Consider the following 57671-nt stretch of genomic DNA (forward strand, 5'->3'; position numbering starts at 1 on the left):
ACGACTCGTTGCAGTGCGCCGATCAAATGGATTGCGAGAACTGGCGCATTGTGTATTTCTTAAATGGCTCGCGGGCGCCCACGATCTTTAAGACCAGCGCGGTTTTAGAAACGGGGCGGACGTGCAAATCGGCGGCGGTGTGCGCGTTGGCGACGCTTTCCAAGCGATTGTCGGTTCGTGGCCCATAGCAATATGGGTGACGGTGAAACTATGTCGAAATTTCTCGGGCGAGGCATCCATGCTTCGTGGTTTTGAACAAGAGAAATACGGGATAGGATCACTCCGGCAGCCACTTCGATAGCAACGCCTGACGAGTGGGACAGTTACGGGATGTAGTGGCGTAGCGGCTGAATCTGGGGTTCAGGCGCGGCTGCATTTGGGACATGTGCGAGATGACAACTTGTCGTGAGCAATCACGGCGAGGCGGGGAGGTTGCATGCTTTACGGACAAGTCGCGGTTTTACACCAACAGCCAGTTCCGGCTCACCCCCTCTTAGCGATCGACTTGGCAATCGATACCGCTAGCACTGCGATGGGCCCTCCCCCCAAGCCTTACCAGGCACCACCGTCGAGTCCGCTCTGATCTCGCGGAGGCCTTATTCCAGCCAGCACTGATCTGACCACCGGCGCTCGCGTCGACGGCGGAGCTATGCCTGGAATCAGCTTCCGGTTCGAGATCGCGCGCGCTTCGGCAGCAAATCTGCGCGAGGGCTCATGGCATTCATCACTCACCTTCAAGAAGTTACGGCGACAATGACAAATTCGGAACAGGAACGCTGGTCTCGGGTCAAAGGTCGGCTGCGGTCGACTGTCGGCGAAGACGTCTACACCAGCTGGTTTGCACGCATGGATTTGGAAAGCGTTCAGGATGAGAGCGTCCATCTGTCGGTGCCCACCCGGTTTTTGAAGAGCTGGATCCAGGCGCATTATGCCGAGCGCGTGCTGTCGTGCTGGCAGGCCGAAATGCCGGAGGTCCACCGGATCGATCTGACGGTGCGCTCGGCGATGCGCAACGCGATGCCGGCAAAGGAGGCGCCCGTGGCGGTCGAAGCACGCCGGGCTGAACGCAGCGACAATCGCCCGACGTTCGAGCCGCGCGCAGCGGCGATGCCGCCGGTCGCCGCCAATCATGACGCCCTCGGCGGCTCGCCGCTCGATCCGCGCCTGACCTTTGCAAGCTTCGTCGTCGGCCGCTCCAACACGCTGGCACATGCGGCGGCCCGCCAAGTGGCGGAAGGCCGTCGCGGCGACCCCGTGATGTTCAACCCGCTTTACATCCATGCCGGTGTCGGCCTCGGCAAGACGCACCTGCTTCAGGCGGTGACGTGGGCCGGCAATGCGAACCCCGAGCGCAAGGTGCTGTATCTTACCGCCGAAAAGTTCATGTACGGCTTCGTCGCGGCGCTGAAGAGCCAGACCGCTCTTGCCTTCAAGGAAGCGCTCCGCGGCATCGACGTGCTCGTCATCGACGACCTGCAGTTCCTGCAGGGCAAGTCGACCCAGGCCGAGTTCTGCCATACGCTGAATGCGCTGATCGATGCCGGCCGTCAGGTCGTGATCGCAGCCGACCGCCCGCCGTCCGATCTCGAAAGCCTCGACGATCGCGTCCGCTCGCGGCTGGCCGGCGGCCTCGTCGTCGAGATGGGAACGCTTGGCGAAGACCTGCGGCTCGGCATTCTCAAATCGCGCGTCGCCGCAGCCCGCGTGCATCACGCCAGCTTCGACGTGCCGGAGCCCGTGCTGGATTATCTCGCCCGCTCCATCACCCATAACGGCCGCGACCTCGAAGGCGCCATCAATCGCCTGCTCGCACACTCCAAGCTGAACAATCAGCCTGTGACCTTGGATATGGCCGAGCGCGAGGTGCGCGACCTGATCCGTCCCTCGGAGCCGAAGCGGATCAAGATCGAGGACATCCAGCGCGTCGTGGCGCGGCAGTACAACGTCAGCCGCTCCGACCTTTTGTCCTCGCGTCGCACCGCCAATGTGGTGCGGCCGCGCCAGGTGGCGATGTACCTGGCCAAGACCTTGACGCTGCGGTCGCTGCCGGAGATCGGCCGCCGTTTCGGCGGACGCGACCACACCACGGTGCTGCATGCCGTGCGCAAGATCGAGGGGCTGGTCGGCAAGGACAGCGCGCTCTCGGAAGAAGTCGAGTCGCTGAAGCGGCAGTTGCAGGAGTAAGTCTCTGCCGCGAGAGGCGCGGACAGAACGTCCTGCGCCCGGCGGCCCCGGCAGCCTTCTGGCGCCCTTCACCATCCTGTCTTAAACACTGCGCCGGCGGCCTGAAACGGCCGCCGAAAGGTGGGAAATGACCGTCCCATCTCTTGCGCTTCCGTCCCATCCGCGCCACTTTACGCTCCCCCTGCGCCCCGACTGAACCGAGGTTCCGATCGGGAGCGGGGTGTCATCGGCCGCGGCGCAGCTCAAAAGCCCGCCGGCATTTCCAGGACATGCTCAATCGGAGCGGGCGGGTATTGCTATGAAGGTCACGGTTGAACGCGCGCAACTCCTGAAGTCGCTGGGACACGTCCATCGTGTGGTCGAACGGCGCAACACCATTCCGATTCTGGGCAATGTGCTGGTCCGCGCCGAACAGTCGCAGCTGTCGCTGAAGGCCACCGACCTCGACCTCGAGGTCACCGAGACCCTGGCCGCGGAGACCGCGACCGCCGGCGCGACCACCGTGCCGGCGCACATGTTCTACGACATCGTGCGCAAACTGCCGGACGGCTCGCAGATCGTGCTCGAAAGCGACGGTGAACGTGCAGTGCTGGCGATCCGCGCCGGCCGCTCCCGCTTTACCCTGCAGACCCTGCCGGAGAGCGACTTCCCCGACCTTGCTGCCGGCGAGATGACGCACGCCTTCACGCTCGCGGCCAAGGACGTCAAGGGCCTGATCGATCGCACCCAGTTTGCGATCTCGACCGAGGAGACGCGGTATTATCTGAACGGCATCTACCTGCATGCGGCCGGCAACGCCAAGCAGCCCACCTTGCGGGCCGTGGCGACCGACGGCCACCGGCTGGCCCAGGTCGATCTGCCGCAGCCGATGGGCGCGGCCGACATGCCCGGGGTGATCGTACCGCGCAAGACGGTCAGCGAAGTCCAGCGGCTGATCGAGGACAACGAGGCCGAGATCCGGATCGAACTGTCGCAGGGCAAGATCCGCTTTAGCATCGGCCAGGTGGTCCTGACCTCGAAGCTGATCGACGGCACCTTCCCCGATTACGGCCGCGTCATTCCGCAGAACAACGACAAGGAACTGATTGTCGACAAGGTCGATTTCGCCGCCGCCGTCGACCGCGTTTCCACGATCTCCAGCGAACGCGGCCGCGCTGTGAAACTGGCGCTGTCGGCCGGCAAGCTGGTGCTCTCCGTGACCAATCCGGACTCCGGCAGCGCGACCGAAGAACTCGAGGTCGAATACGCCTCCGACCCGCTCGATATCGGCTTCAACTCGCGTTATCTGCTCGACATCGCCGCCCAGATCGAGGGCGAGGTCGCCGTGCTCCGCCTCGCCGACCCCGGCTCGCCGACCCTGATCCAGGACCGCGACCACAGAAACGCGCTCTACGTGTTGATGCCGATGCGGGTGTGAGGCTGTGGGCATAGCGGCAGCCTTCACCGAGCGCACAGCTTGCTTTATTCGTCATGGCCGGGCTTGACCCGGCCATCCATCCAAACAAATGACCTACTGGGTGTACATTCTTGCCAGCAAGCCCGGTGGAACGCTGTACGTCGGCGTGACTAACGACCTCGTCCGGCGCGTCTACGAGCGTCGCGAGGGCTTGGCTGAGAGCTTCACCAAGCGTTACGGCGTGAAACGGCTGGTCTATTACGAGCCGCACGACACGATTACCGCAGCGCTCCCGCGCGAGAAGAACATCAAGCGCTGGTCACGCGAATGGAAGATTGATCTGATTGTGGCGAGCAATCCCGACTGGCGTGACCTATATGATGAAATCGTCCGCTAGCGCGGACGATGGATTGCCGGGTCAGGCCCGGCAATGACACAGCTCCCGTCACTGCCGTCCGTTCTCAATGACCCCGTCCCGCATCAACCGCCTGGCGCTGACGCATTTTCGCAGCTATCGCTCCGCGAGCGTCGAGGCGCGCGGCGATCTGATCGCGCTGGTCGGCCCCAACGGCGCCGGCAAGACCAATTGCCTGGAGGCGATCTCCTTTTTTGCACCCGGCCGCGGCCTGCGCCGCGCCACGCTGGAGGATGTCGCCGATAACCAGGGCGACGGTTCCTGGGCCGTCTCGGCCGAGGTGGAAGGCGCGCTTGGCCTCGCCACTTTCGGCACCGGCATCGAGCCTCCGAGGAGTGATGCCGCCACGAGCCGGCGCTGCCGGATCGATCGCGAGCCGGTGGCCTCGGCGAGCGCCTTCGGCGACCACATCCGCATGGTGTGGCTGACGCCGGCGATGGACGGGCTGTTCATGGGCGCAGCCTCGGAGCGGCGGCGCTTCTTCGACCGCCTGGTGCTGGCGATCGACAGCGAGCATTCCAGCCGGGTCTCGGCGCTGGAGCGGGCCTTGCGCTCGCGCAACCGGCTGCTGGAAGTGCGCAATTTCGACGACCATTGGTGTGACGCCATCGAGCGTGAGACCGCTGAGCTTGCGGTTGCGGTGGCGGCGAGCCGCGGCCAGACCGCGGTCAAGCTCGCCGCCATGCTGCGCGCCCGCGGCGCCGCCTCCGCCTTTCCATCCGCGGAGATCGCGCTCGACGGCTGGATGGAGAATGCGCTGCTCGCCGAGCCTGCGCTCGCGGTCGAGGACCGCTACCGCGCGATGCTGCGCGACAATCGCGTGCGCGACGCCGCCGCGGGGCGCACGCTCGACGGCCCGCATCTGACCGACCTCCACGTCGTCTACGCGCCGAAGACCATGCCGGCGCGCGATGCCTCGACCGGCGAACAGAAAGCGCTGCTGATCGGCCTCGTCCTCGCGCATGCGACCCTGGTCGCGGAGACCACCGGGATCGTGCCGCTGCTGTTGCTGGACGAGATCGTCGCCCATCTCGATCCCGGCCGCCGCGCGGCGCTGTTCGGCGAGCTTGGAAAATTGGGCGCGCAGGTGTGGTTGACCGGCGCCGATCCCGCGGCCTTTGCCGAGCTCGGACCGTCCGGGGAGGTTTTCGATGTCGAGGCCGGCCGCATCAGCCGCCGCACCGCCTGACCGTCTCGGATTCCGGCACCTTCCTGCGCCTTTCGAGGCACGAAATTCCGTCGTTTTGCGGGGCTGAAATGGCCGGCCGAATCGGGCTTTTGCATCGCCCAAAACGGCGCGCTGCGCACCTTGAAAAACCGTTAAAAAATGCTATCTCTTCAATATCTTACAGGCGTCCACTTTGCGCTAGGCGCGCATCGCCTTTCGTGGCACAAATAGCATTCATCCCATCCCTGCGCGGCACCGCGCCTTCGGGATATCTCAAAGGCCTCACATGACTGAACCCGCCCGGCAAACGATCGCCGAAAACGAGCCTGCCATTGCGAGCACGTATGGCGCGGAATCGATCCGGGTGCTGAAGGGCCTGGACGCCGTGCGCAAGCGGCCGGGCATGTATATCGGCGATACCGATGACGGTTCCGGCCTGCATCACATGGTCTACGAAGTCGTCGACAACGCGATCGACGAAGCGCTCGCAGGCTATGCCACCGCGGTCGAAGTGGTTCTCAATCCCGACAATTCCGTCACCGTGCGCGACGATGGCCGCGGCATCCCGGTCGACATCCATAAGGGCGAGGGCGTATCCGCCGCCGAGGTCATCATGACCCAGCTGCATGCCGGCGGAAAGTTCGACCAGAACTCCTACAAAGTCTCCGGCGGTCTGCACGGCGTCGGCGTCTCCGTCGTCAACGCGCTGTCGAGCAAGCTGCAGCTGCGTATCTGGCGCGAGGACAAGGAGCATTTGATCGAGTTCGCCCATGGCGATGCGGTGGCGCCGCTCAAGGTGGTCGGCGAGGCCAAGGGCAAGCGCGGCACGGAAGTGACATTCCTCGCGTCGACCGACACGTTCAAGATCGTCGAATACGACTACGCCACGCTCGAGCATCGCCTGCGCGAGCTGGCCTTCCTCAATTCCGGCGTCAACATCGTGCTGTCCGACATGCGCCATGCGGTCGAGAAGCGCGAGGAGATGCACTATTCCGGCGGCGTCGAGGAGTTCGTCAAATATCTCGACCGCAACAAGAAGGCGATCGTCCCCGCGCCGATCATGGTGCGCTCGGAGGCCAATGGCATCACGGTCGAAGCTGCGCTGTGGTGGAACGACAGCTACCACGAGAACGTGCTGTGCTTCACCAACAACATCCCCCAGCGTGACGGCGGCACCCATCTCGCCGGCTTCCGCGGCGCGCTGACACGCCAGGTCAACGGCTATGCCGAGGCCAACGCGAAGAAGGAAAAAATCGCGCTGACCGGCGACGACTGCCGCGAAGGCCTGACTGCGGTGCTTTCGGTGAAGGTGCCGGACCCGAAATTCTCGTCACAGACCAAGGACAAGCTGGTCTCGTCCGAGGTGCGGCCGGTGGTCGAGAACGTGCTCAACGAAGCGCTCTCGGCCTGGTTCGAGGAGCACCCGGCCGAAGCCAAGGTGATCGTCGGCAAGGTGATCCAGGCTGCGGCTGCGCGTGAAGCCGCGCGCAAGGCGCGCGAGCTCACGCGCAAGAGCCCGCTCGCCATCTCGTCGCTGCCGGGCAAGCTCGCCGACTGCCAGGAGAAGGATCCGGCCAAGTCCGAGCTTTTCATCGTCGAGGGTGACTCGGCAGGCGGCAGCGCCAAGCAGGGCCGCAACCGCGAATTCCAGGCGGTGCTGCCGCTGCGCGGCAAGATCCTGAATGTCGAGCGCGTGCGCCCGGACAAGATGCTCTCCAGCGAGCAGATCGGCACCCTGATCACCGCGCTCGGCACCGGCATCAGCGACGACTTCTCCGCCGACAAGCTGCGCTATCACAAGATCATCGTGATGACCGACGCCGACGTCGACGGCGCTCACATCCGTACCCTGCTGCTGACCTTCTTCTATCGGCAGATGCGCGAGATCATCGATCGCGGCCATCTCTATATCGCCCAGCCGCCGCTCTATAAGGTCAGCCGTGGCAAGTCCGAGCAGTATCTGAAGGACCAGCGCGCGCTGGAAGATTATCTGATTGCCGCAGGCCTCGACGACTGCGTGTTCAGGACTGCCGATGGCGAGGAACGCAAAGGCCGCGATTTGCTGTCGCTGGTCGAGGATGCCCGCATCATGCGCAACGTGCTAGGCAATCTGCACAGCCGCTACGACCGCAAGGTGGTCGAGCAGGCAGCGATCGCCGGCGTGCTGCGACCGGACATCACCCGCGACATCGCCACCGCGGACGCCGCGGCGGAATACATCGCCAAGCGGCTCGACGTGCTGGCGGACGAGGTCGAGCGTGGCTGGGTCGGTCAGTTTGTCGAGGGCCAGGGCTTCACCTTCGAGCGCACCGTGCGCGGCGTCAAGGATGTCGCCGCGATCGATGATGCGCTGCTTGCCTCGGCGGACGCCCGCAAGCTCGACGACTACGCGCCGCGCCTGCAAGAGGCCTATGCGAAGCCCGGCCTGCTCCGCCGCGGCGACACCGAGACGGTGATCCACGGCCCGACCGACCTGTTCGAGGCGGTGACCGATGCCGGCCGCAAGGGCGTCACCCTGCAGCGCTACAAAGGTCTCGGCGAGATGAACCCGGAACAGCTCTGGGAGACCACGCTCGACACCGAAGCGCGCTCGCTGCTGCAGGTGAAGATCAAGGAGGTCGACGAGGCCGACGACATCTTCACCAAGCTGATGGGCGACGTGGTCGAGCCGCGCCGCGAATTCATCCAGGACAACTCGCTTTCCGCCAATGTCGACGTGTAGCTGAGTGCGACCCGGCCGCCATCGGCACGAGTCTCGCGAGACCCTCGCGCGATCCATCGTGATTGGGCCTGTCGCTCAACGGTTGCATCCGCTATAGTTGGATCGGACGAGCATCGCGCGATGCGGACCTGATTCCACATCGCGCGTGCCTCGCAAGCCCCTGTGCAGCTTCGGGCGGAGGCGCAGCCGATCGTAAGCAGCGTGTCGAGCGAAATGTCAGTCGCGGATGAGGCACTCCCTCGCGCGGCGCATGTCGCCGTCGAGAAGGGCACCGTGACCGCAGTCAAGGCCGGCGCGGCGGGCCGCAACGGCGGGATTGACGCGCTTCGCGCAGCGGTCACGCTGCTGGTCGTGTCCCATCACACCGCGATCACCTATGGCGCCATCGGCGGCTGGTACTACAAGGAAATCGCTCCATCGGAGACACTGGGCGGGGCGTTGCTCGTCCTGTTCTGCACGGTGAACCAGGCCTGGTTCATGGGTCTGTTCTTTCTGCTGGCGGGCTACTACACGCCGCCCTCCTATCGGCGCGACGGGCTCGCCGGTTTCGTCCGCGAACGCCTGGTCCGGCTCGGCATTCCCCTCGCGGTCTATTTTGTCGTCCTGCATCCCCTAACCGTCGCGCTGGCGCAGACGGCGAACGGACGCTCCTTCTCTCGCGTGTTCGAATATCTCTGGACGCACGGCCGATTCGAACCCGGCCCGTTGTGGTTTGCGGAAGCGCTGCTGATCTTCGCGGCGACCTGGCTGCTGTGGCAGTGGGTACAGCCGTTACCACGCGCGACGACAAAGCGAGCATTTCCGTCCGATGCCGTTCTGCTCGTGACCGCGCTGCTGATCGGCTTCGCTGCGTTCTTGCTGCGCCTGGTCTGGCCGGTCGGCGTAAACGTGGCCTTCCTGCAGCTTGGCTATTTCGCCTCCTACATCGCCCTGTTCGCGGCGGGCTGCGCCGCCGCCGACGGCCGCTGGCTCGAACACATTCCAGAGGCTCAGAAGAAAACTTGGCTCCGTGTCGCCTTGATCGCCGTTCCGGTCTTTCCGCTGGTCGGATTCATCGACCTGAAGTTTCACGTGCTGCCCGGCAACGCGGAAGGCGGGCTGAACGTCCAGGCGCTGGTCTACGCCTTCTGGGAGCCGTTCGTCGCCTGGGGCTTCCTCCTCGGATTACTGACCGCCTTTCAGCGGCGCTTCGCCCGGCTGACCGACGGCTGGACGCGGCTCGCCCGCCGCGCCTACCTGATCTACATCATCCACCCGCCGATCCTGGTCGGCACGGCGCTGGCTTGGCGCGACATCGCCGCGCCGGGGCTGCTGAAGTTCGTGATCACGGGATCGGTGGCCTGCACGCTGTGCTATCTTGCCGCGGGTCTGCTGTTGCGCGTTCCTGGCGTCGCACGCGTCGTGTAATCGGCATGCCTGCCGGGTCGCCATGGGATTGCTGACCTCCCCGCAATTGCCCTAGATGTCCGCCATGACGCCGCCGCGCGTGGCCGGCACCGCCGGCGTTTCCGAAGCCAGACTCGGATAGGAACCTCATGGATCACGACCTTCGGAAGCCTGAAGCCGGCGGGACGCCCATCAAATACATCGTCGAGGGCGGCCATCGCCTCAAGGGCGCCATCGAACCCTCCGGCAACAAGAATGCGGCGCTGCCGATCATCGCCGCTGCTTTGCTCACCGAGCATCCGGTCACGCTCGACAATGTGCCGCGCATCCGCGACACCGAGACGCTGGTGGAACTGATCCGTTCGGTCGGCGCTTCGGCCGAATGGCGCGGCCGCAACCGGCTGGCGATCCACGCCAAGGAGATCCGCGCCGCGGATCTCGACCCCGATCTGTGCGCGCGCATTCGCGCCTCGATCCTGCTCGCCGGCCCCCTGCTCGCGCGCTGCGGCGAAGTGGCGCTGCCGCCGCCGGGCGGCGACGTGATTGGCCGGCGCCGCCTCGACACCCACTTTCTCGCCTTCGAACAGCTCGGCGCCACCGTGACCGCGACCGACAAGATCGAGCTCCGGGTCTCGCAACTGAAGGGCGCCGACGTGTTCCTCGACGAGCCGAGCGTCACCGCGACCGAGAACGCGCTGGTGGCCGCGGTGGCCGCGCAAGGCACCACCTATCTGCGCAACGCGGCGTCCGAGCCGCATGTGCAGGATCTCGCGCATTTCCTGGTCGCACTCGGCGCCAATATCGAGGGCATCGGCACCAACACCATGGTGATCCATGGAGCAGCGCCCCTCGGCCAGGCAGCCTACGCGATCCAGCCCGACCATATCGAGGTCGGCTCGTTGATCGGGCTTGCGGCGGTCACGCGCTCCCCGCTACGTATCGTGCGTGCCGGCGTCGATCACCTGCGCTCGATCCGCATGGGCTTCGAGCGGCTCGGCATCGTCTGCGAGATCGCCGGCGACGATCTCATCGTGCCGTCCGACCAGACCTTGAAGATCAAAGACGATTTCGGCGGCCACGTGCCGAAGCTCGAGGACCAGCCCTGGCCGGCCTTCCCGGCCGACCTGATGTCGATTGCGATCGTCACGGCGACCCAATGCGATGGCGTCATCGTGATGTTCGAGAAGATGTTCGAGTCGCGGATGTTCTTCGTCGACAAGCTGATCTCGATGGGCGCGCGCATCGTGCTGTGCGATCCGCATCGCGCGGTCGTCGCCGGCCCCAGCAAGCTGCGCGGCGCCTCGATGATCTCCCCAGACATCCGCGCCGGGATGGCGATGCTGCTGGCAGCTGTGTGCGCCGAGGGCACCTCGACGATCAACAATGCCGACCAGATCGAGCGCGGCTATGAGCGGATCGACGAGCGGCTGAACGCGCTCGGCGCCAAGATCACCCGCGTTCCGGAGCGGGGGCGGTAGCAGCTTTTTCTCGAGCGCAATGATGCGATCCAGCGGCCATCTCACGTTTGAGCGCTTGGTCCATTCGGACTGGAGCAGCAATGCTCCCAAGCGCTGGAGCGCCTGCGCGCTTCGCAGGCAAGGTGGCTGGCTGGTCGAGCGGGTCGCACAAACGCCGTCGTCGGACGCCTTGCTCGACGAGTTGTTCGGCCATGCAAAACCGACGCTCGCCGGCTTTGATTTTCCGATCGGCCTGCCACTGGCTTGGCTGGGGCGGATTGGAGCCGGCTTTCGCGAATTCGTCTGCTCGCCGCAGGCCCAGCATTTTCTCCAACCCGCCGACACCCTGTTCCGCATCTCGCCGCTACAGCCGTTCTATCGCAAGCATCCCGCCGGCGGCCGGCGCGCCGACCTGTTGCGCGCGCTCGAATGCTCCACCTTCGATCAGCTGCTGCGCGACTGTGACCGGCCTACGTCTTGCCGCTCCCGCGCGGAATCGATCTTCTGGACGGTCGGCGCCAAGCAGGTTGGGAAGGCGGCCTTGGCCGGCTGGCAAGATATCCTGATTCCGGCGCTGGAACGTGGCGCCGCGCTGTGGCCGTTCGACGGGATGCTGGCAGCGCTGCAAGGACCTGCCCTGACGATCGCGGAGACCTATCCGGCGGAGGCCTATCAGCATATCGGCATGCGGCGGACAATCGGGAAGCGCACCCAGACCGGACGCAGGGAGGGCTGCGCCGCGATGTTCGCCTGGGCGGCCCGCCATGGCATCCAATTCTCGTCCGATGTCGAGGAGAAGCTGCACGACGGCTTTGGCCCGCGCAAAGACGGCGAAGATCCATTCGATGCGCTGGCCGGTCTCTGCGGCATGATCGAGGTCGTTGATGGCCGTCGGGCTGAAGCCCCTGTAACGGCACCATTGTCATTTCCTCGCGAAGGCTGGATTCTCGGGCAGATCGACCTACCCTGCGCGTGACCTCGCCTGTCAGCGCAGACCGGACTCCAGATGAGAGGCTCGCCGCATATGACGATCAACGAGACCAGTCCCACCGTCGACCGTGCGCGATGGCTCGACGGCGCCGAGTTCGCCGACGCCTTTTGCATGACGGTCGCCAGCAATACGATCGATGCCCGTACAGCAGCGACGCGGATGTTCGGCCGCTCGCCGCGTTGGGTCGAGGCGCTGCTCGCCTTGCGCAACCTGCTGGTCGCACCATTCGGGCTGAAGACCTCCGGCGCCGGCGATAGCGGCAGGCTCGGCTTGATCGGCATGTTCCCCGTGATCAGCGAAACACCGGAGCAACTGGTCGCTGGTTTCGACGACAGCCATCTCGACTTCCGCGTCGTGATCGACGTCACCGCCGCAAGCGGGGGCCGCCAGGTCACGGCCACGACGCTGGTCAGGACGCACAACCTTCTCGGCCGTTGCTATCTCGCCGTGATCACACCGTTTCACCGGCTGGTCGTGAAGGCGATGCTCGGGCAGATCGCACGGCCCGCCTGATCACGCGCCCGTCTCGGCCGCCTCCTCCATGTCCACCGCGCCGTTTTTTTTCACATCCATTGACGCGTTCGACCAGGCCGTCACGACGCCTTCCGGATCAAACGGGAGGTAAGGCGCCCCCCATTCAGCCGAGGCCATGAGACGCCGCCTCATGGCGACTGACGCGATCCGGCAAACCAGTCTCGCGCATCCCGACGGAAAAGCATCGAAACGGCGAGGGCTGATACGACGAATGCGATACAGGAAATGATTGCCATGGCAGGGTTGAAACGAAACCGTGCTTCGAAACTCAAGATGACACTTGGAATGCCGCCGATCACCGAAATCATGCTGATCCAGCGCGCCCAGTTTGTTCGCCGACGCGCGACCAGCCAGATCCATAGTCCCTGCGCTGCAAATAAAGCTAAGACCAGGATCGGGTACGCGACTGGATGTTGATTGGTGTATTTGACAAGGGTCGCCCGATCGGCGACGGCGGATGCCGCGGTCGCGACGACGGCCACGATTGCAAGCCGTTCGTACCAGATGACGCTGACGGGACGGATCGCGGACTGCGGCTTCTCCGATACTCCATTGATCACGAATGCCTCTCCCTGCGTTATCGGCACCGCATGGTCGCAGATGCAAGCACAACCTTCAACGGTGGGTATACGCTCCCCTGCAGCGGCCGCCGGATCTCATCGGCGGCCGCCCCACGCCTTGCGCGGAGACATTTAATTCCGCAATCGGATGAACGGCATGCATTAGAAGAGACCGATGCGTCTGAATCTTCGACTTGCATAAATTCCGAAAATCAGAAATACTGCATCTGTCCCGCTCTCATGAGAGGGACGCTTCGCGATCGTCACGAACGTTGAGAGCGGGATGCGGTGGACGCGGTCGCTTCACAGCGCGCACTCGGTTGAGCCGAGGCTGGCGCGTGGACGAATGAGCGGCGGCGTACGGCGAAGTCGTATGGTCCTGACCTCCCGACGCTGAGGTCAAGTCTGCGGCGCGATCCGCAGGTGACGGTGGCCAACAAGCCCGGCGCACCGGGGAGAGTACGTATAAGCCGTTCCAACTATCGCGCGGGGAAGGCCGGATGTGCGGCCAGACCTGTGGTGACTGCCGCCTGCTTTTTCTTCTGCAGGCGGGCCATGGGTGTGGCCAAACACCCGGCCTTCCCCGCCCCTCCTCGTTTCGAGGGAGACGCTTGGCGAGCATCACTCGGGCATGTCGTGCCGCGAGAACGCGAACTGACGCCCCGATGTGATCAACAAGGCACGAGAGCAGACCCCGATGCTTGCCATCACGAACGGAGACATCGACGAGCTCGCCGTACAGATCGTCGCTCCCACGTCGCCGCCATGGACGCAACTTGCTCTCGCGATGTGCACGGCACGGCAGAGGCTGCTATGATGACGATCATGACCTCCTCAGCCGGAACCAACCACGCGCCGCCAGCCGCGGCGCTGACCACCCCGTTCGCGCACGAACTTTGGGACACCGTGCGCCTCGCCGCACCGATGGCGCTGACGCAGCTGTCGCAGATCGCGATGATGTCGACCGATCTCGCCTTCATCGGCCGGCTCGGCGGTGAGGCGGTCGCGGCTGCCGCATTGTCCGGAACCGTCTATTTCGTCAGCTTCACCGTCGGCATGGGCCTGATGTCGGCCGTGGCGCCGCTCGCCGCGCAAGCCTTCGGTGCTTCCGATCCCGCGCTCGTGCGCCGCTCGCTCCGTGTCGGATTGTGGGTCGGCCTGTTCATCGCGCTGCCGATCATGGCGATCTCGTTCAACGGGGAAGCGATCCTGGTTGCGCTGGGTCAGGCGCGAGGCGTTGCGCATCTGGCCCAGCAATATCTACTCGGACTGGCCTGGGGCGTGGCGCCGGCGCTGTGGTTCCTGGCGCTGCGCAGCTTCATGGGTGCGGTCAATCGGCCCGAGCCGGTGTTGTGGATCACGCTCGCGGCGATCCCCATCAACGCGCTGCTGGTCTATCCGCTGCTGTTCGGCCATTGGGGCCTGCCGCAGCTCGGGCTGACCGGCGCCGGCCTCGCCACCTCGCTCGTCAATCTCACGACCTTCGTCGCCGGGCTGTGGTTCGCAATCCGCCGTCCACCATTCCGCGGCTATCACGTCCTCGCACGGCTCTGGCGCATCGACTGGCGGCTGATGTGGCAGCTGGTCGTGATCGGGGCACCGATCTCGCTCGCCTTTCTGCTCGAATACGGCATGTTCTCGGCCGCCGCGCTGCTGATGGGGCTGATCAGCACCACCGCACTCGCGGCGCATCAGATCGCCCTGCAGGTCACGGCGGTCCTGTTCATGATCCCGTTCGGCATCAGCATGGCGGCCACGGTGCGGGTCGGCCACGCCGCAGGGCGCGGCGATGCCGGCGGCATCAGGCGCGCGGGATGGATGGCGATGCTGCTCGGCGTTACGCTGGCCGTGATCCTGACCTTAGCCGTCATCGCCGCACGATTTCCGATCGTACATCTGTTCCTCGGCGATGGCGCAACGGACGTTGATGCGACGGCGGCCCTCGCCGCCGGCCTGCTCGCCGTCGGCGCCACCTTCTTCGTCACCGATGCGCTGCAAAGCATTGCCATTGGCGCGCTGCGCGGCATCAAGGACACCCGTGTGCCGCTGCTGTTCGCGATCCTCGGCTACTGGGTGATCGGCTTCCCGGCCTCCTACGCGCTCGGCCTTCACACTTCGCTCGGTGCGACTGGAATCTGGATCGGGCTCTCGGCCGGGACAGCCCTCTATGCCAGCCTTCTCATCCTGCGCTTCGTGAAGCTGAGCAGATAGGCATCATGCGCCGGCCGTATCGGTGGATTCTTCGGGGCGCGATGGTTCCTTCTTCGCGCGCGACGGCGCATCGGACCACTCCGCCACCACGCGTTCGAGATCGACGAGATTCTGCCGCATCTGTTCCAGCGAGAAGCCGAGCGCGAAGAACCGTTCGGCGGCATCGGCCGGCATGCCGTGTGTCAGCCCCTCGCTGCGCACGATCGCAACCTGCTCGGCATAGGCCTTGACGGCGACATGAACGGGCCAGATCGGCGGCGGCTGGGTGCGGGCGCGCAAGCTCGCTGCGCAGCCGCGAAGGTAGGAGGCGATGGCCTCGCTGAGTCTGCCCACCGGACCGGCGAGCCGCGCCTGCAGCTCCGACGGCAGCGGCACCACGCTGGCGCGGCCGATCATCACCACGTCATGGCGCAGCCGCAGGATGGTGCGCAGCATCGGCCCTGTGTCCGCCCCCGACGACAACCGCGCCGAACGCTCGCGCTCGGCCTCCGCGCCGGTGGCGTTCAGATCAACCAGCGCGGCGCCGATGCCATCCTGGATCCGGTGCAGCGCGTCATTGTCGCGACCGCGCGACAGGCCCGCCAGCAGCTCGGTGAATGCCGCTGCGATCAGCTCCAACAGCCGTCCCGCCGCGCTGCGGATCTGCACATGCGCGCGCGACGGCAGCACCAGGAACGACACGGCAAGTCCGGTGAATGCGCCCACCGCGACCTCGCAGACGCGATCGATCGCGGAGCCCACCGGATCGAGATGGCCCATGGTCGGCACCAGCAGCACGATCACGGCGGTGACAGTGGCCGCACTCAGGCTTGGATTGAGTGCAGCGATCAAGGCCAGCGGCGTCACCGCCAGAACCAGCATGCCCAGCAATTGCAGCTCGCCGGAATGCGGGATCAGCACCGTGATGGCGCCGCCATAGATCGCACCGCCGATCGTGCCGAACATGTAGTCACGCGTCGCCTTCAAAGATCGGCCGACACTGCCCTGCGTGACGATCAGCGAGGTCAGCACCGCCCAGAGCGGCAGCATCAGATGCAGGGCGCTGGCAGCCGCGAATGCCGCCGCGGCCGCGACCGTGCTCCTGACGGCGAGCGCCAGCTGCGCCTTCCTGGCACGCAAACGGCCGAACAAACTGGAGAGAAGCATCGTGCTTTCCGCTTGAAACAACAGATCGGCGCAAACACAGATTCGGCATGGCAGCTTCTCGCCACGCCGAAGCCGCTTGAACTGGTGAATCGCCACGCCTACCCTACCGGCAAACCGAGGAAACACGATGGCCCAGGAAACCGCAACACTCGCCGGCTATGTCGCCGCGCTGAATTATGACGACATCCCGCCGGAAGTCCTGGAGCGCGCCAAGGTCCTGGCGCTCGATTTCCTCGGCAGCGCGATCCGGGCGCGACGCGAGGCGGAATCGACACCGTCGATGCTTAAAATGCTCGCCGGCTTGAAGCTGGATGCCGCGGGCGAAGCCACCGTGTTCGGCGATTCCAGGACCTGGACACCAGCGATCGCCGCGCTCCTGAACGGTGCCATGGGCCATTCGCTCGATTTCGACGACACCCACGCCGATTCCTCGTTGCATCCGAGCGCTCCGGTGGTGCCGGCCGCCTTTGCCGTCGGCGAAATGGTCGGCGCCTCCGGTCGCCAGGTGCTGACCGCGATCGTAGCGGGATACGAAGTCTGCTGCCGGCTCGGTAACGCGCTCGATCCGACCTCGCATTACGCGCGCGGCTTCCATCCCACCGCGACCGCCGGCACCTATGGCGCCGCCGCGGCCGCCGCGAAATTGTTCGGCCTGTCGGAGCAGCAGATCATCTCGGCATTCGGCGTCTCCGGCAGCCAAGCTGCGGGCTCGCTGCAGTTCCTGGTCAACGGCGCCTGGAACAAGCGCTACCAGGTCGGTGCCGCCGCGATGAACGGCGTGATTGCGGCCACACTCGCCAAGAACGATTTCGTCGGCGCGATCGAATCAGTCGAAGGCAAGCACGGCCTGCTTGTCGGCTACAGCGATACGCCGCATCCCGAGAAAGCCGTCGCCGGGCTGGGCACGACCTTTGAAACGATGAAGATCGGCGTGAAGCCCTATCCGAGCTGCCGCTACACCCATGCCGCGATCGATGCGCTGATCGCGCTGCGGCGCGAGCACAATCTGACGCCCGACCAGGTCAAGCGGGTCGAGATCGGCCTGCATCGGAACGGCATCACGCTCACCGGCGACGCCGCGACCAAGCGGCATCCGACCTCCATCGTCGGCGGCCAGTTCTCGATGTTCTTCACCGGCGCGCTCGCACTGGATCAAGGCCGCTTCGGCTGGGATGATTACAACCGTCTCGGCGATCCCGCGATCGACGCGCTGGCCGACAAGTTCGATGTCGTTCAGGACGACCGGCTGGAGATCGGCCGCAGCCATCCGTTCGGTGCGCGCGTGGCGATCACGACCGAGCACGGCGTGCACGAGCGGCTGCATGACGATCCCTCCGGCGAGCCGAGTTCGTTCCCGACCTCGCAGGCCATGAGTGAGAAGTTCTTGACCCTCGCCCGCCCGGTGCTCGACGGTGGAGCGCAACAATTTGCCGAGGCGATCCTGTCGCTGGAGCGGTTCGATCGCGTGTCGCAGGCGACGGAGTTGGGGCGGCAATAGGAGCTCCATTTCGCACCGGCGGACCGTGAACCTCGCCGCACGCGGAAGCCGGGGCCACAAGCCGCATTTGCTGGTAGTGTGCAAGAAGCCCAGGTGGTTTCTCAGGAGGTGCTCATGAGCTGGATGCCGTCAAACGATCCCGAGCTGGGCGATCCCGTCACCTGCGATGCGCTGGAGCTTGTCATCGTGCCACGCACGCGCGATCTCGGCGATGGCTTTGCGGTGCGTCGCGCGCTCCCGCATGGCCGGCGGCAGATGGTCGGGCCGTTCATCTTCTTCGATCATTTCGGCCCGGTGCAGTTCATGTCCGGCAAGGGCATGGACGTACGGCCGCACCCGCATATCGGACTTGCCACCGTCACCTATCTGTTCGACGGCGCCATCATGCATCGCGACAGCGAGGGCAATGTGCAGGAGATCCAGCCCGGCGCGATGAACCTGATGACCGCCGGGCGCGGCATCGCCCATTCCGAGCGCACGCCGGACCTGCAGCGGCAGAACGGACAGAAAATGCTGGGCCTGCAGAGCTGGATTGCGCTGCCGGTCGAGGCCGAGGAGATCGCGCCGAGCTTCCAGCATTATGCCGCGAGCGATCTGCCCACCGTACAGGACACCGGCTTCGCTGCGCGCATCATCGCCGGCCGCGCCTTCGGGGCGAGTTCGCCGGTGTCGATGGTCTCGCCCTGGTTCTATGTCGAGGTGACGGCGGACGCCGGCACCAGCGTGCCGCTCGATCCCGATCATGAGGAGCGCGCCATCTATCTTGTCGACGGCGAGGTCGAGATCGCGCGCGAGCGGTATGAAGGGCCGCGGCTGCTGATCTTCCGCCCGGGCGACGCCATCACCGTGCGCGCCATCACGCCGGCCCGGATGATGTTCTTGGGCGGGAATGCGCTGGAGGGCCCGCGCCACATCTGGTGGAACTTCGTCTCCTCGAGCCGGGAGCGGATCGAGCAGGCCAAGCAGGACTGGAAAACCGGCCGTTTCGCGCCCGTGCCGCAAGAGCACGAGTTCATTCCGCTGCCGGAATAGGGTAAGTCCTCCACACGATCCTCACGTCCTCGAAAGTACCGTCATGACCACGCTTCTCGCCAGCAATCTGCCGCTTCCCAAGATCGGGCGCGGCAAGGTCCGCGACATCTACGCCGTCGGCGAGGACCGCGTGCTGTTGCTCACCACCGACCGCATTTCCGCTTTCGACGTGGTCATGGCCGAGACCATCCCGATGAAGGGCGCGGTGCTGACGCAGATCTCCGCCTTCTGGTTCAACGAGCTTGAAGGCGTGGTGCCGCATCACATGATCACGGCGGACGCCGATGCCATCATCGCGGAAGTGCCTGGTTTGAAAGATCATCGTGGCGAGATCCTCGGGCGCGCGATGCTGTGCAAACGCACGAGCGTGTTTCCGATCGAATGCGTGATCCGCGGCTATCTCTCGGGCTCGGCCTGGAAGGAATATGCCGCAAGCGGAACGCTGGCCGGCGAGAAGCTGCCGGAAGGCCTGGTCGAGAGCGCCAAGCTCGATCCCGCGATCTTCAGCCCGGCCACCAAGGCCGAGACCGGACACGACGAGAACATCACGATCGCCCGCATGCGGGAGGTCGTCGGCGACGAGGTGACCTACACACTCGAAAGCATGACGCGCGCGATCTACACGCTGGGCGAGGAACTCGCCCGCGAGCAGGGCATCATCATCGCCGACACCAAGTTCGAATTCGGCCGCGACCAGGAAGGGCGCATCATCCTGATCGACGAGGTGATGACGCCGGACTCCTCGCGGTTCTGGGCGGCCGACGCCTATCAGCCTGGCCGGCCGCAGCCGAGCTTCGACAAGCAGCCTTTGCGCGACTACCTCGATGCCGAACGGCGCGCGGGCCGCTGGAACGGCGAAGCGCCGCCGCCGCCCTTGCCGGCCAGCGTGGTGGAGGCGACCAGCAAACGCTATCTCGATGCCTATCGGCGCATCACCGGCCGGGAGCTTGCGATCTGAGCTGCCCTCCAGCGTCGCGCCGTCGCTTCCTGCCCATTTCGCGGGTGGAATGGCACTTGTCGTAAGTTTGTAGTTTGCGTGCCAGTGTCCCTCGCTGCCATTGGCACGGAGTTGTTGAGAGCATTTTTTAGATGACGATTCTATCGGTCGGCGCCAGTCCGGCGGGACGGCGCGCATTTGACGACGTTTTTGGCGGGCTCGCTGCCAGTGCCCTCACCATCACCTACGGCCTATCTTACGCGCTCCTGATCTTCGCCGGGCCGCTGGCCCCCTATCTGGGTCAGGGGCTGGGCATCACCTTCATCGTCTCCGCGGTGCTGGCGCTGGTCCTCGCCTTCGGCAGCTCGCTGCGTTTCGCGATCGGCGCGCCGGACAGCTCGACGGCCGCAGTAACAGCGATCCTCACCTCGTCGCTGATCGACCGGATCGTCGCGGTCGACCCCAATGCATCGATCTTCGCACCGGCCGTCATCACGTTCGGCCTCACCAGCATCGCGACCGGTCTCGTCCTCTGCGGCTGCGGCATGAGCCGGCTCGGGCGCGCCATTCGCTACGTGCCCTATCCCGTCGTTGGCGGCTTCCTCGGCGCCACCGGCGCGCTGATCGTGTTCGGCGCGATCCGCGTCATCACCGGCCAACGGCTACAACTGGGCTCGCTCGCCTCGTTCGCCAATCCGCAGACCGCCTACCAGCTCACCGCGGCGCTCGCGATGGCGCTTCTGCTCTATTTGACCTGGCATCGCTCGCGCAGTCCGTTCGGGCTTCCGGCGATCCTGGTCGCGGTCACCCTGGCCACGCATGTCGGGTTCCGGCTTGCCGGCATTTCCCCGGCGGATGCGCAAGCGATGGGTTGGACCTTCCAGCCACCCGGGCAAGCCTCGTTCGTCTGGGGCTGGGACCTGCATGCGCTCGCCCAGTATCCATGGCACATGTTACCCGACATGTCCGGCGATCTGATCGCAGTCGCCTTCGTCACCGCGGCGAGCACGCTGTTCAATACTGCTGGCATCGAGGTCGCAACCCATCGCGAGGCCGATATCGAGCGCGAGCTCACCGCCACCGGTATCGCCAACATCCTGTCCGGCCTGCTCGGCGGCTATACCGGCTGCATCTCGATCAGCCGGACCATTCTCAATTTCAAGGCCGGCGGAAGCGGTCGCCTCTCCGGCGTGACGGTCGCAGCCGTCTCGGTTCTGATGCTGGTACTCGCTCCGTCGTTGCTCGGCTACATGCCCAAATTCGTGCTCGGCGGGCTCCTACTCTATCTCGGTGCCGATACGCTGCACAAATGGGCCGTGCAATCGCGGCGGCGATTGTCCCGTACCGACTATGTATCGCTGCTTGCGATCATCCTGATCATCCTGCAATGGGGCTTCATCGCCGGGATCCTGATCGGGGTCCTGATCGGATGCATCGCTTTTGCGCTCAGTGCTTCGCGCATCAATTCGATCAAATACAGCTTCGATGGCACCGAATATCGCTCTTCGCTCGATCGTTCGCGCCACGACCAGGCGCTGCTTGCTACGCACGGCAGCGAGATCCAGGGTCTCAATCTGCAGAGCTACCTGTTCTTCGGCTCGGCGAACCGACTCTACCAGTACGTCAAGGCGTTGCTCATGCGCCGGCCCGAATGCCGCTTCCTGGTGTTCGACTTCAAGCTCGTAACAGGGATCGATTCTTCGGCTGCCTATAGCTTCGCCCAAATCAAGCGGGTGGCGCAGGAGCGCGGTATCAAGCTGGTGCTCGTGCATGTGCCGCCCGCCGTCGAACGCGCGCTGCGCGCCAGCGAGTTCATTACACCGGACGTCGCGATCGCGCCGGAGCTCGATCATGCGTTGGAATGGTGCGAAGACGCGATCATTTCGCGCCACCAGGGACATCAGCGGGAAGAAGCATCCCTGCGCGACTGGTTCGCCCAGATCTTGGGTAGCCAGGAGGAGGCCTCTGAGCTGATGCATCGTTGCGAGCGGCTCGAGGTAGCTGCCGGCAGCACGATCGTTCGCGCCGGCGACGCCGCCGACTCCATGCACTTCATCCTGGACGGCCGCGTCGGCGTGATGATCCCGGCCGAGCATGCCGGCGCCACCCGGGTGCGCAGCCTCGGCCGCTACACCACGATCGGCGAGATGGGCTTGGTCGCGCACACGCCGCGCAGTGCCACGATTCAGGCCGAGACCGAGAGCGTTCTCTACGTCCTGACGACGCGACAGTTCGAGGCCATCACGCGCGACCGGCCGGCGCTGGGGCAAAAGCTGCTGGTCTATTTCGTCACCGTGATGGCCGAGCGCTTGAGCTTCGCCAACCGCGCCATCGCGGTGCTGCGGCGATAGGCCGCGCGGCTGCGAAGGGCCGGGCGACGGAGCTTAATTGCTCGTTAACCTAGCCGGCATAATCGGGTCATTGTCACGGTTTGTAACGACCAGAGACATTGAGAAAAGAGCATCCGAGCTCTTTGCATCGCACATGGCCGTCGTCCAAAGCACCAGCCGGATATCTCCCGCCATGGAGCGGATGTATCACCAGAGCAATCTGCTCGGTGAATGGAAAGGCACTTGGACCGCCAACAATCAGACCGTCAGCTTCAAGGTGGTGAACATCCGCGGCTCCCAGGCCGTGGTTGAATACACCCACAATGGACGGACCGAGCGCGGCATCGGCACGGTCAACGGCTCAACCATCGACTTCGGCTCAGTCACGCTCGGGACCAAGAACGGCAAAAAGGCGGTATTGCTGTTCTCGGCCGGCGGCGGCAAGGCGACCGCGCTGCTCGACAAGCAGTCGCCGGCTGCCGACCAGAGCAACCTGACCGGCAGCTGGGCAGGCTATTCGGCCAACAACGGCAAGAGCGCCAGCTTTCGCGTGCTCTCGGTCAGCGGCAACGAGGCCCAGGTCAGCGTCACCACGGACGGCATCACGCGCCAGGGCACCGGGATCGTGTACAAGAATGTCATCATGTTCGGGCAGTCGCAGATCTCGACCGACGACGGCAAGAACGGCAAGGTCATCTACCAGATCGGGAACAAGTCCTACATGGTTCCGGTGAGCAAGCTTCCGAAGTCGGCCTGAGCTGAGCTCAAACCCCCGCCATCATCACATATTTGATCTCGAGATATTCCTCGATGCCGTGATGCGAGCCTTCGCGGCCGAGGCCACTCTCCTTGACGCCGCCGAACGGCGCGACCTCGGTGGTGATCAGGCCGGTGTTGACGCCGACCATGCCGGACTCCAGCGCTTCCGCCACTCGCCAGACCCGGCCGAGATCGCGGGCGTAGAAGTAGGACGCAAGACCGAACGGCGAGGCGTTGCACATCGCGATCACGTCCGCTTCGTCCTTGAAGCGGATCACGGGTGCGAGCGGGCCAAAGGTTTCCTCGCGCGCCACCAGCGCATCGGCCTTCACATTCGACAGCACAGTCGGCTCGAAGAAGGTTCGCCCCAATGAAGAGCGCTTGCCACCGGTGACGACCTTGGCGCCACCGCCCACCGCATCGGCAATGTGGCGTTCGACCTTCTCCACCGCTTCCGCATTGATCAGCGGCCCCTGCACCACGCCGGGCTCGGTGCCATCGCCGATCTTCATCGCCGCCACTTTCGCCGCGAGCTTCTCGACGAAAGCGTCGTAGATCTTGTCCTGCGCATAGAGGCGGTTGGCGCAGACGCAGGTCTGGCCCATGTTGCGGTATTTCGAGACGATGGCGCCCTCGACCGCTGCATCCAGGTCGGCATCGTCGAACACGATGAAAGGCGCGTTGCCGCCGAGCTCGAGCCCGAGCTTCTTCACCGTGCCGGCCGACTGGCGATACAGGATCTTGCCGACCTCGGTCGATCCGGTGAAGCCGACGAAGCGCACCGCCGGATGCTCGCACAACACCTTGCCGATCGGCGGCGCATCGCCGGTGATGATGTTGAACACGCCCTTCGGCACGCCGGCGCGCTCGGCCAGAACGGCCAGAGCCAGCGCGCTCAGCGGCGTTTCGTTGGCCGGCTTGAGCACCACGGTGCAGCCCGCGGCCAGCGCCGGCGACACCTTGCGGGTGATCATCGAGTTCGGGAAATTCCAGGGCGTGATGGCGCCGCACACGCCGATCGGCTGCTTGATCGCGAGCAGGCGCGCGTCGGGCTTCTGCGTCGGAATGGTCTCGCCATAGACCCGCCGTGCTTCCTCGGCGAAAAACTCGATATAGGCCGCACCGATGTCGACCTCGCCGAGCGCCTCGGCCAGCGGCTTGCCCTGTTCGGAGGTCAGGATCAGCGCGAGATCCTCGCGGTTGGCTGCGATCAGCTCGAACCATTTGCGCAGGATGTTCGAGCGCTGCTTCGCGGTCAGCTTCGCCCAGGCGGGAAAGGCTAGCGCGGCAGCCTCGACCGCCTTCGTCGCATCGTCAGGCCCGAGCTGGGCGACCTTCGCGAGCTCGGCCCCTGTCGCTGGATTGTTCACGGCGAACACCGGCGAGCCGACCCACGCGCCATCGATGTAGCACTGTTCGCGCAACAGCGAGGGGTCCTTCAGACGGTCCCGCAAGTTCTGCTGTGACGACTGAGATGCGCGTGCGGCGGCGGTCGGGGTCATGAGCGGTCTCCTCACAGGGTGCGGATTTTGCGCGAATATAACGGCGACGACGCCATTACGCACCGCGCAAATGCGCAGAGCACCTCAGCCGACCAGATGCGGCCTCAGGCCGCGCCGCTCAGATAGGTCTCACGCTGCCCGATCATCCGCTCGGCCGCGGCCTTGGCGTCGGCCTTGGTCGAGGTCGCACAGGTGCGGTATTCGAGATCGGGCAGCGACGCAGGATCGCGCCGTCCAAACCAGGACTTCGGGCCGACGGGCAGCAGTGCCAAAGCCTGCGCCACATTGTCGACCGCTCCGAACGAATGCAGCGCTCCGGTGGCGGCGACGCGGACTTCGTAGATGCCGGGCGTGATCGGCGCTTCGATATTGTCGCCGCGGCCCGGTCTCGGGTACCGCTTCCATTCGCTCCAGGTCGAGATCATCTTGCCCCCTCATGACGGTCGTCGTCGCCAGCCTGTCTCATTGCCGCCGCAACTGCCGGCCTTGCCGAACTCATTGACACACAGATAGTTTCAAGGCGCCCCACGCCAAGCGCGGCCGGCGCATGACGCCCATGCACCGCGGCGATTACGACCGTAGCCACAATTCCCTCGAACTCTAAAAGTCCGTGGCTCGTCTTCCCGTCGGCGCTTTCGCTGTCGCATCATCACGAGATCGCGACCGGTCGCCCTTCCGGGAGTTCTTGCCGAGCAGCACGGGCGAGACAACAATCGCCTTACCAAAAATCAAAACAGCGGGAGGACCTCATGCAGAACCAGACAGACATCGATCGGCTGCTGCGCCAGAAGGCCGATGCCGGCGCTATTCCCGGCGTGGTCGCCGTCGCGGCCAGCGGGAGCGAAGTGATCTACCAGGGCGCGTTCGGCAAACGGGACCTGAGCAAGGACGATCCAATGAGCACGGATAGCGTGTTCTGGATCGCCTCGATGACCAAGGCGATCACCTGCGCCGGCGCGATGCAACTGGTGGAGCAGGGACGGCTGTCCTTGGATGCACCGATCGGCCGAGTCTTGCCGGACCTTGCCGCGCCGCAGGTGCTGGAAGGTTTCGATGCCAAGGGCGATCCCATCCTGCGCCCCGCAAAGGCTGAGATCACACTGCGCCAGCTCATGACCCACACGGCAGGCTTCTGCTATGACATGTGGAACGGCGACATGGTCGCCTATGCAGAGAAGGCTGGACTGCCCGGAATCATCAGCTGCAAGAACGATGCGCTGAAGACGCCGCTTGCCTCCGATCCCGGCACGCGCTGGGAATATGGCATCAACATCGATTTCGTCGGCAAGGCGATCGAGGCCGTGACCGGTCAGAAGCTCGATGCCTACCTGCATAAAAATCTGTTCGCCCCGCTCGGCATGACCGACACCGGGTTCAAGCTCGGCCCGTCGCAACGCGAGCGGCTGGTCGCCATGCACGCGCGTGGTGCGGACGGCGCGCTGGCGTCGATCCCGTTCGAGATGGAACAGGAGCCGGAATTCCACATGGGCGGAGGCGGGCTCTACGGCACCGCGGGCGACTACATCAAGTTCACACAGATGATCCTGAACAAGGGCCGCGGCAACGGCAACCAAGTGCTCAAGCCGGAGACCGTCGGCACGATGTGCGAGAATCACATCGGCGAGCTGGAAATGACCAAGATGGTCGCGGCGGTCCCCGGCGTGACCAACGATGTCGATCTCTATCCGGATATCGTCAAGAAGTGGGGCTTGAGCTTCATGATCACCACGGCCCGCACTCCGGAAGGGCGGAGCGCCGGGAGCCTCGCCTGGGCCGGACTTGCCAACACCTATTACTGGATCGATCCCGCGCGCGACGTGACGGGCGTGATCCTGATGCAGGTGCTGCCGTTTGCGGACAAGGAGTGCCTCGAAGCCTTCGCCGGCTTCGAGCGCGGCATCTATGCCGGGCTCGATGCGGCGGGCGGCAAGCAGGCGGCGTGACCTTCCGGGGTCATCATGGCCGGGCTCGATCCGCCTGCGCGGCCAAAGCCGACTCGGCGAGGCCGCGGCCCGGCCACCGACGCACGAGCATAGAGCGAAGACGTTGATGCCCGGGACCAGCCCGGGCATCACGTGCCAGGATCGGCAGCTTCAAGTTTTCCGTCTAAACCGGCAGACCGTTTTGCTCGGCAAGCTCTTTCAGCGAGAGCTGCGGCCGCGCGCCAATATGTTGGATCACCTCGGCGGCTGCGAGACCGCCAAGCCGGCCGGCGTTCTCATAGCCAGCCTGGCGCACCAGGCCGAACAGGAATCCGGCCGCGAACAGATCGCCCGCGCCGGTGGTATCGATGAGATTGTCGATCGAAAACGCCGGTACCGAGATCACGCCGTCATTCGAGACGACGACGCATCCCTTCTCGCTGCGGGTGACGATGCCGAGCGTGGCGTCCTCACGCAGCTGCTTCAGCGCGCCGTCGAAATCCGAGGTCTGATACAGCGAGTGCAGCTCAGCCTCGTTGGCGAACACGATATCGACAGTGCCACCGCGCATCAGGTCAAGAAACTCGCCGCGATAGCGATCGACGCAGAACGCGTCCGACAAGGTCAGCGCCACCTCGCGTCCCGCATCATGCGCGATCGTGGCAGCCTTCACGAAGGCATCCTTGGCATCCTTCGGATCCCACAAATAGCCTTCCAGATAAGTGATGCGCGAAGCCGCAATCTGCCCGGCATCGATGTCGTTAGGCGTCAGCTTCTGGGCCGCGCCGAGATAGGTGTTCATGGTGCGCTCGCCGTCCGGCGTCACCAGGATGTAGGTGCAGCCGGTGGCCGGGCCGTCCGCGGCAGGCAGGGTGTCGAACACCACGCCGGCGGAGCGGATGTCGTGGGTGTACATCTTGCCGATCTGGTCGTCCTTGACCTTGCCGACATAGGCGGTGCGCGCACCGAAGCTCGCGAGCCCTACGATGGTATTCGCAGCCGATCCCCCGGACATCTCCGTGGCCGGACCCATGTCGCGGTAGATTGCGGCCGCCCTCGCCTCGTCGATCAGGGTCATGCTGCCCTTGGCCATGCTGTGCTTGGCGAGGAAACCTTCGTCGGTCTGCGCCAGCACGTCGAAAATGGCGTTACCGATCGCGAGAACGTCGAACTTTGCGTCAGTCATCCACCGGCCCCGTCTGCGGCGATTGCGAAAGGCTGGGGCCTATCACAAGCCGTGCTGCTATAGAAGCCCGATGATCCGATCTTTTCTCACCATGGCTTCGGGGACACTGGCCTCGCGGCTGCTCGGCTTCGTCAGGGACTCGTTGATGGCCGCGCTACTCGGCACCGGCCCCGTCGCCGACGCCTTTCTTGCCGCGTTCCAACTGGTCAACGTCATCCGCAGATTGCTGACCGAGGGTGCGCTCAACGCTGCGCTGGTGCCGGCCTGGCTGCGACTGCGTCAGAACGAAGGCGCGGCCGCGGCGGCCGCCTTCGCCGGCCGTGTGCTCGCCACGTTCAGCGCCGGAGTTATCGCCACCGCAGCGCTGCTGGCACTCCTAATGCCAGTCGTCATGACCGTGCTCGCGCCCGGCTTCGCGGGCGAGGAGACACTGACCATCGCCGTCGATGACGCCCGGCTGATGCTGCCCTATCTCGCCTTTGCCGGACCTTCGACGGTGCTGCTCGCGCTCGCGAGTACCCACGGGCGCTTTGCGCTGACGGCGTTTTCGCCGCTATTGTTCAATCTCGTGCTGATCGCCGCGACGATCGCGCTGCTCGTCGTGCCCGGCGAGCCGGCGTTTGCGGCTTCGATGCTGGCGGCCACCGTCGGTGTCGCCGGCCTGCTGCAGCTCCTGATCCTCTTGCTGCACCGGGGCCGCAATGACGCAAGACCATTGCGCATCTCGCTCGATCCTGAGCTTCGCGCTTTCATCGGCAAGGCGCTTCCCGGCATGATCGCCAGCGCGGCGCCGCAGTTGCTTGCAGTGGCAGGAGCGATCATCGCCTCGGCGCAGAGCTCGGCGGTGTCCTGGCTCTATTTCGCCAACCGCCTGATCGAACTACCGCTCGGCATTGTCGGCGTCGCGATGGGGACCGTATTGGTGCCGGAGCTGACGCGCGCCGTCCATGCAGGCGACAAGACGGCCATCGCACAGGCGCAATCGCGCGGCATCGAACTCACGATCGGCCTGGCTCTGCCTGCAACCCTGGGACTGATGCTGCTCAGCCATCCCATCGTCGCCTTGCTGTTCGAGCATGGCGCGTTCACCCCCGAGGATACGGCCGCCACTTCGGGCATCCTGATGTGGCTTGCGGCGGCGCTGCCTGCGCAGGTCCTCACCAAAGCACTCGCGCCCGGCTTCTTCGCGCGCAACGACACGCAGACACCGCTGCGAGCCACCTTGATCGGGTCCGGCGCCGCGATCGCGCTGGGCTTCCTGCTCGGGCAAGTGCTGGGTGCCGGCGGCATCGCGGCGGGGCTGGCGCTCGGCGCCTGGGCCAATACGCTGGTGCTGATCCGGCGCGGCGCGGCACGCTTCGGCTTTGCGATCCAGCCGGCGTCACGGCGCCGGCTGCCGCGCATCGTGCTCGCCGCCATCATCATGGGCGGCGCGCTTTGGCTCGCAACGACGGTCACGGGCGCGCACCCTCCACAGCACGTTCTGAGCCGGGCGATCGTCCTGCTGGCGCTGATTGCGACGGCGGTGGCCGTCTACGGCGTGCTCCTTCGGGTACTCGGCGTCATCGGCTGGCGCGAAACCATCCGGGCGATCCGGCGAAAGCCGCCCCGCGACTTGCACGTTTAGGGCGCTCGTGCCAAACGACGCAGCAAATCTGCAGGGAATATCGACCATGGCTTTCGTGGAACGGGTTTTTTCGGGCGTCCAGCCGACCGGCAATCTGCATCTCGGCAATTATCTCGGCGCCATCGTCAACTTCGTGAAGATGCAGGAGACCCACAACTGCATCTATTGCGTCGTCGACATGCACGCGATCACGATGCCGGTCGATGTATGGGGCGGCCCGGCGGAACTGCCGCGCGCGACGCGCGAGGTGACGGCGGCATTCATTGCAGCCGGCATCGACCCGAAGAAGCATATCGTCTTCAACCAGAGCCAGGTCTCGGGCCATGCCGAGCTCGCCTGGATCTTCAACTGTGTCGCGCGCATCGGTTGGCTCAACCGCATGACCCAGTTCAAGGAGAAGGCCGGCAAGGACCGCGAGAACGCCTCGGTCGGCCTCTACGACTACCCGGTGCTGATGGCGGCCGACATCCTGCTCTACCGCGCCACCCATGTGCCCGTCGGCGAAGACCAGAAGCAGCACATGGAGCTGGCGCGCGACATCGCACAGAAGTTCAACAATGATTTCGGCGAGTCCATCCGCAGCAACGGCTTTGGCGACGGCGTGTTTTTTCCGATGCCGGAACCGTTGATCCAAGGGCCGGCGACGCGCGTGATGTCGCTGCGCGACGGAACCAAGAAGATGTCGAAGTCTGATGCCTCGGACTATTCGCGCATCAACTTGACGGATGATGCGGACACGATCGCGCAGAAGATCCGTAAGGCAAAGACCGATCCGGAGCCGTTGCCGACCGAGGAGAAGGGTCTGGAACCACGACCCGAGGCCGACAATCTGGTCGGCATCTACGCCGCGCTGTCGAACCGCAGCAAGGCGGACGTCTTGCGCGAATTCGGCGGCGGTCAATTCTCCAGCTTCAAGAACGCGCTGGTGGAGCTGTGCGTGGCCGAGCTCGCGCCGATCGCGGCCGAGATGAAGCGGCTCACGGCGGACCCCGGCTACGTGGATTCCGTTCTGGTCGACGGCGGCGAGCGCGCGATGGCGATCGCCAGCGAGACGATGCAGACGGCCAAGGACATCGTCGGCTTCATTCGCAAGCGCTGAACCTCGGCGGCATGAGGGCCGCCCTCGCGCCCGAGGGCAGCCCTCCCAAAGCGGCGCCGGTTATGGCAGCATGATGCCGTTTGACGTCGGACGACCTCGAGCGAGCGAAGCATCGATGTCCCCTCAGCGGCAGAGCTATCAGACCGGGCACACGCCGAAATGCCTCGTTGTCGTCGACGACAGCGCAGAGTGGGACCGCGCGCTGCGCTATGCGAGCCGCTGGGCGATCCGCAGCAGCGGCGGCATCGTGATGCTGCGCATCATCGAGACCGAGGACCAGAACCAGCAATGGCTGGGTGTCGCCGACCTCATGCGGGCGGAGGCCCATGACGAGGCGAACGCCGCGCTGGATCGCGGCACGGCGCTGGCGGCTGCCGCCGGCGCCAGACCGCCGGAACGGGTCATTCGCGAAGGCGACCCCACCGAGCAGATCCTGACCACGATCGAAGCCGATGCCGACATTGCGGTTCTGGTTTTGGCGGCCAATTCCGGCGCGGAGGGGCCAGGTCCCCTGATCACGCAAGTCACCAATACCGTCGGCACGTTCCCGATTCCGGTGCTGATCGTGCCGGGCGACCTCAAGGATGCCGAGATCGACGCGCTGGCATAGCCGGCCTGCTGTCTTGATCGTGCGCCCGCAGGCGCCATCTGATAGAGAAGCCCCCACACGCCGGCCTTGAACCGGCGCTGCCGGAGAAAACCATGTTCATCCAGACCGAAGCTACCCCCAATCCCGCAACATTGAAGTTCATCCCGGGCCGCCTCGTACTCGAGACCGGTACGATGGAGTTCAACAGCCGAGACGCCGCCGCGCGTTCGCCGCTCGCCGCGCGCCTGTTCGACGTCGAAGGCATTACCGGGGTCTTTTACGGCGCCGACTTCATCACGGTGACCAAGGACGGCGGCGAGTGGCAGCACCTCAAGCCGGCGATCCTCGGCGCCATCATGGAGCACTACATGTCGGGCGCACCGCTGCTCGCCGACGGCAGCGTAGCCAATGACGAACTCGCCGACGAAGACGACGAATTCTACGATGAGGCCGATGCCGAGACGGTCGACATCATCAAGGACCTGATCGAAACGCGCGTGCGTCCTGCGGTCGCCAATGACGGCGGCGACATCACCTTCCGCGGCTTCAAGGACGGCATCGTCTATCTCAACATGAAGGGGGCCTGCTCCGGCTGCCCGTCGTCGACCGCGACGCTGCAACACGGCATCCAGAACCTGCTGCGGCACTTCGTGCCCGAAGTGGTCGAAGTCCGCCCAATGTAAGAAGGCCATTGGGGAGCTGCGTCCATTCGCCGCTCCCCAATCGCTCCCCGCCCGCCGGCGAACATCTTCAAGCGGCCGTTCGCCCGCAGAATCTTGGCTTAATCCCCCATATTTTCAACCATTTAGACTTCCATCGGGCGCACCGAGGTGCGATATTGAGCCCGTTCTATTCAGTAAGAATAACGAACTTTACCGCATTGGCCTCAGAGATGAGGCGTCCGCCGCCCCGACTCGGGGCGACAACCACACCGACACGATGTTGATTCTCGCCATCGATACCGCACTGGATCATTGCGCTGCCGCGGTGCTCGACACGGATACGGGCAAGATGCGCGCCCTCGAATCACAGCCGATGAAACGCGGTCATGCCGAGGCGCTGATGCCCATGATCGCACGCCTCATGGAGCGGTCGGGGATGTCCTTCGCGGCGCTCGATCGCATCGCCGTCACGACGGGCCCTGGCAGCTTTACCGGGCTGCGCGTCGGCCTGTCGGCCGCGCGCGGCATTGCGCTGGCCGCCGACAAGCCGGTAGTCGGCGTCACCACATTGTCGGCCTATGCGGCTCCTGTCGTCAGCGAGGATGGCCCGCATCCCGTGATCTCGGCGATCGATGCCCGCCATGATCAGGTCTATTACCAAGTGGTCGCCGGCAGCGGCGACGAACTCGTCGCACCGCAGGTGGCGCCGGTCAGCGAGGCGCTGGCCGCCGCGCGGTTTGGTGCAGTGCATCTGGTCGGCAACGCTGCCCAGCTCTTGGCCGAACGCTGGCCGATCGATGCCGAGCCTCCAGTGAGTGTCCAGACGCAGGCCGCGCCCGACATCACGTGGATCGCCTGGCTCGGGGCCGCGGCGGATCCCGAGCGCGCGAGCGCCCGCCCATTCTACTTGCGGGCCCCTGACGTCAAGCTCCCTGCAGAAATACCGCACGCGGCCGCGCAGACGGCAACGTCGTGATGGGCTGGCTTTCACTGTTGTGCGGGGGCGGCAAGCCGGCGGTCGAGGCTGCCTCATTGCGCGATGCAGCGAAGCTCGCGCAGATCCATGCTGCGTCATTCCACCGCGGCTGGGGCGAGAGCGAGTTCGAGGCCATGCTCGCCGAGCGCAACACACTGGTGCACCGCCTGAGGCTGCGACGGCGCACCGTCGGCTTCATCGTCTCGCGCATCGGCGCCGACGAAGCCGAGATTTTATCCGTCGCACTTGACCCAAATCAGCGCGGCCGCGGATTTTCTCGTCATCTGCTGTTGACGCATCTGGGTCATTTAGCGGGCCGCGGCGTACGGACGGTGTTCCTCGAAGTCGAAGAGAACAACCAGCCAGCGCGACGTCTCTACGAACGGGCCGGATTTGCGACCGTGGGGCGGCGCGAACGCTATTATCTGCAGCCCGGCGGGGAACAACTGAATGCACTTCTGATGCGCCGGGACTTGTCGTAGTATGAGCTTGGTGGCAGAAAGCGGACCCCTTAAGGCGAGAGACCATGACGTCCTTGAAAACCGTTACACCCGTGCTGCAATCCTCCGATATCGAGGCGCGCTGCGCCGCGACCGGTATGCGCATGACGGAGCAGCGCCGCGTCATCGCGCGCGTGCTGGCCGAAGCAGCTGACCATCCCGATGTCGAGGAACTATACCGGCGCTGCGTCGCAGTGGACGACAAGATCTCGATCTCGACCGTCTATCGTACCGTCAAGCTGTTCGAAGATGCCGGTATCATCGAGCGGCACGATTTCCGCGAAGGCCGCGCTCGCTATGAGCAGATGCGCGACAGCCACCACGATCACCTGATCAATCTGCGCGACGGCAAGGTGATAGAGTTCACCTCCGAAGAAATCGAGAAGCTGCAGGCGGAGATCGCGCGCAAGCTCGGCTACAAGCTGGTCGACCACCGGCTCGAGCTGTATTGCGTTCCGCTCGAAGAGGAAACGAGCAACTGATCCGGCCATCTTCCGTCGCACCTGTCGATCTCGTCATTTTTGATTGCGACGGCGTCTTGGTCGACAGCGAGGTGATCTCCTGTCAGGCCCACGCCGACGTACTCAGCCAATGCGGCTATCCGATCACGGCCGATCAGGTGTTCGATCGCTTCCTGGGCCGCTCCGCCAAGCAGGCGCGCCTGGAAATCGAGGCCGAACTGGGGCGCAGCCTGCCGGACAACTTCAACGTGCTGCTGCAGGAGCGGCTGTTCGGCGCGTTCGAGGCCGACCTTCGGGCCATCGAAGGGATCGCGCACGCGCTCGATGCGCTCGATGTGCCGGCCTGCGTCGCTTCCTCCGGTTCGCACCAGCGCATGCGGGTCAGCCTGGGCGCCACGCGCCTCTATGACCGCTTTGCACCGCATATCTTCTCCTCCTCGCAGGTCCAGAACGGCAAGCCCGCTCCCGACCTGTTCCTGTTCGCGGCCGCACAAATGCGGGCCGCCCCTGGCCGCTGCCTCGTCGTCGAAGACAGCGTAGCGGGCGTGACCGGCGCGGTGGCCGCCGGGATGACCGTGTTCGGGTTCTACGGCGGCAGCCATTGCCGGCCCGACCATGGCGCGACCTTGCAGGCGGCGGGCGCGCACTTGACCTTTGACGATATGGCGAAATTGCCGGCCTTGCTCGGCCAATTGGGCGCCAAAAACGCCCTGATCGCTGGATTTTCAGCCGGTTAGACTATATCTGAGGCCGCATCGGGTTTGGCGCCGGATAGGTGCCGTATTCACCGCGAATCAGGATCCAACCAAGCGGGATTTATGACGCCGCCGCGCAAGCTGCATATCAAGTCCTATGGCTGCCAGATGAACGTCTACGATGCCCAGCGCATGGTGGATACGCTTCAGCCTGAGGGCTTTGTCGAGACCGCAAGCGCTGAGGACGCCGATCTGGTGATCCTCAACACCTGCCACATCCGCGAGAAGGCGTCCGAGAAGGTCTATTCGGAACTCGGCCGGCTGCGGCTGGCCAAGGACGAGGCGGCGCGGGGCGGCCGCACCATGCGGATCGCGGTAGCCGGATGTGTGGCCCAGGCCGAAGGCGAGGAGATCGTTGCGCGTGCGCCGGTCGTCGACATCGTGGTCGGCCCACAGAGCTACCACCACCTGCCCGATCTCCTGAAGCGTGCCGGCGGCGGGGAACGCGCCATCGCCACTGAATTTCCCGCCGACGACAAGTTCGGCTACCTCGCCAAGCCCAAGCCCGAGACCATCCGCGCGCGCGGCGTCTCGGCTTTCGTGACGGTGCAGGAGGGCTGCGACAAGTTCTGCACCTTCTGTGTGGTGCCCTATACGCGCGGCAGCGAAATGTCGCGCCCGGTCGGCAGGATCGTCGACGAGATCAGAGACCTCACCGAGAACGGGGTGCGCGAGATCACCCTGATCGGGCAGAACGTGAATGCCTATCATGGCGAGGGCCCTGACGGGCGGAGTTGGACGCTCGGCCGGCTGTTGTACCGGCTTGCCGAGATTCCGGGGCTCGCACGGATCCGCTATTCCACGAGCCACCCGAACGACGTCGACGACAGCCTGATTGCCGCGCATCGCGACCTGCCGGCTTTGATGCCCTTCATCCATCTGCCGGTGCAATCCGGCTCGGACCGGATCTTGGCGGCGATGAGCCGCAAACACCGGGCGATCGATTATCACAAAGTCATCGACCGGTTCCGGGCGGCGCGCCAAGATATTGCATTTTCATCGGATTTCATCGTCGGTTTCCCGGGCGAGACCGAGGAAGATTTTCGCGCCACTCTCGCGCTTGTCGCACAAATCGGCTACGCTGCGGCGTATTCCTTCAAATATTCGCCGCGACCGGGCACGCCGGCGGCGGAGATTCGGGAGACGGTGTCTTTAAGCGAGATGGACGCGCGATTGGAGCGACTCCAGGCCTTGATCGACAGCCAGCAATCGGCCTTCAACAAGGCCGCGATCGGTACGGTTGTCGATGTGCTGTTTGAGCGGCCAGCGCGCAATCCCGGACAGATCGTCGGCCGCACCGCCTATCTGCAGCCCGCACACGTGATGGCCTCACCTGACATCATTGGGCAGGTACTGCCGATCAGAATCGACAGCCTGGAGCGCTACAGCCTGCTCGGTGAGCTCACAAGCCCGGCCGCGCCGCAGAACACGCAGGCTGCGGCATCCCCCGTCATCATCGGAGCCTGACCCCTTGCCCAAGAGCGCATCGGATTCCTCCTCGCTCGCTCCAAGCCGCAAGTTCGATCGCAACATGTCCATTCCACCCGAGGCACAGGTCGTCATCGATTTTGACGACAATCGCGCAGCTTCCGCGCTGGTCGGCCCCTACGGCCAGAATCTCGCTCTGATCGAGCGGAGGCTGGGAGTCGTGGTGGATTCCCGCGGCAACCACATCACCATCGGCGGCTCGCGTGATGGCTGCGATGCGGCACGGCGCGTGCTGGAATCGCTCTACGCCCAGGCGGTGCAGGGTCATGATCTCGGACAGGGCGATGTCGATGGTGCGATCCGCGCCGTGGTCGCGCAAGGCTCGCTGTTCGAGTTCGACGCCAAGGGCGCGAAGTCCGGCTTCGAGAGCATCAATTTGCGCAAGCGGCCGGTACGGGCGCGCACCGCCGCGCAGGATTCCTACATCCGCGCCTTGAAGCGCCATGAGCTCGTGTTCGGCGTTGGACCTGCCGGCACCGGCAAGACCTGGCTCGCGGTTGCGCATGCCGCACAGCTGTTCGAGCGCAAGGAGGTCGATCGCATCATCCTGTCGCGCCCGGCGGTGGAAGCCGGCGAACGGCTCGGCTTCCTGCCCGGTGATCTGCGCGAGAAGGTCGATCCCTACCTGCGGCCGATCTATGACGCGCTCTACGACCTGATGGATGCGCGGATCGTCGAGCGGGCGCTCCAAGCCGGCGAGATCGAGATCGCCCCGCTCGCCTTCATGCGCGGGCGCACGCTGACCAATGCCGCCATCATTCTGGACGAGGCGCAGAACACCACGTCCATGCAGATGAAGATGTTCCTAACCCGGCTCGGCGAGAACAGCCGGATGATCATCACCGGCGATCCGTCGCAGGTCGACCTGCCGAACGGGCAGACATCGGGCCTTGCGGAAGCCGCGCGGCTGCTGGACGGCGTCGACGGCATTGCACAGGTGAAATTCACCGGCGAAGACGTCATTCGCCATGAGCTGGTGGCGCGCATCGTCGCCGCCTATGAGGGCGCCAAGGAGCGCTGACGCGGGAGCAAGGATGCCAAGCGCACGTCATCAAATCAGCGTCCGCTTCGCACAGACCCAAAGCCGAGATGCCACAAAGTATTCTTCCAACGACCGAGGTCATCGTCGCCGCCGATTGCTGGCAAGAGCAGCCAGAGGCCGAAGCCATCATCCAGCGCGCGATCGTCGCCGCGGCTGAGACGGTCGACGCCGATGTCGGCGAAGCTGAGATTGCGGTGATGCTGACCGACGACGCCGGCATTCGCACCTTGAACAGCAATTGGCGCGGCATCGACAAGCCCACCAATGTGCTCTCTTTCCCCGCGCTGCAGCCGACCGGTCCGCGCGACGAGGACGATGCGCCGCGCATGCTCGGCGACATCGCGATCGCCTATGAGACGATGCGGCGCGAGGCGGACGAGGAGCAAAAGCCATTCGATCATCACTTGAGTCATCTCACAGTGCACGGCTTCCTGCATCTGATCGGCTACGACCACGAAACCGATGAAGAAGCCCAGGAGATGGAAACGCTCGAGCGGGAGATCCTGGCGCAGCTGGGGATTCCCGATCCCTACGCGGATCGGGAGCGGATGAATTGACGATGACGGATTCAGAGCCAATTCACGACAATCCGCGCAATACGCGCAATTTGCCGGCCGTGGTGCCGCAGGGCGAAGCCGGACGTTCGCCGAGCGACAACTGGCTGTTGCGCGCGATCCGCAGTCTGTTCGGCTGGAAGGCCGGAAATTCGGTGCGCGACGACCTTCAGGTCGTGCTCGACGCATCCACGCCGGACGATATCGGCTTCTCCGCCGTCGAGCGCACCCTGCTGCGCAACATCCTCGATCTCCATGAGCGCCGCATCGCCGACGTGATGGTGCACCGGGCCGACATCGTGGCGGTCAAGCGCGACATCCCGCTTGGCGAACTGATGAGCCTGTTCGAGAGCGCCGCGCACTCACGTCTCGTCGTCTACAACGACACGCTCGACGACCCCGAAGGCATGGTCCACATTCGCGACCTGCTTGCCTTCATGACGGCGCAGGCGCGCGTGCCCGAGGCGGTCAAGGCCAAGCGCAAGAAGCCGCTGCCGGCCGGCCTTGACCTGCGACTGGTCGATCTCGCGATGCCGCTGGCGGACGCCAACATCATCCGCAAGCTGCTCTATGTGCCGCCTTCGATGCGGGCGATCGACCTGCTTGCGCAGATGCAGGCTTCGCGCATTCACCTCGCGCTCGTCGTCGATGAATATGGCGGCACCGATGGCCTGGTCTCGATCGAGGACATCGTCGAACAGATCGTCGGCGAGATCGACGACGAGCATGATAGCGATCAGCCGCCGGCCATCGTCCGCCAGCCGGACAACTCCTTCATTGCCGACGCGCGCGCCAGCCTCGACGACGTCCGCTCCGTGATCGGGGAGGACTTTGTCACCGGAGAGGCCGGCGAGGGAGTCGAGACACTCGGCGGCTATCTCGTGAACCATGTCGGCCGGCTGCCGGTCCGTGGCGAATTGATTTCCGGACCGGGCAATTTCGAGGTCGAGGTGCTGGATGCCGATCCGCGGCGCGTCAAGCGCCTGCGCATTGCTCCGCGCAAGGACCGGCCCGCACCGCGCAGCCAGCGCGAGAGCCGGCGGCGCGAAGCGGCGCCGGACGCAGACCTTCCTGCTGAACCTGCGCAACCGCCGGATGCGGGGCAGGTACCGAACAACGACAGCAGCAGCCCGCAAGCCGGCGACGGAGCAGGCTCGCAGTGACGATGCTTTCAACGTTGCGCGGGCTTGCGCTTGGAATCATTCTGTCCTGGGGTTGGAAGCGCGCAGGCATCGCGCTCGCGGCCGGCGCGCTCTCGGCGCTCGCGATGGCGCCGTTCAATGCCTGGCCGGTGCTGTTCGTCACCTTCCCGGTGATGGTCTGGCTGACCGACGGCGCGGGCGCTGGGCGGTTCAAGGGCGTTCCGGCGGCGGCGCTGACCGGCTTCTGGTTCGGTCTCGGCTATTTCGTGCCGGGCCTTTACTGGATCGGCTACGCCTTCTTGGTCGACGCCCAGACCTTCGCCTGGCTGATGCCCTTCGCCGTGCTCGGGCTTCCCGCTTATCTCGCGCTGTTCCCGGCGCTGGGCTTTGCCGCGGCGCGGCTGGTCTGGACGCGGGGCCCCACCCGCATCCTCGCGCTCGCGGTCGGCCTGACCGCGAGCGAATGGCTGCGCGGCCACGCGCTGACCGGCTTCCCCTGGAATGCATTCGGCTACGCGTTGGCCGAGCCGCTGGCCTTGGCCCAGTCGGCCGCACTGATCGGGCTCTGGGGCATGACGCTTGTTGCGGTCGCGATCTTTGCGAGCCCCGCAGTGCTGATCGATCGCACCGCACGTAAGCGTGTCCCCTGGCATATCCCCCTCGCCGCCCTCGCCGTTCTGGCCGCCATGGGGATCTTCGGCGCCGTCCGCCTATCCCTGCACCCCACGACCTTTGCGAGCAACGTCAAGCTCCGGATCATGCAGCCGAACCTGCAGCAGGACGTCAAATTCAACTATTCGGCCAAAGCGGAGGTGATGCGCAAATACCTGGCCCTGTCGGATCGCGCGTCCGGACCTCTCGCCACGGGCGTCCGCGACACCAATATCCTGATATGGCCGGAATCAGCCTTTCCGTTCTTCCTGACCCGCGAGGCAGATGCGATGGCGCAGATCGCCGATCTGTTGCCGCCGGGCACCGCGCTGATAACCGGTTCCGTACGTGCACCAGACATGCCACCAAATGCACGAATAACGCGCGCCTATAATTCGATCTACGTGATCGACCATGAGGGCAGCGTTGTATCGCTCTACGACAAACTGCATCTGGTGCCATTCGGCGAGTATCTGCCGCTCCAGAACTTGCTGGAACGGCTGGGTCTCGAACAATTAACCAAGGTGCAGGGCGGCTTCATTCCGGGGACCGTGCGGCGCAACCTCGATGTGCCGCATGCCCCGCGCGCGCTGCCGCTGATCTGCTATGAAGCGATCTTTCCCAATGAAATAGCTAGCGAATCGAATGATCGCGCCGGCTGGATGGTCAATCTGACGAATGACGGCTGGTTCGGAATTTCGACCGGCCCCTATCAGCATCTGCAGCAGGCAAGGTGGCGCGCCATCGAGCAAGGCTTGCCGCTGGTTCGCGCGGCCAATACGGGAATTTCCGCCGTCATCGATCCATTAGGACGCGTGATCGCGCGATTAGATCTCGGGATCGAAGGCATTCTCGATTCCGCACTGCCCGCGCCCATTCCGCCAACACCTTACGCGCGCAGCGGCGATCTCGCCTTCGTGATCCTGTTCGCCCTGTCCCTCATGGTCGTGATCCGCCGAAGCGTTGCACAAAAGCTTCCATGAACGCAGCTATCGGTGTTTCTCGTCACGTCCGTAAGAATTTTTTTTGACAAGCAAAACTCCAAGTGTTGACAGATTGCCGCTGCAATTCGCATTCTCGCGCGGCAGTACGATCCCGTTCAATTCGCTGCTCACCCCGCATCGTGATTAGGACTCTGAGCAGAGTTTGACGGTATTTGCGCCTGAGGCATACTGCGGTCGCCTCATTCCCCGGGCCTCATTCAAGGAGTTGAGAGATGTCGACGAAAGCGCCCAACCCTGTTGACAAACATGTCGGCAGCCGGGTGCGGATGCGCCGTATCATGTTGGGCATGAGCCAGGAAAAGCTCGGTGAGGCTCTCGGCCTCACGTTCCAGCAGATACAGAAATACGAAAAGGGCACGAACCGGGTTGGTGCGAGCCGGATTCAGCAGATTTCCGAGGTCCTGCAGATCCCGGTGTCGTTCTTATTCGAAGGAGTTCCAACTGGCGGGACTAACGGAGAAGCCTTTGGCGAAGGTGCTTCGCCGGCCTACGTGTCCGACTTTCTTGCGACTTCCGAAGGCCTGGCCCTGACCCGCGCATTTACGCGGATCAACGATTCCAAGCTTCGCCGCAGCATTGTCGACCTCGTCGAGCAGATTGCCGACCGCGAAGCGCCCGAAGAGCGCTAGGTGTGATCAGTTAGCCCGGCTCCATATCGCCGGGCGACCCGCCCGAAGAGGCCAATAGACAAACTGCATGGAAATGATTAGAGCGCGATGGCTCCCACCGGGACATGCTATCGCGCTCTATTTGTTTTCGCGGGCATGCCTTGGCCGGCGATCCGGCGCCCGCGGCGGTTGTCGCGCCGGAATGCTGAGCTCTGCAGCCGATCTTGCGAAAGCGCACTTGAGGCGAGCGGGGCAGCACTTGATGGGCGAGCGGGGCAGCACTTGATGAAGGTGACGAACCAATAACCATGACTGCGATTAGCCATCCCTTCGATAGCAGCATCATCCTCGCCGGCATCCGACGCTGGGTCGAGATCGAAACGCCGACCGATGCACCTGAACAAGTCAACCGTTTGGCCACGCTGGTTGCCGAGGGCTATCGCGACCTCCCCGTCGAGATCGAGCGGGTCGCCGGCCGGGATGGCTGCGGCGACCATCTGCTGGCGCGCTCGTCATGGGGCCAGGATGCACCGGGCATCCTGGTGCTCAGCCATCTCGACACCGTTCATCCGCTTGGCTTCATCGAACGGCTGCCCTTCAAGGTGGAGGGGGACTGCGCCTATGGTCCCGGCATTTATGACATGAAGGGCGGGGCCTATCTCGCCTACTATGCGTTTCGTCAGCTTTGCCTGAGCGGCGAACGCGCGCCGCTGGGCATTACGCAATTGTTTGTTTCCGACGAGGAAATCGGCAGCCCGACCTCACGGGCGCTGATCGAGGCGGAAGGTCGTAAGGCGAAATATGTACTGGTGACGGAACCCGCCCGCGACGGCGGCAAGATCGTGACCGGGCGCAAGGGCGTGGCCCGTTTCGACATCTCGATCACCGGCGTGCCGGCCCATGCCGGCACCCGACCCGAGGACGGCCGCAGCGCGATCCGCGAGCTCGCCAATGTGATCCACGCATTGGAGGCGCTGAACGATCCCAAGCGGGGAGTCACGGTCAATGTCGGCGTCGTCCGTGGCGGCACCCGGCCGAACGTCATCCCGGAGATTGCCTATGCCGAGGTGGATGCCCGTCTCCCGACGCTGACCGACGCCGACGAAATCCTGGCCAAGATCCTGAACTTGAAGTCGCGCACCGAGGGCGTAACGGTCGAGGTGAAAGGCGAACTGAATCGTCCTCCTTACGAAAAGAGCAATGCCGGCGCGGCCCTGTTCGAGCACGCGCGGACGCTGGCGGACGAGATCGGTTTCGACCTCGTCGGCACCTCCACCGGCGGCGGCTCCGACGGCAATTTCACGGCGCCGTTCACGGCAACGCTCGACGGCCTCGGCGTCGACGGCAAGGGCGCACATACGCACTACGAACAGATGTATATCTCTTCGATCGAGCCGCGGACGCGGCTGTTGCACCGCCTGTATCAGACGCTGCGATGAAGGATGCCGTCCACATGCCGGACGCTGAGGGCCAAGGTGACGACGCGACATCGCATCGGCAAGGCTCGTTCTTCGGGCGCCGCAAAGGCCATCGGCTGCGGGCGCATCAGGCCGACCTGATCGAGCACCTGCTGCCGCATCTGGCACTCGATCTCGCACATCCGGCCGCCTCCGTCCTCGACCTGTTTGATCCTCCGGCCAAGGAGCTCAGGCTCGAGATCGGCTTTGGCGGCGGTGAGCATCTGGTTGCCGAGGCGCTCAGCTATCCGGAGACCGGTTTCATCGGCTGCGAGCCCTATGTCAACGGCATGGCCAAGATCCTGGCGCAGATCGAGGCTCATCATGTCCGCAACATCCGCTTGTTGGCCGGCGATGCCGCCGAGTTGCTGGCGTGGCTGCCGGCCGGATCGCTCGCCCGGATCGACCTGATCCATCCGGATCCCTGGCCGAAACGGCGACACTGGAAACGGCGGTTCGTGCAGGATGCGATGATCGCGGCAATGGCGCGAGCGCTCCGGCCGGGCGGCGAATTCCGCTTCGTCAGCGACATCGACGATTACTGCGCCTGGACGCTGTGGCATCTGTTGCGCTCGCCGCAGTTCGAGTGGACGGCCGAGCGCGCCGACGACTGGCGCCAGCCCTGGCCCGGCTACACCATGACCCGCTACGGTCAGAAGGCCACGCGTGAGGGCCGCGTCGCCAACTATCTGCGCTTCCGCAGAAAGTAACAGCGGCGCGGAGACGGCGGCGCGGCGGGAAGTCCCCGTTGCGATGGTTGCCAGCTCGTTACTGGGCGGTCCAGCTAATGCCTGGTCTTCCAGAACGTCACGACGCGCTCGGCCGTGGATGGCACGAGCCGTGCGTAGTTCACGCGAGCGGCTTCGATATCGGCCTGCGCAGGAATCCGCTTCGGTCCAAGCCGCAGCGTCATCAACGCGTGTACGGTTGCCCATTCCAGCCCGATGGTGCGACCGATGATCAGAAGTGGATCGTGACGGTCGCCCGACATCAGCCGGTCGAGGATCACGATCTTCAAACCCGACATCGCTGCCAGCGCGGCGACGGTCTCCTCATATTGATAGCTCCGCGCAAAGCTGAGCAGCGCGCTTTCGTTGAGGCCGCCGGACTCATAGAGCGCCAGAACGGTGCGCTGAGCCGGGACGAAATTCCGGGAGCTCGGGACCGATCCTGTCGTGCCATTGAGGTCCGCAACTGCCTCCTGGATCTTGGCCTGGCGCTCCGGCTTGACGACGTCAAACAGCCGTCGCCTGACCACTTCGAGAGACCCAGCAACGAGCGTCTTGAGATGCGCGTCCGACAGATCGTGACGTTTGCCCACGGTCAGCGTCAGCACGCCGTCGAAGCTCGCCCGGCTGACCAGCTCGGAATAGCCGAATTCTGAAAACCGTGCGCCGCCATTGCCCGCGGCGCGGCGGACGACGTCGCGGTCGCCGCGACAGACCAGGATATCCGTGACATCGGCCGAGAGCGTCGGCCGTTCCGACATTGCCAGGAGATGGTCCTGCCCCTGGTCGCGCGCGATCTCGATCAGGCAGGTTTCGTCGAGCACCGGGGAACGCCGCAAGAGCGGCCCCGCCACCATGATCTCGTCCTCGCGCGCGAGCTGGCGGACAAGAATCCGCGGCGCCCGGTCGAGCCGTGACAGCCGCTCGGCGAGATCGATCCGCGCAATCACATCCGTGTGCGGAACCAGCGCGATCAAAAGCCCGTCAAACAGGTTGATGTGTTCGGGACGAAGCTTGGCGGCATCTTCGAAGAACAAGTCCGCGATGCGGCGGGCAGCCTCGGATCGGCGCCCGCGATCACCCCGCCTGATGATCTGATCGACCCCGGGGATCAGCGAAATGGCGATGGTCATGGCAAGGACTCGATACGCAACACAATGGAGACCTACGGGAAGGGGGTCTCCGCCAGACGACCCGAAAATTCCGTGGAGTTTAACGGGTCTTGGTGAATCAACGGTTAGGTGCTCAGCCACCTCGTCGCGGGAGATGGCGTTCCGAATCGAGGCCAAAATCTCTCGGACCTGGCTTCCCGGCCCTTGCCGGATCGCACCAGAACCGCTATATCTACTGCAACTTACAGTTTCTCATATACGATCGCGTAGTGAGAGTGGGCCCTCCGGGACCCGCTCTTTTTTATTACCTGAACTCGCCGGCGGCCGAATCCGCAGCCGGGCTCGGGGAACGCGATCGGACGAGTTCCAAAAGCCCAAAGAGCCGGGACTGCAACTCACCGCATTGACAAGACCGTATCTGATCGACGCCTGACAATGACCGAGCCCACGTTAGACCCTGTCGACACCGACCTCTTGACCGAGCCTCGTCTCGTTGTCGAGCCGGGCGTGGCCGCGCGGGTGGCCGCGGTCGCGGCGCCGGTGCTGCAGGGCATGGGATATCGGCTGGTACGCATCCGGATTTCCGGCGAGGCCGGCTGCACGGTGCAGGTCATGGCGGAACGCCCGGACGGCACGATGCAGATCGAGGACTGTGAAGCAGTGTCGCGGGCACTGTCGCCGGTGCTCGACATCGCCGACCCAATCGAACGCGCCTATCGGCTGGAGATTTCCTCGCCCGGCATCGACCGACCGCTGGTGCGCCGCTCCGATTTCGTCCGTTACACCGGCCATCTGGTCAAGATCGAGATGGCTGTCGCGCATCAGAACCGCAAGCGGTTCCGCGGCATCCTGGCCGGCGTCGAGGGCGAGGCCGTGCGGGTGACCCGGGACGACGTGCCGAAGGATCAGGAGCCGGATGTGCTGCTGCCGATGGGCGACATCGGCGACGCCAAGCTGGTGCTGACCGACGAATTGATCGCGGAGTCGATGCGTCGCGGCAAGGCTGCCGAACGGGAGCTGAAGCGCGACCTCGGTCTCGCCCCACCCCTCGCGCCGCATGCCAAGCCGGCCGGCAAGGCCAAGGGTCCGAGCCAGCGTACAGACAAGAAACCGGCAAAGAAGCCTTTGCCGCAAAATACCAAGCAACATCGCCTCGCCGCGCAACGCGCGCGCAGGGGCGAGATCGATCCTGATTAGAGGAGACTGAGCCATGGCCGTCAGCGCCAACAGGTTGGAACTGCTGCAGATCGCCGACGCAGTCGCGCGCGAAAAGTCGATCGACCGTGGCATCGTGATCGCGGCGATGGAAGACGCGATCGCAAAGGCGGCCCGCGCCCGTTACGGCAGCGAGACCGACGTGCATGCCGAGATCGACCCCAAGCGCGGCGAACTGCGCCTGTCGCGCCACATGCTGGTGGTCGACAAGGTCGAGAACGCTTCGAACCAGATTTCTCTGGAGGATGCGCGGCGCGCCAATCCGGGCGCGCAGATCGGCGACACCATCGCCGACACGCTGCCGCCGCTGGAATATGGCCGCATCGCCGCGCAATCGGCCAAGCAGGTGATCGTGCAGAAGGTGCGCGAGGCCGAGCGCGACCGGCAGTATCAGGAATTCAAGGACCGCATCGGCGACATCGTCAACGGCGTCGTCAAGCGCGTCGAATATGGCAGCGTGATCCTCGACCTCGGTCGTGGCGAGGCCATCATCCGCCGCGACGAAATGCTACCGCGCGAGGTCTTCCGCAACGGCGACCGCGTCCGCGCCTATGTCTTCGACGTCCGCCGCGAGACCCGCGGCCCGCAGATCTTCCTGTCGCGGACCCATCCGCAGTTCATGGCGAAGCTGTTCGCGCAGGAGGTGCCGGAGATCTATGACGGCATCGTCGAAATCAAGGCGGTGGCCCGCGATCCGGGCTCGCGCGCCAAGATCGGCGTGGTGTCCCGCGATTCCTCGGTCGATCCGGTCGGCGCCTGCGTCGGCATGCGCGGCTCGCGCGTGCAGGCCGTGGTGAACGAGCTGCAGGGCGAGAAGATCGACATCATCCCGTGGTCGCCGGACATCGCGACCTTCGTGGTCAACGCGCTGGCCCCTGCCGAGGTCAGCAAGGTCGTGATCGATGAAGACCGGGAGCGTATCGAGGTCGTGGTTCCCGACACCAACAATCAGCTGTCGCTGGCGATCGGCCGCCGCGGCCAGAACGTCCGCTTGGCCTCGCAGCTGACCGGCTGGGACATCGACATCCTGACCGAGCAGGAAGAATCGGAGCGCCGTCAGGCCGATTTCGAGAACTCCACCCGCGTCTTCATGGAATCGCTGAATGTCGACGAGGTGGTCGGCCAGCTGCTGGCGTCCGAGGGCTTCACCTCGGTCGAGGAATTGGCACTGGTCGATCTGAAGGATCTGGCCGGCATCGAGGGCTTCGATGAGGAAACCGCGACCGAGCTGCAGACCCGGGCGCGCGAGTTCCTGGAGCAGCAGGAGGCTGAGCTCGAGGCCAAGCGCAAGGAGCTCGGCGTCGAGGACGCCTTGAAGACCGTTCCCGGCGTCACCTCCAAGATGCTGGTCAAGTTCGGCGAGAACGACATCAAGACGGTCGAGGATCTCGCCGGCTGCGCCACCGACGACCTGGTCGGCTGGACCGAGCGCAAGGACGGCGGCGAGCAGACCAAATATCCCGGCATCCTCGATGGCATCGATATTTCCCGCGACGACGCCGAGGAGATGGTCATGCAGGCCCGCGTTAAGGCCGGCTGGATCAGCGAGGCCGATCTGGCCAAGAAGCCCGAGGAGCAAGAGGCCTCCGAAGACCAGCCAGCAGCCTGACCCGATGGACGCGCTGATGACACCCGCCATGAACTCGCGCAGCTGAGATGAGGAGCCGCCCGACCGCATGCTCGCCCTGGCTGACCCCGAGCTCGACAATGGACCGCGGACCGACAAGTCCGCGACCATGCGGACCTGCGCGGTCAGTCGCGAGGTGCGGCCGATCAGCGAGCTGATCCGTTTCGTCGTCGCGCCCTCTGGCGAGGTCATACCTGATATCAAGCGCAAGCTCCCCGGCCGCGGGCTATGGATTTCAGCCTCGCGACAGACCGTTGCGGAAGCGGTGCGCCGTCACCATTTCAGCCGGGGCTTCAAGCGGGATGTTCGGGTCAACCCGGCCCTTGCCGAGGAGACCGACGCCTTGCTGGCGCGCAGCGCCATCGACGCGCTCGGGATCGCGGCCAAGGCGGGGCAGGTCGTTTCCGGTTTTGCCAAGGTCGAGGCGGCACTCTCACAGCGGCAAGCGCGGACAGGCCTTGCCGCGCTGATCCATGCCAGCGACGGTGCACCGGACGGAATCCGCAAGCTCGACGCGCTCGCGCGGCCAAATGCCGGGGATCCAGGGCAAGCCCCGACATTTCCAATCATCAGCTGCCTCACATCGGCAGAATTGGATTTGGCACTAGGGCGGTCAAATGTGATACATGCTGCCGTGCTCGCGGGCCCGGCGAGCAGGACATTCCTGTCGCGCAGCCAGACACTGGTCCGATACCGGTCGGCCGACGCTGACAAGACTGCCGGAACCGCGGCCGGGAATTCGAAGATCTAGCGACGATTTGCACGAATGGGACGGTGCGGCTTCCCGCACGAAAATAACGAGATTAGGACGACTGAATGGCCGACAACAATACTCCGGGCGACAAGAAACTGAGTGTCCCGAGCAAGACCTTGACGCTGAAGCCGCGCGTCGAGACCGGCACGGTGCGCCAGAGCTTCCCACACGGCCGGAGCAAGCAGGTGGTGGTCGAGAAGCGCGGCAAGCGCCGGATGGGCGATGGACCCGAGGCGCCGCACGCGCCGGAGCCGGTCGTCGCCAAGGCATCGCCGCCGCCGCCAAGCCCACGGCCTTCTGGCCCGCGGCAATCGGGTCCGGCGCAGCGCGGCGGATCCGGCGTGGTCCTGCGCACGCTGACCGAGGACGAGCGCTCCGCGCGCGCCAGCGCGCTGGCCGACGCTCGCCAGCGCGACGTCGAGGAGCGCCGTCAAGCCGAGGAAGAGGCACGGCGTCGCGCCGAGCGTGAGGCCGCCGAACGCGCTGAGCGCGAAGCTGCCGAAGCGCGCCGCAAGGCTGAGGAAGAACGCCACCGCCAGGAAGAGGAAGCCAAGCGCAAGGCCGAGCAAGAGGCCAAGAAGCGATTTGGCGAAGGCGAAGCGCGCCCACAACAGGCTGCTGCGGCCGCAGCACCGCAGCCGGCCGCGACAGCGCCGGCCCGGCCAACGCCCGCGCCTGGCCGCCCGATCGGCGCCCCCGGCAGTCGGCCACCACAAATCGGTTCCGGTTCGCGCCCCGCCGGCGCACAGCCCGCGGGCGCGCGCACGGCTGCCAGCGCCAGGCCCGCCGGCGGTCCGCTCGGCCGCACGCCTCCCGGCGTCGCCGCCGGGCCGGACGAGGATGAGGGTCCGCGCCAGATCCGCCGTGGTCCGGGCGGCGCCGCACGCCCGGTCATGGCGCCGAAGACCACGCACAAGCCCGCGCCCCAAAAGCAGCGCGGCCGCCTGACCGTGGTCACGGCGCTGACGGCCGACGATGTCCGCGAGCGCTCGATCGCCTCGTTCCGCCGCCGGACCCAGCGCCTGAAGGGCCATGCCGCCAACGAGTCGAAGGAGAAGCTGGTCCGCGAGGTGACGATCCCGGAAGCGATCACGATCCAGGAACTGGCGAACCGCATGTCGGAGCGCGCGGTCGACGTCATCCGCCTGCTGATGCGGCAGGGCGCGATGCACAAGATCACCGACGTGATCGATGCCGACACCGCGCAGCTGATCGCCGAGGAGCTCGGCCACAGCGTGAAGCGCGTGGCCGCCTCCGACGTCGAAGAAGGCCTGTTCGATGTAGTCGACGATTCCACCGACACCGAGCCGCGTTCGCCGGTCGTGACCGTGATGGGCCATGTCGACCACGGCAAGACCTCGCTGCTCGACGCGCTGCGCCACGCCAATGTGGTCTCCGGCGAAGCCGGCGGCATCACCCAGCACATCGGCGCCTATCAGGTGACCGCGCCGGATTCCGGCAAGAAGATCACCTTCATCGATACGCCCGGCCACGCCGCGTTCACCGCGATGCGCGCCCGCGGCGCCAAGGTCACCGACATCGTGGTGCTGGTGGTCGCGGCCGATGACGGCGTGATGCCGCAGACGATCGAGGCGATCAACCACGCCAAGGCGGCGAAGGTGCCGATGATCGTCGCGATCAACAAGATCGACAAGCCCGATGCACGGCCTGAACGGGTCCGCACCGAGCTGCTGCAGCACGAGGTGCAGGTCGAGTCGTTGGGCGGCGATGTCGTCGACGTCGAGGTATCCGCCAAGAACAAGACCAATCTCGATCGTCTCCTGGAGATGATCGCGCTGCAGGCCGAAATTCTCGACCTGAAGACCAACTCGCACCGTCCGGCCGAAGGCACCGTGATCGAAGCCAAGCTCGATCGCGGCCGCGGTCCGGTGGCGACCGTGCTGGTGCAGCGCGGCACCCTGCGTGTCGGCGACATCATCGTCGCCGGCGCCGAGATGGGCCGCGTGCGCGCGCTGATTTCTGACCAGGGCGAGACGCTGACCGAAGCCGGCCCCTCGGTGCCGGTCGAAGTGCTCGGCTTCAACGGTCCGCCGGAGGCCGGCGATCGTCTCGCGGTGGTCGAGAACGAAGCCCGCGCCCGCCAGGTCACCAGCTATCGTGCGCACCAGAAGCGCGAGAATGCCGCAGCCAACATTTCCGGCATGCGCGGCTCGCTCGAGCAGATGATGTCGCAGTTGAAGACGGCTGGCCGCAAGGAATTCCCGCTCGTCATCAAGGCCGACGTGCAGGGCTCGCTCGAAGCGATCCTGGGTTCGCTGGAGAAGCTCGGCACCGAGGAGGTCGCCGCCCGCATCCTGCACGCCGGCGTCGGCGGCATCAGCGAGTCCGACGTGACGCTCGCGGAAGGCTTCAACGCCGCGATCATCGGCTTCTCCGTCCGCGCCAACAAGGAGGCGGCCGCCGCCGCCAAGCGCAACGGCATCGAGATCCGCTACTACAACATCATCTACGACCTCGTGGATGACGTGAAGAAGGCGATGAGCGGTCTCTTGGCACCCACGCTTCGAGAAACCATGCTCGGCAACGCGCAGATCCTGGAGGTGTTCAACATCTCCAAGGTCGGCAAGGTCGCGGGCTGCCGGGTCACCGACGGCACCGTGGAGCGCGGCGCCAATGTCCGCCTGATCCGCGACAACGTCGTGGTTCACGAGGGCAAGCTGTCGACGCTGAAGCGCTTCAAGGACGAAGTGAAGGAAGTGCAGGCCGGCCAGGAATGCGGCATGGCCTTCGAGAACTACGGCGACATGCGTGTCGGCGACGTGATCGAGTGTTACCGCGTGGAGACGATCCAGCGCTCGCTGTAAGTCCAAATCTTACGTGCGTTGGAACGAAGCGAGGAGCGTCCCGCATGTGGCGGGGCGCTCGCCGCCTTTGAACTCACGAGAGCGCCGAAGCTCGGTGTTTCCTTTGAGGATTCGCCGGGGTCTTTTGAACTCCCGAGAGTGTCGTTGAACTCAACAGAATGACCGCAATCGCCGCGTAGCGCGCAGGCGATCACTATTGGATTTGAAAAATGCCTCGCCATCATCAGAAGGGAAGCGCAGCTCCCGGCGGATCGCAGCGTCAGCTGCGCGTGGCCGAAACCGTGCGCCACGCTGTCGCCGAGATTCTTTCCCACGGTAGCGCCCATGATCCGGACCTCGAGGGACACATCATCACGGTGCCCGAAGTCCGCATGTCGCCTGACCTGAAGCTTGCAACCATTTACGTGATGCCTCTCGGCGGACGCGACACCGAGATCGTGCTCGCGGCGCTGGAGCGCAACAAGAAAACTTTGCGCGGAGAGATCGCGCGTCGCGTTAACCTGAAATTTGCACCTGACATCCGCTTCCGCGTCGACGAACGATTCGATGAAGCGGAACGGATCGAGAAATTACTAAGAACACCTGCGGTGCAAAGAGACCTTCATTCGGATTCGGAAGAGAACTGATGAATATCCCCCCCGAAACCGGCGCCGTGCTGGCGCCAGACGCCGAAGCCACCGAACTCCGAGGCGATAAATCGGCCGGCGGACGCACGCAGCCGCGCGACAACAATGATCCCCGCAACAAGCAGCGCCACGGCAACCAGCCGCGCCGCGATCGCCGCGACGTCCACGGCTGGGTCGTGCTCGACAAGCCGGTCGGCATGACCTCGACCCAAGCAGTCGCGGTCGTGAAGCGGCTGTTCCAGGCCAAGCGCGCGGGGCACGCCGGCACGCTGGATCCGCTCGCCTCCGGCGGTCTTCCGATCGCGCTGGGTGAAGCCACCAAGACCGTCCCCTTCGTGATGGACGGCCGCAAGCGCTATCGCTTCACCGTATGCTGGGGCGAGGAACGCGACACCGACGACACCGAGGGGCGGGCAGTCCAGACCAGCGAGGCCCGGCCTAGCGTCGAGGCGATCCGTGCCCTGCTGCCGCAGTTCACCGGGCTGATCGCCCAGGTTCCGCCGCGCTATTCGGCGATCAAGGTACAGGGCGAACGTGCCTATGATCTGGCGCGCGACGGCGAGGTCGTCGAACTGGCCCCCCGCCCGGTCGAGATCCACGAATTAACGCTTGTAGAACAACCAGATAGCTCCCATTCGGTGTTCGAGGCCGAATGCGGCAAGGGAACCTATGTCCGGGCGCTGGCCCGCGACATCGGCCGCCTCCTCGGCTGTTACGGCCATATCTGCGCGCTCCGACGGACCCTGGTCGGCCCGTTTACCGAGAACGACATGATTCCGCTGGAACAATTGGAGGCTTTATGCAATAGAGCCGCGTCCGGCGAGGGAAGCCTCGCGGACGCCCTCTTGCCCGTTGAGACCGCGCTGGACGACATCCCGGCACTGGCCGTCACTCGGGCTGATGCGGCAAGGCTCCACAGGGGCCAGGCCGTTTTGTTGCGCGGACGGGATGCGCCCAATAGCAGCGGCACAGTCTATGTCACCGTCGCAGGCCGCCTTCTGGCGCTTGCTGAAATTGGCAATGGCGAACTCATCCCCAAGCGCGTGTTCAACCTGACCGGATTGACTGCAAACCCCGGTCGCAACGAAAGAGACTGACGATGTCGATTACCGCAGAACGCAAGGCGGAAATCATCAAGACCAGCGCCACCAAGCCCGGCGATACCGGCTCCCCCGAAGTTCAGGTCGCGATCCTCTCGGAGCGCATCAACAACCTGACCGGCCATTTCAAGACCCACGGCAAGGACAATCATTCGCGCCGCGGCCTCTTGAAGCTGGTGTCGACGCGCCGTTCGCTGCTCGACTACCTGAAGAAGACCGACGAGGCGCGCTACAAGGCGCTGCTCGAGAAGCACAACATCCGCCGTTAAGGTGGTGTTAGGAATGGACGCGCGCAACGTGGCGCGCGTTTTTGCATGAGCTTGCGAGAGCCGCCGGTTCGCGGCTTTCACCCTGCGAGTTCGCGTGTTGGGGCACGATCGGTGAGACACAGCAGACGCTGTTCCGACCGATTTGCCCAGTTTGCAGTATGTCCCAGCAGCAATCCGGCCGCTGGGCCTGACGGGCAAGGTGCCCGTTGACCGGAAGGATGGACACCATCCGAAAGATAAAAACCATGGCAGGATCGCAGGGCGCTGACCGCAATCCAGCGTCCTGCCATCTTGCGCATGGTTTTTGTGTTTCTGGGGCCGTGTCCTTCGCCGACTTCATGAAAGAAGATATCAATGTTCAATAAGCATTCCGTCGAAATCGACTGGGGTGGACGCCCCCTCAAGCTTGAAACCGGCAAGATCGCGCGACAGGCCGACGGCGCCGTGGTCGCCACCTACGGCGAGACCGTGGTGCTTGCCACCGTCGTCGCAGCCAAGGCACCGCGCGAGGGCGTCGACTTCCTGCCGCTGACCGTGGACTACCAGGAGAAGGCCTATGCCGCGGGCCGCATTCCCGGCGGCTATTTCAAGCGTGAAGGCCGTCCGACCGAGAAGGAGACGCTGGTCTCCCGCCTGATCGACCGCCCGATCCGTCCGCTGTTCGTCGACGCGTGGCGCAACGAGACCCAGGTGATCATCACCACGCTGTCGCACGACATGGAGAACGATCCGGACATCCTGGCAATGGTCGCAGCCTCCGCTGCGCTGACGCTTTCCGGCGTGCCGTTCAAGGGTCCCATCGGCGCTGCCCGGGTCGGCTTCGCCAATGACGAATACATCCTGAACCCGACGCTCGACGAGATGACCGACACCCAGCTCGATCTGGTCGTCGCCGGCACCTCGGACGCGGTGCTGATGGTGGAATCGGAGGCCAAGGAGCTCAACGAGGACATCATGCTCGGCGCGGTGATGTTCGGCCACCGCCACTTCCAGCCGGTGATCAACGCGATCATCGAGCTGGCGGAGAAGGCAGCCAAGGAACCGCGCGACGTTGCGATCATCGACAACGGCGAGATCGAGAAGGAGATGCTCGGGGTCGCCGAGCAGGACCTGCGCAAGGCCTATGCGATCCCGGTCAAGCAGGAGCGCTACGCTGCCGTCGGCGCCGCCAAAGAGAAGGTGATGGCGCACTTCTTCCCGGAAGGGCAGGAGCCGAAATACGACAAGCTCCGCGTCGCCGACGTGTTCAAGGAGCTGGAAGCCAAGATCGTCCGCTGGAACATCCTCGACACCGGCCGCCGCATCGACGGTCGCGACGTCAAGACCGTCCGCAACATCGTCTGCGAGGTCGGCGTGCTGCCCCGTGCTCACGGCTCGGCGCTGTTCACCCGCGGTGAGACCCAGGCGCTGGTCGTGACCACGCTCGGCACCGGTGAGGACGAGCAGTACATCGACGCGCTGTCGGGAACGTACAAGGAGACGTTCCTGCTGCACTACAATTTCCCGCCCTACTCGGTCGGCGAGACCGGCCGTCTCGGCGGCACCAAGCGCCGCGAGATCGGCCACGGCAAGCTGGCCTGGCGCGCGATCCACCCCGTCCTGCCGCCGCACCATGAATTCCCCTACACGGTGCGCGTGGTCTCGGAGATCACCGAGTCCAACGGCTCCTCGTCGATGGCGACCGTCTGCGGCTCGTCGCTGGCGCTGATGGATGCCGGCGTGCCGCTGAAGCGGCCGACCGCAGGCATCGCCATGGGTCTGATCCTGGAAGGCAGCCGCTACGCGGTTCTTTCGGACATTCTCGGCGACGAGGACCATCTCGGCGACATGGACTTCAAGGTCGCCGGCACCGAGGGCGGCATCACCTCGCTGCAGATGGACATCAAGATCGAGGGCATCACCGAGGAGATCATGCGGGTTGCGCTGGCGCAGGCCCGCGACGGCCGCATCCACATCCTGGGTGAGATGTCCAAGGCGCTGACTGCCGCGCGTGCCGAGCTCGGCGAATACGCGCCGCGCATCGAGACCTTCAAGATCGCCACCGACAAGATCCGCGAAGTGATCGGCACCGGCGGCAAGGTGATCCGCGAGATCGTCGAGAAGACCGGCGCCAAGGTCAACATCGAGGACGACGGCACCGTGAAGGTCGCCTCCAACGACGGCGAGGCGATGAAGGCCGCGATCAAGTGGATCAAGTCGATCGCCTCCGATCCGGAGATCGGCCAGATCTACGACGGCACCGTCGTGAAGGTGATGGAATTCGGCGCCTTCGTGAACTTCTTCGGTTCGCGCGACGGCCTCGTCCACATCTCCCAGCTCGCCGACAAGCGGGTGCAGAAGACCACCGACGTCGTCAAGGAAGGCGACAAGGTCAAGGTCAAGCTGCTCGGCTTCGACGATCGCGGCAAGACCCGGCTGTCGATGAAGGCGGTCGATCAGGAGACCGGCGAGGACCTCGAGGCCAAGCAGAAGGAAGCTGCCGCCACCGAGGCGCCGCGCGAGGCCGCCGGCGAGTAACCCGCGCAGGACTTGGCTGAAGACAACGAAAGGCGGCCGTCAGGGCCGCCTTTTTTGTTAGCTCAGCTTCATCGTCGCCCTAGTTGCGATATTCAGGTACGGACAGCCATTGGCTACGCCGTCACTGCGAGCGCAAGCGAAGCAATCCAGGAGCCAAAAAGCAGATCTGGATTGTTCGCCTTCGGCTCCTCGCAACGACGGCAGTTTCGGCGGCGCGTAACTCAAGCCACCTCGTTCCTCGTCAGGATCGTCACCATGACCATGATCATCCGCCTGGCCCGTTCAGACGAATACGATGCGATCGCAAAACTCTGGATGGACAGCTGGTGCTCGACAGGACTGGAGGTCCCGAGTGGGAGATTGCTCACTATCTTGAGAGAGCGCCTGCCGCGTGAGATCGCCGGAGGCTGGAGCCTCTATGTCGCCGAGTACGGCAGCGAGCTCGCCGCGATGCTCGCCGTGCACGTGCCAAAGCTCTACCTCGATCAGCTCATGATCGCGCCCAGTTATCAAGGCCGGTCGCTCGGCCGCCGGCTGCTCGCCTTCACCCGAGAATTGCTGCCGGATGAGATCTGGCTGCGCTGTGCTGAGGGCAACGAGAAGGCGTGGCGCTGGTACGAGCGCGAGGGCTTCGTGCTCGAGAAAGAAGAGGTCGAGCCATCGCACGTGCGGTTGATGAAATACTATCGCTGGAAGCGAGACCCGGCGACTCTGTGACGGTTGCGGCGGAGCATGATTGCTCCCGGCTGATGTTCAGCTTGCTGGTGCCGGGAACACTCTCTAGTTTCATGTGATCGGAACACGCCCGTTCACAGAGACGTCGCCCGCGAGATCAGTCATGTTGCGTTTTCTCGCCGCTGCGATAGCGGCATCCTCCTTCGCCGTCGCCGCATCAGCCCAAGCTCCGTCGAGCCAAGCACCGTCAGCCGAAGCGCGCTCTCCCCAAGTCCGATCGAAGGCGCCAGCCAAGACGGTCGCGAGGAAGCCATCCGGCCAAACCAAAGCCAGTGCGAAGCCAGTCGAAAGCGGCCCCTGCACCCTCGGCGTAGTCTCAGTCGTTGAAGACCGTCTGGAGATCGACAAATTCGGCGTCACGATATTCGAAACCGAGGTGACCGAGGTACCGGTCGAGGGCTGGGGACTTGGCGACCTCGTCGTGGCACGCGTGCGCGCCGCCACCGGCAACGATCCGACGGTCCGGAGGATCAGCTATCCGAAGGGCGCCTTTGAGCCCTACTACCATCCGAAATCGCGTTTCTTGCCCGATCCTCGCGAGAGTTTGACGTCGATCGTTCGAGACGTGACCGCCAATTCGAATTGCGACCGCTATCTCGTCGTGACGACGTTTGAAGGAAAAATCGCGGGCACGAACCTGACGGTGAAAGGCATCGGCGCCTATAATCAAGGCCTTGGCTCTCTCATCAGACACTCGCATCTGTTCGCCAATTTCACGATCAGCCTGATCGATGGAAAATCCTACGAGAGGATCAGCAGCTTTGCGGCGGACACCGGCTCACGACTCGCAGAAAGCATGAGGATCACCGAGGACCCTCTCAAGAAGCTCGACAACGCGGACTTCCCCGATCCCCCCTCGGCTGCTGCCAACAGCGTCGTGCTCCGCGAACGGATACGGACACTGGTTGCGGACAAGCTCGACCGCGATCTGCCGAAGTATCTTGAGAAGCAGTGAGCCACGACGTTGCAGCATCCCGCCGCCGGCGTCATTCGAGTGCAGCTCTGAAAGTGCATCCCCCAGCCAAGCGACGGAAACACCCATGATGCAACTCTATTGGGCTCCAAGGACGCGCTCGTTCACCGCGCTCTGGATGCTGGAAGAAGCCGGTCAACCCTATGAGCGGGTCCTTATCGACATCACCACAGGCGCGCAGAAGTCGGCCGAATATCTCGCGATCAATCCGATGGGCAAGGTGCCCGCGCTGAAGGATAGCGACGCGACGCTGGCCGAGGCTGCGGCGATCTGCGCCTATATCGCCGAGCGCTATCCGGAGGCGAAGCTCGCGCCTGCCGTCGGCGATCCACGCCGCGCGAAATACCTGCAATGGCTGTTCTTCGCGCCCGGCTGCATCGAGCCCGCGATGGTCCAGGTCGCGACCAAGCTGGAGATGAACCCGGTCGCCGCGGGCTGGGGCGAAGTCGCACGCGTGGTCGACGTGCTCGATCAGGCGCTGGCGAAAGGACCTTGGATTCTTGGCGAGGACTTCTCGGCCGCCGATGTCGTCATTGGCTCGGCGCTGAATTTCTCGGTCCGGCTGTTCAAGATGTTGCCGTCGCGGCCGTCCTTCGACGCCTATATCGGGCGCTGCATCGCGCGGCCCGCTTTCCAGCGCGCCGAGAAGATCGCCTCAGGCCAATAACGCTATTCCGGCGGCAGGTTCTCCGGCCGCGGCTGCAGCACGATGTTGAAACCGGAATCGACGTAATGGATTTCGCCGGTGACGCCGCCGGCGAGGTCGGACAACAAATACAGCGCGGAGCCGCCGAGCTCATCGAGCGTCACGCCGCGTCCGAGCGGCGAATGCTTCTGCTGGAATCCGAACATCGCTCGCGCGTCGCCGATCACCGAGCCGGCCAGCGTACGCACCGGACCGGCAGAGATCGCATTGACGCGAATGCGCTGGGCGCCGAAATCCGCCGCGAGATAGCGCACCGAGGACTCCAGCGCAGCCTTTGCGACGCCCATGACATTGTAGTTCGGCATCGCCCGCATCGAGGCGCCATAGGTCAGCGTGATCATCGAGCCGCCGTCGGTCATCAGCGGCACCGCCCGCTTCGCCACCTCGGTGAAGGAGAAGCAGGAGATCAGCATGGTGCGCAGGAAATTCTCGCGCGTGGTATCGGCATAGCGCCCACGCAACTCGTTCTTGTCGGTGAAGCCGATCGCATGAACGACGAAATCGAGCCGGTCCCAGCTCTTGCTCAGGGCCTC

Annotated in this window: 52 protein-coding genes (1 of these 52 running past the window's edge); 43 read left to right on the forward strand and 9 right to left on the reverse strand. The window is 64.7% G+C overall.

The features are described from left to right. Window positions 1-22: 22 nt before the first annotated feature. Window positions 23-163 carry a hypothetical protein gene (locus QXZ85_RS07970; RefSeq protein WP_315702407.1) on the reverse strand — a complete coding sequence of 47 codons (141 nt, stop codon included), beginning with the start codon at window positions 161-163 and terminating at the stop codon, window positions 23-25. A gap of 590 nt (window positions 164-753) precedes the next feature. Between QXZ85_RS07970 and dnaA the strand changes: the two genes are divergently transcribed. The 9 genes from dnaA to QXZ85_RS08015 all read left to right on the forward strand — a co-directional run bounded on the left by dnaA (window position 754) and on the right by QXZ85_RS08015 (window position 12232). Then, a complete protein-coding gene (gene dnaA, locus QXZ85_RS07975; RefSeq protein ID WP_315702406.1) occupies window positions 754-2184 on the forward strand; it encodes a chromosomal replication initiator protein DnaA in 1431 nt (476 codons plus the stop codon). 298 nt (window positions 2185-2482) lie between these two features. Continuing rightward, a complete protein-coding gene (gene dnaN, locus QXZ85_RS07980) occupies window positions 2483-3601 on the forward strand; it encodes a DNA polymerase III subunit beta (protein ID WP_315702405.1) in 1119 nt (372 codons plus the stop codon). An 88-nt stretch (window positions 3602-3689) separates the two neighbouring features. Continuing rightward, window positions 3690-3977, forward strand: a complete 288-nt coding sequence (locus QXZ85_RS07985) for a GIY-YIG nuclease family protein (protein WP_315728116.1) — start codon at window positions 3690-3692, stop codon at window positions 3975-3977. Between the two features lie 67 nt (window positions 3978-4044). Continuing rightward, the gene (gene recF / locus QXZ85_RS07990) at window positions 4045-5184 is read left to right on the forward strand and encodes a DNA replication/repair protein RecF (protein WP_315702403.1); all 1140 of its coding nucleotides are present in this window, start codon (window positions 4045-4047) and stop codon (window positions 5182-5184) included. A 265-nt stretch (window positions 5185-5449) separates the two neighbouring features. Further along, complete coding sequence (gyrB, locus tag QXZ85_RS07995) at window positions 5450-7885, forward strand: DNA topoisomerase (ATP-hydrolyzing) subunit B (RefSeq protein WP_315702402.1); 2436 nt, start codon at window positions 5450-5452, stop codon at window positions 7883-7885. Window positions 7886-8098: 213 nt separating this feature from the next. After that, a complete protein-coding gene (locus tag QXZ85_RS08000) occupies window positions 8099-9292 on the forward strand; it encodes an acyltransferase (protein WP_315702401.1) in 1194 nt (397 codons plus the stop codon). Between the two features lie 128 nt (window positions 9293-9420). Continuing rightward, entirely contained in the window at window positions 9421-10749 is a 1329-nt protein-coding gene (gene murA / locus QXZ85_RS08005; RefSeq protein WP_315761638.1) for a UDP-N-acetylglucosamine 1-carboxyvinyltransferase, read from the forward strand. 19 nt (window positions 10750-10768) lie between these two features. Further along, window positions 10769-11704 carry a hypothetical protein gene (locus QXZ85_RS08010; RefSeq protein ID WP_315769651.1) on the forward strand — a complete coding sequence of 312 codons (936 nt, stop codon included), beginning with the start codon at window positions 10769-10771 and terminating at the stop codon, window positions 11702-11704. 48 nt (window positions 11705-11752) lie between these two features. Beyond that, window positions 11753-12232, forward strand: a complete 480-nt coding sequence (locus QXZ85_RS08015; protein WP_315702398.1) for a DUF2867 domain-containing protein — start codon at window positions 11753-11755, stop codon at window positions 12230-12232. On the opposite strand, the gene QXZ85_RS08020 is transcribed toward QXZ85_RS08015, so the two are convergent. Together QXZ85_RS08020 and QXZ85_RS08025 are read right to left on the reverse strand one after the other, a co-directional pair. Then, window positions 12233-12370, reverse strand: coding sequence for a hypothetical protein (locus QXZ85_RS08020; RefSeq protein ID WP_315761634.1), 138 nt, complete (start codon window positions 12368-12370; stop codon window positions 12233-12235). 11 nt (window positions 12371-12381) lie between these two features. Beyond that, window positions 12382-12813: a hypothetical protein gene (locus tag QXZ85_RS08025; RefSeq protein ID WP_315769652.1), complete on the reverse strand. Its 432-nt coding sequence runs from the start codon at window positions 12811-12813 to the stop codon at window positions 12382-12384. 825 nt (window positions 12814-13638) lie between these two features. On the opposite strand from QXZ85_RS08025, the gene QXZ85_RS08030 reads away from it, so the two are divergent. Further along, complete coding sequence (locus tag QXZ85_RS08030; RefSeq protein WP_315761630.1) at window positions 13639-15024, forward strand: MATE family efflux transporter; 1386 nt, start codon at window positions 13639-13641, stop codon at window positions 15022-15024. Between the two features lie 3 nt (window positions 15025-15027). Here QXZ85_RS08030 and QXZ85_RS08035 read toward each other — a convergent pair whose 3' ends face one another. Continuing rightward, a complete protein-coding gene (locus QXZ85_RS08035) occupies window positions 15028-16170 on the reverse strand; it encodes an FUSC family protein (RefSeq protein ID WP_315702395.1) in 1143 nt (380 codons plus the stop codon). A 127-nt stretch (window positions 16171-16297) separates the two neighbouring features. On the opposite strand from QXZ85_RS08035, the gene QXZ85_RS08040 reads away from it, so the two are divergent. The 5 genes from QXZ85_RS08040 to QXZ85_RS08060 all read left to right on the forward strand — a co-directional run bounded on the left by QXZ85_RS08040 (window position 16298) and on the right by QXZ85_RS08060 (window position 22724). Then, window positions 16298-17668, forward strand: a complete 1371-nt coding sequence (locus QXZ85_RS08040; RefSeq protein ID WP_315767735.1) for an MmgE/PrpD family protein — start codon at window positions 16298-16300, stop codon at window positions 17666-17668. A gap of 114 nt (window positions 17669-17782) precedes the next feature. Then, entirely contained in the window at window positions 17783-18700 is a 918-nt protein-coding gene (locus QXZ85_RS08045) for a pirin family protein (protein ID WP_315702393.1), read from the forward strand. Between the two features lie 43 nt (window positions 18701-18743). Continuing rightward, window positions 18744-19658, forward strand: a complete 915-nt coding sequence (locus QXZ85_RS08050) for a phosphoribosylaminoimidazolesuccinocarboxamide synthase (protein WP_315702392.1) — start codon at window positions 18744-18746, stop codon at window positions 19656-19658. A 131-nt stretch (window positions 19659-19789) separates the two neighbouring features. Continuing rightward, window positions 19790-21988 (forward strand): SLC26A/SulP transporter family protein, encoded by a 2199-nt coding sequence (locus QXZ85_RS08055; protein ID WP_315761624.1) that lies wholly within the window; start codon window positions 19790-19792, stop codon window positions 21986-21988. Between the two features lie 133 nt (window positions 21989-22121). After that, complete coding sequence (locus QXZ85_RS08060) at window positions 22122-22724, forward strand: hypothetical protein (RefSeq protein ID WP_315702390.1); 603 nt, start codon at window positions 22122-22124, stop codon at window positions 22722-22724. Window positions 22725-22731: 7 nt separating this feature from the next. Here QXZ85_RS08060 and QXZ85_RS08065 read toward each other — a convergent pair whose 3' ends face one another. Together QXZ85_RS08065 and QXZ85_RS08070 are read right to left on the reverse strand one after the other, a co-directional pair. Then, window positions 22732-24228 carry an NAD-dependent succinate-semialdehyde dehydrogenase gene (locus QXZ85_RS08065; protein WP_315702389.1) on the reverse strand — a complete coding sequence of 499 codons (1497 nt, stop codon included), beginning with the start codon at window positions 24226-24228 and terminating at the stop codon, window positions 22732-22734. Between the two features lie 104 nt (window positions 24229-24332). Beyond that, window positions 24333-24653, reverse strand: a complete 321-nt coding sequence (locus QXZ85_RS08070; RefSeq protein WP_315729980.1) for a hypothetical protein — start codon at window positions 24651-24653, stop codon at window positions 24333-24335. 324 nt (window positions 24654-24977) lie between these two features. On the opposite strand from QXZ85_RS08070, the gene QXZ85_RS08075 reads away from it, so the two are divergent. After that, window positions 24978-26171, forward strand: coding sequence for a serine hydrolase domain-containing protein (locus tag QXZ85_RS08075; RefSeq protein WP_315761622.1), 1194 nt, complete (start codon window positions 24978-24980; stop codon window positions 26169-26171). Between the two features lie 163 nt (window positions 26172-26334). Here QXZ85_RS08075 and QXZ85_RS08080 read toward each other — a convergent pair whose 3' ends face one another. Then, entirely contained in the window at window positions 26335-27336 is a 1002-nt protein-coding gene (locus QXZ85_RS08080; protein WP_315743530.1) for an adenosine kinase, read from the reverse strand. 70 nt (window positions 27337-27406) lie between these two features. Between QXZ85_RS08080 and murJ the strand changes: the two genes are divergently transcribed. The 16 genes from murJ (at window position 27407) to trmB (ending at window position 42661) form a co-directional block, all read left to right on the forward strand. After that, window positions 27407-28963, forward strand: a complete 1557-nt coding sequence (murJ, locus tag QXZ85_RS08085) for a murein biosynthesis integral membrane protein MurJ (protein WP_315747545.1) — start codon at window positions 27407-27409, stop codon at window positions 28961-28963. A gap of 46 nt (window positions 28964-29009) precedes the next feature. Continuing rightward, window positions 29010-30062, forward strand: a complete 1053-nt coding sequence (gene trpS, locus QXZ85_RS08090) for a tryptophan--tRNA ligase (protein WP_315702384.1) — start codon at window positions 29010-29012, stop codon at window positions 30060-30062. A gap of 115 nt (window positions 30063-30177) precedes the next feature. Continuing rightward, window positions 30178-30672 carry a universal stress protein gene (locus QXZ85_RS08095; RefSeq protein WP_315702383.1) on the forward strand — a complete coding sequence of 165 codons (495 nt, stop codon included), beginning with the start codon at window positions 30178-30180 and terminating at the stop codon, window positions 30670-30672. A gap of 92 nt (window positions 30673-30764) precedes the next feature. Continuing rightward, window positions 30765-31334, forward strand: coding sequence for a NifU family protein (locus QXZ85_RS08100; protein WP_315702382.1), 570 nt, complete (start codon window positions 30765-30767; stop codon window positions 31332-31334). A 256-nt stretch (window positions 31335-31590) separates the two neighbouring features. Continuing rightward, entirely contained in the window at window positions 31591-32289 is a 699-nt protein-coding gene (gene tsaB, locus QXZ85_RS08105) for a tRNA (adenosine(37)-N6)-threonylcarbamoyltransferase complex dimerization subunit type 1 TsaB (RefSeq protein WP_315702381.1), read from the forward strand. Then, window positions 32289-32771: a ribosomal protein S18-alanine N-acetyltransferase gene (gene rimI / locus QXZ85_RS08110; RefSeq protein WP_315702380.1), complete on the forward strand. Its 483-nt coding sequence runs from the start codon at window positions 32289-32291 to the stop codon at window positions 32769-32771. Before tsaB ends, rimI begins: the two co-directional genes overlap by 1 nt. Before the next feature lie 44 nt (window positions 32772-32815). After that, entirely contained in the window at window positions 32816-33271 is a 456-nt protein-coding gene (locus tag QXZ85_RS08115; RefSeq protein WP_315702379.1) for a Fur family transcriptional regulator, read from the forward strand. After that, complete coding sequence (locus QXZ85_RS08120; RefSeq protein WP_315767756.1) at window positions 33271-33987, forward strand: HAD family hydrolase; 717 nt, start codon at window positions 33271-33273, stop codon at window positions 33985-33987. The genes QXZ85_RS08115 and QXZ85_RS08120 overlap by 1 nt, the downstream gene beginning before the upstream one ends. An 81-nt stretch (window positions 33988-34068) precedes the next feature. Next, window positions 34069-35472, forward strand: a complete 1404-nt coding sequence (gene miaB, locus QXZ85_RS08125; protein ID WP_315702378.1) for a tRNA (N6-isopentenyl adenosine(37)-C2)-methylthiotransferase MiaB — start codon at window positions 34069-34071, stop codon at window positions 35470-35472. 4 nt (window positions 35473-35476) lie between these two features. After that, window positions 35477-36514 (forward strand): PhoH family protein, encoded by a 1038-nt coding sequence (locus QXZ85_RS08130; protein ID WP_315702377.1) that lies wholly within the window; start codon window positions 35477-35479, stop codon window positions 36512-36514. Between the two features lie 68 nt (window positions 36515-36582). Next, a complete protein-coding gene (gene ybeY / locus QXZ85_RS08135; RefSeq protein WP_315767733.1) occupies window positions 36583-37092 on the forward strand; it encodes an rRNA maturation RNase YbeY in 510 nt (169 codons plus the stop codon). 2 nt (window positions 37093-37094) lie between these two features. Further along, window positions 37095-38252, forward strand: a complete 1158-nt coding sequence (locus QXZ85_RS08140; protein WP_315702375.1) for a hemolysin family protein — start codon at window positions 37095-37097, stop codon at window positions 38250-38252. A 2-nt stretch (window positions 38253-38254) separates the two neighbouring features. Further along, a complete protein-coding gene (lnt, locus tag QXZ85_RS08145; RefSeq protein ID WP_315703149.1) occupies window positions 38255-39865 on the forward strand; it encodes an apolipoprotein N-acyltransferase in 1611 nt (536 codons plus the stop codon). 233 nt (window positions 39866-40098) lie between these two features. After that, a complete protein-coding gene (locus tag QXZ85_RS08150; protein WP_315702374.1) occupies window positions 40099-40515 on the forward strand; it encodes a helix-turn-helix transcriptional regulator in 417 nt (138 codons plus the stop codon). A 287-nt stretch (window positions 40516-40802) separates the two neighbouring features. Continuing rightward, on the forward strand, window positions 40803-41933 hold the full coding sequence (locus QXZ85_RS08155; RefSeq protein WP_315702373.1) for a M20 family metallopeptidase: 1131 nt from the start codon (window positions 40803-40805) through the stop codon (window positions 41931-41933). A gap of 14 nt (window positions 41934-41947) precedes the next feature. After that, the gene (gene trmB / locus QXZ85_RS08160; protein WP_315767732.1) at window positions 41948-42661 is read left to right on the forward strand and encodes a tRNA (guanosine(46)-N7)-methyltransferase TrmB; all 714 of its coding nucleotides are present in this window, start codon (window positions 41948-41950) and stop codon (window positions 42659-42661) included. 74 nt (window positions 42662-42735) lie between these two features. Here trmB and QXZ85_RS08165 read toward each other — a convergent pair whose 3' ends face one another. Continuing rightward, complete coding sequence (locus tag QXZ85_RS08165) at window positions 42736-43812, reverse strand: DUF2336 domain-containing protein (protein WP_315766371.1); 1077 nt, start codon at window positions 43810-43812, stop codon at window positions 42736-42738. A gap of 414 nt (window positions 43813-44226) precedes the next feature. Here QXZ85_RS08165 and rimP point away from each other — a divergent pair, with 414 nt between their 5' ends. From rimP to QXZ85_RS08220, 11 genes are all read left to right on the forward strand, one after another. Continuing rightward, window positions 44227-44988 (forward strand): ribosome maturation factor RimP, encoded by a 762-nt coding sequence (rimP, locus tag QXZ85_RS08170; RefSeq protein ID WP_315702371.1) that lies wholly within the window; start codon window positions 44227-44229, stop codon window positions 44986-44988. 13 nt (window positions 44989-45001) lie between these two features. Then, window positions 45002-46615, forward strand: a complete 1614-nt coding sequence (nusA, locus tag QXZ85_RS08175) for a transcription termination factor NusA (RefSeq protein ID WP_315702370.1) — start codon at window positions 45002-45004, stop codon at window positions 46613-46615. Window positions 46616-46682: 67 nt separating this feature from the next. Beyond that, entirely contained in the window at window positions 46683-47384 is a 702-nt protein-coding gene (locus QXZ85_RS08180) for an RNA-binding protein (protein ID WP_315702369.1), read from the forward strand. A 65-nt stretch (window positions 47385-47449) separates the two neighbouring features. Further along, on the forward strand, window positions 47450-50212 hold the full coding sequence (infB, locus tag QXZ85_RS08185; protein WP_315702368.1) for a translation initiation factor IF-2: 2763 nt from the start codon (window positions 47450-47452) through the stop codon (window positions 50210-50212). Between the two features lie 209 nt (window positions 50213-50421). Then, on the forward strand, window positions 50422-50838 hold the full coding sequence (gene rbfA / locus QXZ85_RS08190) for a 30S ribosome-binding factor RbfA (protein ID WP_315702367.1): 417 nt from the start codon (window positions 50422-50424) through the stop codon (window positions 50836-50838). Next, window positions 50838-51935 (forward strand): tRNA pseudouridine(55) synthase TruB, encoded by a 1098-nt coding sequence (gene truB / locus QXZ85_RS08195; protein WP_315702366.1) that lies wholly within the window; start codon window positions 50838-50840, stop codon window positions 51933-51935. The genes rbfA and truB overlap by 1 nt, the downstream gene beginning before the upstream one ends. Window positions 51936-51937: 2 nt before the next feature. Further along, entirely contained in the window at window positions 51938-52207 is a 270-nt protein-coding gene (gene rpsO, locus QXZ85_RS08200; protein ID WP_315702365.1) for a 30S ribosomal protein S15, read from the forward strand. A gap of 354 nt (window positions 52208-52561) precedes the next feature. After that, window positions 52562-54724, forward strand: a complete 2163-nt coding sequence (pnp, locus tag QXZ85_RS08205; protein WP_315702364.1) for a polyribonucleotide nucleotidyltransferase — start codon at window positions 52562-52564, stop codon at window positions 54722-54724. 255 nt (window positions 54725-54979) lie between these two features. Next, window positions 54980-55441, forward strand: a complete 462-nt coding sequence (locus tag QXZ85_RS08210; RefSeq protein WP_315702363.1) for a GNAT family N-acetyltransferase — start codon at window positions 54980-54982, stop codon at window positions 55439-55441. A gap of 121 nt (window positions 55442-55562) precedes the next feature. Next, the gene (locus tag QXZ85_RS08215) at window positions 55563-56414 is read left to right on the forward strand and encodes a hypothetical protein (RefSeq protein WP_315702362.1); all 852 of its coding nucleotides are present in this window, start codon (window positions 55563-55565) and stop codon (window positions 56412-56414) included. A gap of 85 nt (window positions 56415-56499) precedes the next feature. Then, on the forward strand, window positions 56500-57099 hold the full coding sequence (locus QXZ85_RS08220; protein ID WP_315728102.1) for a glutathione S-transferase family protein: 600 nt from the start codon (window positions 56500-56502) through the stop codon (window positions 57097-57099). 2 nt (window positions 57100-57101) lie between these two features. On the opposite strand, the gene fabI is transcribed toward QXZ85_RS08220, so the two are convergent. Further along, on the reverse strand, window positions 57102-57671 hold the 3' portion of the coding sequence (fabI, locus tag QXZ85_RS08225; RefSeq protein WP_315702360.1) for an enoyl-ACP reductase FabI. Its footprint extends 228 nt past the window's final position; only the last 570 of its 798 coding nucleotides appear in the window; the start codon falls outside the window, past its right edge — the gene reads right to left on this strand; its stop codon occupies window positions 57102-57104.

It is taken from the genome of Bradyrhizobium sp. SZCCHNGR1005 (genome assembly GCF_032489995.1).
Lineage (GTDB): Bacteria > Pseudomonadota > Alphaproteobacteria > Rhizobiales > Xanthobacteraceae > Bradyrhizobium.

Bases quoted from the DNA above. Each gene is read 5' to 3' on its own strand.
- QXZ85_RS08060 (WP_315702390.1), top strand. From the start codon at position 22,122: ATGGCCGTCGTCCAAAGCACCAGCCGGATATCTCCCGCCATGGAGCGG.
- QXZ85_RS08140 (WP_315702375.1), top strand. From the start codon at position 37,095: ATGACGGATTCAGAGCCAATTCACGACAATCCGCGCAATACGCGCAAT.
- murA (WP_315761638.1), top strand. From the start codon at position 9,421: ATGGATCACGACCTTCGGAAGCCTGAAGCCGGCGGGACGCCCATCAAA.
- QXZ85_RS08050 (WP_315702392.1), top strand. From the start codon at position 18,744: ATGACCACGCTTCTCGCCAGCAATCTGCCGCTTCCCAAGATCGGGCGC.
- tsaB (WP_315702381.1), top strand. From the start codon at position 31,591: ATGTTGATTCTCGCCATCGATACCGCACTGGATCATTGCGCTGCCGCG.
- QXZ85_RS08055 (WP_315761624.1), top strand. From the start codon at position 19,790: ATGACGATTCTATCGGTCGGCGCCAGTCCGGCGGGACGGCGCGCATTT.
- QXZ85_RS08115 (WP_315702379.1), top strand. From the start codon at position 32,816: ATGACGTCCTTGAAAACCGTTACACCCGTGCTGCAATCCTCCGATATC.
- QXZ85_RS08015 (WP_315702398.1), top strand. From the start codon at position 11,753: ATGACGATCAACGAGACCAGTCCCACCGTCGACCGTGCGCGATGGCTC.
- QXZ85_RS08180 (WP_315702369.1), top strand. From the start codon at position 46,683: ATGCTCGCCCTGGCTGACCCCGAGCTCGACAATGGACCGCGGACCGAC.
- QXZ85_RS08075 (WP_315761622.1), top strand. From the start codon at position 24,978: ATGCAGAACCAGACAGACATCGATCGGCTGCTGCGCCAGAAGGCCGAT.
- dnaA (WP_315702406.1), top strand. From the start codon at position 754: ATGACAAATTCGGAACAGGAACGCTGGTCTCGGGTCAAAGGTCGGCTG.
- QXZ85_RS08065 (WP_315702389.1), bottom strand. From the start codon at position 24,228: ATGACCCCGACCGCCGCCGCACGCGCATCTCAGTCGTCACAGCAGAAC.
- trpS (WP_315702384.1), top strand. From the start codon at position 29,010: ATGGCTTTCGTGGAACGGGTTTTTTCGGGCGTCCAGCCGACCGGCAAT.
- QXZ85_RS08020 (WP_315761634.1), bottom strand. From the start codon at position 12,370: ATGGCCTCGGCTGAATGGGGGGCGCCTTACCTCCCGTTTGATCCGGAA.
- QXZ85_RS08040 (WP_315767735.1), top strand. From the start codon at position 16,298: ATGGCCCAGGAAACCGCAACACTCGCCGGCTATGTCGCCGCGCTGAAT.
- miaB (WP_315702378.1), top strand. From the start codon at position 34,069: ATGACGCCGCCGCGCAAGCTGCATATCAAGTCCTATGGCTGCCAGATG.
- truB (WP_315702366.1), top strand. From the start codon at position 50,838: ATGAATATCCCCCCCGAAACCGGCGCCGTGCTGGCGCCAGACGCCGAA.
- QXZ85_RS08165 (WP_315766371.1), bottom strand. From the start codon at position 43,812: ATGACCATCGCCATTTCGCTGATCCCCGGGGTCGATCAGATCATCAGG.
- lnt (WP_315703149.1), top strand. From the start codon at position 38,255: ATGCTTTCAACGTTGCGCGGGCTTGCGCTTGGAATCATTCTGTCCTGG.
- trmB (WP_315767732.1), top strand. From the start codon at position 41,948: ATGCCGGACGCTGAGGGCCAAGGTGACGACGCGACATCGCATCGGCAA.
- dnaN (WP_315702405.1), top strand. From the start codon at position 2,483: ATGAAGGTCACGGTTGAACGCGCGCAACTCCTGAAGTCGCTGGGACAC.
- nusA (WP_315702370.1), top strand. From the start codon at position 45,002: ATGGCCGTCAGCGCCAACAGGTTGGAACTGCTGCAGATCGCCGACGCA.
- rimI (WP_315702380.1), top strand. From the start codon at position 32,289: ATGGGCTGGCTTTCACTGTTGTGCGGGGGCGGCAAGCCGGCGGTCGAG.
- pnp (WP_315702364.1), top strand. From the start codon at position 52,562: ATGTTCAATAAGCATTCCGTCGAAATCGACTGGGGTGGACGCCCCCTC.
- QXZ85_RS08080 (WP_315743530.1), bottom strand. From the start codon at position 27,336: ATGACTGACGCAAAGTTCGACGTTCTCGCGATCGGTAACGCCATTTTC.
- QXZ85_RS08045 (WP_315702393.1), top strand. From the start codon at position 17,783: ATGAGCTGGATGCCGTCAAACGATCCCGAGCTGGGCGATCCCGTCACC.
- ybeY (WP_315767733.1), top strand. From the start codon at position 36,583: ATGCCACAAAGTATTCTTCCAACGACCGAGGTCATCGTCGCCGCCGAT.
- QXZ85_RS08030 (WP_315761630.1), top strand. From the start codon at position 13,639: ATGACCTCCTCAGCCGGAACCAACCACGCGCCGCCAGCCGCGGCGCTG.
- QXZ85_RS08070 (WP_315729980.1), bottom strand. From the start codon at position 24,653: ATGATCTCGACCTGGAGCGAATGGAAGCGGTACCCGAGACCGGGCCGC.
- QXZ85_RS08035 (WP_315702395.1), bottom strand. From the start codon at position 16,170: ATGCTTCTCTCCAGTTTGTTCGGCCGTTTGCGTGCCAGGAAGGCGCAG.
- QXZ85_RS08215 (WP_315702362.1), top strand. From the start codon at position 55,563: ATGTTGCGTTTTCTCGCCGCTGCGATAGCGGCATCCTCCTTCGCCGTC.
- infB (WP_315702368.1), top strand. From the start codon at position 47,450: ATGGCCGACAACAATACTCCGGGCGACAAGAAACTGAGTGTCCCGAGC.
- QXZ85_RS08150 (WP_315702374.1), top strand. From the start codon at position 40,099: ATGTCGACGAAAGCGCCCAACCCTGTTGACAAACATGTCGGCAGCCGG.
- QXZ85_RS08000 (WP_315702401.1), top strand. From the start codon at position 8,099: ATGTCAGTCGCGGATGAGGCACTCCCTCGCGCGGCGCATGTCGCCGTC.
- rpsO (WP_315702365.1), top strand. From the start codon at position 51,938: ATGTCGATTACCGCAGAACGCAAGGCGGAAATCATCAAGACCAGCGCC.
- rbfA (WP_315702367.1), top strand. From the start codon at position 50,422: ATGCCTCGCCATCATCAGAAGGGAAGCGCAGCTCCCGGCGGATCGCAG.
- QXZ85_RS08155 (WP_315702373.1), top strand. From the start codon at position 40,803: ATGACTGCGATTAGCCATCCCTTCGATAGCAGCATCATCCTCGCCGGC.
- recF (WP_315702403.1), top strand. From the start codon at position 4,045: ATGACCCCGTCCCGCATCAACCGCCTGGCGCTGACGCATTTTCGCAGC.
- gyrB (WP_315702402.1), top strand. From the start codon at position 5,450: ATGACTGAACCCGCCCGGCAAACGATCGCCGAAAACGAGCCTGCCATT.
- QXZ85_RS08010 (WP_315769651.1), top strand. From the start codon at position 10,769: ATGATGCGATCCAGCGGCCATCTCACGTTTGAGCGCTTGGTCCATTCG.
- QXZ85_RS08220 (WP_315728102.1), top strand. From the start codon at position 56,500: ATGATGCAACTCTATTGGGCTCCAAGGACGCGCTCGTTCACCGCGCTC.
- QXZ85_RS08095 (WP_315702383.1), top strand. From the start codon at position 30,178: ATGTCCCCTCAGCGGCAGAGCTATCAGACCGGGCACACGCCGAAATGC.
- QXZ85_RS08100 (WP_315702382.1), top strand. From the start codon at position 30,765: ATGTTCATCCAGACCGAAGCTACCCCCAATCCCGCAACATTGAAGTTC.
- QXZ85_RS08210 (WP_315702363.1), top strand. From the start codon at position 54,980: ATGACCATGATCATCCGCCTGGCCCGTTCAGACGAATACGATGCGATC.
- rimP (WP_315702371.1), top strand. From the start codon at position 44,227: ATGACCGAGCCCACGTTAGACCCTGTCGACACCGACCTCTTGACCGAG.
- murJ (WP_315747545.1), top strand. From the start codon at position 27,407: ATGATCCGATCTTTTCTCACCATGGCTTCGGGGACACTGGCCTCGCGG.
- QXZ85_RS07985 (WP_315728116.1), top strand. From the start codon at position 3,690: ATGACCTACTGGGTGTACATTCTTGCCAGCAAGCCCGGTGGAACGCTG.